The organism is Micromonospora sp. WMMD956 (genome assembly GCF_029626125.1).
Taxonomy (GTDB): domain Bacteria; phylum Actinomycetota; class Actinomycetes; order Mycobacteriales; family Micromonosporaceae; genus Micromonospora; species Micromonospora carbonacea.
In genome coordinates this window covers 593,733-650,152 of the sequence record NZ_JARUBI010000005.1, presented here as the reverse complement: position 1 = coordinate 650,152, position 56,420 = coordinate 593,733, and the positions used below count along the sequence as shown (strand labels likewise).

Sequence of the window (56,420 nt, the reverse complement as noted above, 5' to 3'; positions counted from 1 at the left end):
GGGGGAGCGGCGCCGCGAACGCCGCTGCAAGGGCGAGGGGGTTGGGCCGATGTTCCTCGGCACCCACACCCCGCGCCTGGACGACAAGGGCCGGTTGATCCTTCCGGCAAAGTTCCGGGATGAGCTGGCGGGGGGTGTCGTGATCACCAAAGGGCAGGATCGCTGTCTCTACGTCTTCCCGATGCCCGAGTTTCAGCGCATCGCCGACCAGTTGCGCGCGCAACCCATGACGAACAAGGCGGCCCGCGCCTACAGCCGGGTCTTCTTCGCCAGCGCGCACGACGAGGTCCCGGACAAGCAGGGCCGGGTCACCGTCCCGGCACACCTGCGGGCCTACGCCGGTCTCGACCGCGACCTCGTGGTCATCGGCGCGAGCACACGGGTGGAGGTCTGGGACAAGGCGGCCTGGGAGGCCTACCTCGCCGACAGCGAAGACGACTTCGCCGACATCGAGGAGGGGGTGTTGCCCGGCGGTCTGTAGGGCGTGACGACGCCCGACGTACTGCGAGATCTCCAGCCGCTTTCGAGTTCCTGGCACCCCTTCCCCGGTGCCAGGCGCACGATCTCCCGGAGGGCCGCGGCCTCCGGTGGGCGGGAGCGGATGGGGATCTGGCGGTACGACGGAGGCGTCGTCCGACGACAGGCGCGGAGAGAAACGGACGGTCCAACCGGTGGGGGTCGACATGGGGGAGCTTCGCGGCACGCACGTGCCCGTGCTGCTCGAGCGGTGTCTCGAGTTGTTGGCCCCCGCGCTGGACAGGGGCGACCGCACGATCCACGTCGACGCCACGCTGGGCCTGGCCGGTCACGCCGAGGCGGTGCTGCAACGGCATCCGCGCACGGTGCTGATCGGGCTGGACCGGGACACCGAGGCCCTCGCCCACGCGCGGGTCCGGCTGGCCCGGTTCGCCGACCGGGTCCACCTCGAACACGCCGTCTACGACGAGCTGCCCGAGGTGCTGGCGCGGCTGGGTTATCCGGCGATCGACGGCGTCCTGTTCGACCTGGGCGTCTCCTCGCTCCAGTTGGACGCGCCCGACCGCGGGTTCGCCTACGCGCAGGACGCGCCGCTGGACATGCGGATGGACCAGACCCGGGGGGTGACCGCCGAAGAGGTGGTCAACACCTACTCCCACCCGGACCTGGCCCGGGTGCTGCGGGTCTACGGGGAGGAGAAGTTCGCCCCGAGGATCGCCTCGGCGATCCTGCGGGAGCGGGAACGGGCCCGGATCACCTCGTCGGCGCGGCTGGCGGAACTGGTCAGGGAGAGCATTCCCGCACCAGCCCGACGAACCGGTGGACACCCGGCCAAGAGAACGTTTCAGGCTTTACGGATCGAGGTAAACAGGGAGCTGGCGGCGCTGGAGACGGCGCTGCCGGCCGCTCTCGACAAGCTCACCGTGGGCGGCCGCATGGTGGTCCTGTCCTACCACTCGCTGGAGGACAGGCTCACCAAGGCGGCCCTCACCGACCGGGTCCGCAGCAAGGGCCCGGTCGACCTCCCGGTCGAACTGCCCGGGTCGGGTCCGACGTTCCGGCTGCTCAGCCGGGGCGCGGAGCTGCCCGGGGAGGCGGAGGTCGCCGCGAACCCGCGTGCCGCGTCGGTGCGGCTGCGGGCCGCGGAACGGATCGACCCGGATGCGGAGCGACAGGGGCGGGCCGACCGCGAACGGCCCCGCCGGCGGGTCAGGGCGATGCACCAACCGGGAACCGGATCGGCGGATCCGGGGCCGACGGGCGCAGGGACGGACGAAGAGGGGGAGGGAAGAAGAAGATGAACGCTGACAAGCGCGACGGCCGGGACACCGGCGTCGGGCAGCGTGCACCGCGGTCGGGGGGCCGGATCGCGGCGCAGCGGACCACGCGGGCCGGGATGCCGGCTCCGGGGGCCGGCCGGCTCGACCGGCAGGGGGAGACTCGCGCCCGGGGGGCGCGCGAGTTCCCGACCAACGGCAGCGCCGCGCTGCGCCCGACGGAGCGGGTCAGCCCGACCGAGCGGGCCGGTGCGGCGGCGACCCCGTCGCCGCGGCTGCGGGTCGCCCCGCCGCCGCCGGTGTCGGTGCCGCGGGCGCCGTTCGTGGCGCTGATCCTGGTGCTGGTCGTCGGTGGGGTGCTCGGCATCCTGCTGGTCAACACCAAGATCAACGAAAACTCGTTCCGGCTGGAGCGGCTCCAGCAGCAGCAGGCCAAGCTCGACGTGGACCAGCAGCAGCTGGAGAAGGAGATCGCCGACGCCAAGGCGCCCGGCAACCTCACCGCCACGGCCCGCCGGCTCGGCATGGTCGAGGCGGAGGAGCCGGCGTACATCCGGCTGCCGGACGGCCGGGTGATCGGGGTGCCGCAGCCGGCCAACGGCCAGCCGTCGGTCACCAGCCAGCAGGGTGCGGGGGGCTGACCGAGGTGCCGCCGAGAGCTGAGGAACCGCGCCGGGACCCTTCGGGCTCCCGGCGCGGTTCGTCGCGGGCCACCGGCGGGCGGGGCGAGCCGCGCACCGGCGAGCCCGGCGTGCAGGGCATCTCCGACGCGCGGGCGTACACCCCCCGGGGGCGCACCGTCCGCGAGGAGCGCCAGGCGGCGGGCCGGCCGACCGCCGGGGGCGCCGAGCAGCGGCGTACCCCGCGTGGGGCCCGGGCCGGCGGCGACCCGTTCCGGCCGGCGTTGCAGGTGCTCGACGGCGGCCGCGCCGGCGCAGGCCGCGCCGCCCGCCGGGAGCCCGTCCCGGCCGCGCGGGCCGCGGTGGTCCGGACGGTGCCCACCCGGGCGCGGCCCGACGACGACGATGACGCGCCGCGCCCGCCGCGCCGCCGACCCCCCGGGCGCGGCCCGCGCCGTCCCACCCGGCCCGCCGCCGGGCGGTCGCCGCGCAAGCCGCGCAAGCCGCCCCGGCTGGCCGACCCGCGCCGCCGGCTGCGCCTGGGCACCCTGCTCGTCCTCGTGCTGTTCGCCGCCATCGGCATCCGGCTGGTCTTCCTCCAGGCCGTCGACACCCCGGCGTACGCCGGCGGCGGGCTGGCCAACCGGCTGACCCGGGTGGACCTGCCCGCCCCCCGGGGGGCGATCTACGACCGCACCGGCGCCCCGCTGGCCAACAGCGTCGAGGCCCGGTACGTCTTCGCCGACCCGACCCAGGTCAAGGACCGCACGGAGACCGCGCGGGCGCTGTCGCCCCTGCTCGGCCTGCCGGCCTCCGAGCTGGCCGAGCGGATGAAGCCGCGCACCCTGGAGAACGGGAAGTCCTCCCAGTTCGAATACCTGGCCCGGGGCGTCGACATCCCGACCGCCAAGAAGATCGTGGCGCTCGACCTGTACGGCATCGGCGTGCACCGCGACGAGCGGCGCGAGGTGCCCGGCGGCGACCTGGCCGCCAACCTGATCGGCTTCACCAGTCAGGACATGGTCGGCCTGGAGGGCCTGGAGGCCCGCTACGACGACCTGCTGCGCGGCGAGAACGGCCGCCGGGTCTACGAGGCCGGCCAGGGCAAGCTCGACGCGCCGATCCCCGGCGGCTACAGCAGCACCACCCCCGCCAAGCCGGGCAGCTCCCTGCAACTGACCATCGAACGGGACCTCCAGTTCAAGGCGCAGCAGGTGCTCAAGACCCAGGTGGCCAAGGCGCAGGGCAGCGTCGGCGTCGCCATCGTCCTCGGCGTGCCCACCGGCGAGGTGCTGGCCCAGGCCAGCCACCCCACCTACAACGCGGCGAAGCCGCAGGAGAGCGAGCCGACCGACCGGGAGGACGCCGCCACCAGCTTCGTGGTCGACCCCGGCTCCATCCACAAGGCGATCACGTTCGGCGCGGCGCTCCAGGAGGGTGTCGTCACCCCCGACACGGCGCTGCCGATCCCCGACACCATCGTCAAGGGCGACACCACGTTCCGCGACACCCACCCGGCGAACGGGCAGCGGATGAGCCTGCCGGGGATGCTCGCGTACTCGTCGAACGTCGGCACCATCGAGATCGCCGACAAGCTCGGCCCGGACCGGCTGATCGACTACCAGAAGCGCTTCGGGCTCGGCCAGCCCACCGGCGAGGGCATCCCGGGGGAGGCCAGCGGCCGGCTGCTGCCCGTCCAGTCGTGGAGCGGGTCGTCGTACGGGTCGGTGCCGATCGGGCACAGCGTCGACGCCACCCCGTTGCAGATGGCCGCCGCGTACGCCGCGATCGCCAACAACGGCACGTACGTCCAGCCGCACCTGATCAAGGAGGTGATCAGCGGCAGGGACGGCAGCCGGACGCCGGGCAAGGCGCCGGTCACCCGCTCGGTGCTCAGCCCGGCCAACGCGGCGGCGCTGCGCACCATGCTGGAGGCGGTCACCACCGTCGACGGGGCCACCGGCCTCGCCGCGGCGGTCCCCGGCTACCGGGTCGCCGGCAAGACCGGCACCGGCATCCGCTACGTCGACGGCAAGCAGCAGCCCGGCGAGGTCGGCTCGTTCATCGGGATGGCCCCGGCGGACAATCCGCGCTTCGTGGTGGCGGTCTTCGTGTGGAGCCCCGGTGGCGGGGGCGGGGCGGTCGCCGCGCCGGCGTTCCGCGACATCATGGGCTTCACGCTCAGCCGCAACCGCGTCCCCCCGTCCGGCGCGCCGGCGCCCAAGTTCGAGGTCTTTCCGCGCTGACCAGGCACGGCGGGACATCATCGGTTGGTGGGGACGAACCACCGGGGCGGCTGTACGGTCGGAACCGGACGACCGGGTAGGGTCTGACGCCGTGCCCGGCAATCCACGCCCACGTACCGTGACCGGAATCCGGCTCGGCGAACTCGCCGACCGGCTCGCCGTCGAGGCCCCCGAGGGGGCCGCCGACCAGGCCGTCACCGGGGTGACCCACGCCAGCCAGGAGGTCCGCCCCGGCGACCTGTACGCGGCGCTGCCCGGCGCCCGCCGCCACGGCGCGGAGTTCGCCGCCGGCGCGGCCGCCGCCGGCGCGGTGGCCGCCCTCACCGACCCGGCCGGCGCGCCGGCCGTGGCCGCGGCGGGCCTGCCGGCGCTGGTGGTGCCCGACCCCCGCGCGGTGCTCGGCGCGCTCGCCTCCGCCGTCTACGGCGACCCCACCGCCGGCCTGACCGTCATCGGGATCACCGGCACCGCCGGCAAGACCTCCACGGCCTACCTGGTGGAGTCGGGGCTGCGCGCCGCCGGCCACGTCACGGGCCTGATCGGCACCGTGGAGACCCGGCTGGGCGACCTGGTCGTCGACAGCGTGCGCACCACCCCGGAGGCCACCGACCTGCACGCCATGCTCGCCGCCGCCCGGGAGCGCGGGGTCACGGCGCTGGTCATGGAGGTCTCCAGTCACGCCCTGGCCATGGGGCGGGTCGGCGGGGTGCGGTTCACCGTCGGCGGCTACACCAACTTCGGCTCCGACCACCTGGACTTCCACGCCGACTCGGCGGACTACTTCGCGGCGAAGGCGCAGCTGTTCGACGGGCGCTGCGCCGTCGAGGTGCTCAACCATGACGAGCCGGCGCTGCGTCCGCTGTTCACCCCTGCCACGGTCAGCTACTCGGCCGCCGGCGACCCCACCGCCACCTGGTACGCCACCGACGTCGACGGCGAGGGCTACGCGCAGCGGTTCACCGCGCACGGCCCCGGCGGGGTGACCGTGCCGGCCGGGGTGGCGCTGCCCGGGCGGCACAACGTCGCCAACGCCCTGCTGGCCATCGCCGCGCTGGTCGGCGCGGGGGTGGACGCGGCGACCGCCGCCGCCGGGGTGGCCGCCTGCGGCGGGGTGCCCGGCCGGCTGGAGCTGGTCTCGGCGGCCGGGCCGGTGCGCGGGGTGGTCGACTACGCGCACAAGACCGACGCGATCGTGGCGGCCCTGGCCGCGCTGCGCGAGCTGAGCGCCGGGCGGCTGATCTGCGTCCTCGGCGCCGGCGGCGACCGCGACCGCGGCAAGCGGCCGGAGATGGGCGCGGCCGCCGCCCGGGGCGCCGACGTGGTGCTGGTGACCGACGACAACCCGCGCACCGAGGAGCCGGCCGGGATCCGGGCGGAGGTGCTGGCCGGGGCGTACGCCGCCGCCACGCCGGCCCGGATCGTCGAGGTGGCCGGCCGGCGTGCGGCGATCGACGAGGCGGTCCGGCTGGCCGCCCCGGGTGACGTGGTCGCCGTGCTCGGCAAGGGGCACGAGCGTGGGCAGGAGGTGGGCGGCGAGGTGCTGCCGTTCGACGACCGCACGGAGCTGGCCGACGCGCTGCGCGCCCGCTTCGGGGACCTGGCGGGCCGGCGATGATCCCGCTGACGCTGGCCGAGGTGGCCGAGGCGGTCGGCGGCCGGCTGGTCGCCGCCGACCCCGCCGCGCGGGTGACGGGCCCGGTGGAGTTCGACTCGCGCAGGGCCGGGCCGGGCGCGCTGTTCGTCGCGTTCCCCGGCGAGAAGGTGGACGGCCACGACTACGCCGCCGGTGCCGTGGCCGCCGGCGCGGTGGCGGTGCTCGGCACCCGGGAGGTGCCCGGCGTGCCGATGGTGCTCGTCGGCGACGCCCTCGACGCGATGGGCCGGCTGGCCCGCGCGGTCGTGGACCGGCTGCCCGCGCTGACCGTGATCGGGCTGACCGGCTCGTCGGGCAAGACCACCACCAAGGACCTGATCGCCCAGCTCACCGCGCGGCTCGGCCCCACGGTGGCCCCGCCGGGGTCGTTCAACAACGAGCTGGGACACCCGTGGACGGCGTTGCAGGCCGACGCGGACACCCGCTTCCTCGTGCTGGAGAAGGGCGCCCGGGGGGTGGGGCACGTGCGCTACCTGTGCGAGGTGGTGCCGCCGCGCATCTCGGTGGTGCTCAACGTCGGCGTGGCGCACCTCGGCGAGTTCGGCTCGGTGGAGAACATCGCGCTGGCCAAGGGGGAACTGGTCGAGTCGCTGCCCGCCGACGGGCTGGCGGTGCTCAACGCGGACGACCCCCTCGTCGACGCGATGGCCGCCCGCACCGCCGCCCGCGTGGTGCGCTACGGCGAGGCCGCGCACGCCGACGTGCGGGCCGTGGACGTGACGCTGGACGGGCGGGGCCGCGCCGCGTACACCCTGGTGACGCCGGAGGGGAACGCGGCCGTGCGGCTCGGGCTCACCGGCCGGCACCAGGTGTCGAACTCGTTGGCCGCCGCCGCGGTGGCCCGGGAGTTGGGCATGCCGCTGGGCGAGCTGGCCGCCGCGCTGGGCGAGCTGGGCCTGGTCTCCACCCGCCGGATGGACGTCTTCGAGCGCCCCGACGGCGTGACGGTGATCGACGACTCGTACAACGCGAACCCGGCGTCCACGGCGGTGGCGCTGCGCGCGCTCGCCGGGATGCGCGGCGCGGGGCGGGCGGTCGCGGTGCTGGGCTACATGGCCGAGCTGGGGGAGTACGAACGACAGGGGCACCTGGAGGTCGGCCGGCTCGCGGCCGAGCTGGGTGTGGACCGGCTGCTCGTGGTGGGCGAGCCGGCGGCGCCGATCCACGAGGGCGCGACAGCGGTAGAGGACTGGGGAGGAAAATCGGTGCTGCTCACCGATCAGGCGGCGGCCGTCGAGGTGCTGCGGAGTGAACTACGGGCGGGCGACGTCGTCCTGGTGAAGGGCTCCCGGTACCGCACCTGGGAGGTGGCCGACGCGCTGCGCGCCGACGCCACGGACGGGGGTGCCGCCGCATGAGGGCGGTGATCGTCGCCATCGGGGTGGCCTTCCTCGTCTCGCTCTTCTGCACCCCGATCGCGATCAAGGTGTTCGCCCGGCTGAAGGCCGGCCAGCCGATCCGATCGAACCTCGGGCTCGCCAGCAACGAGGGCAAGAAGGGCACGCCGACGATGGGCGGCGTGGTCTTCATCCTGGCCACCGTCATCGCGTACGTCGCCGGGCACCTCGCCCTGACCACCCTGCCGGACGCGCAGATCGCCCAGGTCGAGCCGACGATCACCGCGCTGGTCCTGCTGGGGCTGATGGTGTTCTCCGGCGCGGTCGGCTTCATCGACGACTTCCTCAAGGTCCGCAAGCGGAACAGCGGCGGCCTCAACAAGCGGGGCAAGCTGGCCGGGCAGATCCTGGTCGGCGCGGCCTTCGGCGTCGTCGCGCTCTACTTCCCCAGCAGCATGACCGACGCCAGCGGGGCGGCCACCAACACCGAGACCGTGGGCGCGACCACGCTGAGCTTCATCCGGGACATCCCCGCGCTGGACGTCACCAAGATCGGCGCGGTGGTCATCTTCATCTTCGTGGTGATGGCGGCGACCAACGGCGTGAACCTCACCGACGGCCTGGACGGCCTGGCCACCGGCGCGTCGGTGATGGTCCTCGCCGCGTACGCGCTGATCGCGTTCTGGCAGTACCGGCACTGGTGCGCCGACCCGTCGTACACGGCGAACCCCGACAACTACTGCTACACCGTGCGGGACCCGCTGGAGATCGCGCTGATCGCCGGGGCGGCGGCCGGGGCCTGTGTGGGCTTCCTGTGGTGGAACACCTCGCCGGCCCGGATCTTCATGGGCGACACCGGCGCGCTCGGCCTGGGCGGCCTGATCGCCGGCATGGCGATGTCCACCCGCACCATCCTGCTGCTGCCGATCATCGGCGGGCTCTTCGTGATCATCACGATGTCGGTGGTCATCCAGATCATCTCGTTCCGCACCACCGGCAAGCGGGTGTTCCGCATGTCGCCGTTGCAGCACCACTTCGAGCTCGCGGGGTGGAGCGAGGTCAACATCGTGGTCCGGTTCTGGATCATCGCGGGGATCGGCGTGGCCATCGCGCTCGGCCTGTTCTACAGCGACTTCCTCGCCGCGATGGGCTGAGCCGCCCGCCGTCCGCCCGGTGCCGCCGGCCCGCCCGGCGCGGCCCGGCACCGCTCGCGCGGCGCGCCAGGCGTTAAGAAGGGGCCCCTGCTATGCAGAATGCGTTAACAGGGGGCCCCTCCTTTCGCCCGGCGACACGCCGACCACGGCGTTCGGCCGGAACGGGCCGTCCGCATTGGCGATGATGGGCGGGTGGGGGAGGACCGAGGCACCAGCGCGACAACGACCGACACGTCCGGCCGACGCGGCCCGGGGGGCGGCCGGGGGGTCGACCCGCCGGCCGCCGCGCCCGGGTTCGGCCTGGACGCCGCCGGCGGGCTGGCCGCGCTGCGGGGCCTGCTGGCCCGCCCGCTGGCCTCCTACTATCTGCTGATCTCCAGCGCCGGCCTGCTGCTGGTCATCGGCCTGACCATGGTCTTCTCGGCCACCAGCGTGAAGAACTACGCCGAAGAGGGCAACGCGTTCGCCGACGCCACCCAGCAGGCGATCTTCGCGGTGATCGGGGTGGTGGCGTTCTGGGTGTGCCAGCGGCTGCCGGCGAGCACCTACCGGTCGGTGGCCGGCACGGCGCTCGGCATCGCCGTGGTGCTGCTGCTGGTGCTCAACCTGCTGCTCGCGCTCGACTCGTTCTTCGGGGTGAAGCGGGTGGGGCCGCTGGAGGCCAACCTGCTGTGGCTGTTCGTCGGCGGCGTCCAGCTCCAGCCCTCCGAGCTGGCGAAGTTCGCGCTGGTGCTGTGGGGCGCCGACGTGCTGGCCCGCAAGGGCGCCCGGCTCGGCTGGTGGAAGGAGCTGGCCACCCCGCTGTTCCCCGTGGTCGCGCTGCTGTTCGTGCTGGTCGGCTACAACGACGTCGGCACGATGCTCTGCCTGCTGGCCCTCGTCGTCGGCCTGCTCTGGGCGGCCGGGGTGCGCGCCAAGGTCTTCGCCGTGCTGTCGGTGATCGGGCTGGTCGGCATCGGGCTGCTCGTCGCCGCCGCCTCGCTCGGCGCGGGCTCGGGGGCGAAGGGCGAGGAGAACTACCGGCTGGCCCGGCTCACCATCTTCTTCAACCCGCCCGAGCCCAAGGACTGCTTCGAGACGTGGTGCTACCAGCTCGTCCAGGGCCGCAACGCCATCGAGCACGGCGGCTGGTTCGGCGTCGGGCTGGGCAAGAGCAGCTTCAAGTTCGGCTGGCTGCCGGAGGCGCACAACGACTTCATCTTCGCCGTCCTCGCCGAGGAGCTGGGCGTGGTCGGCTGCGTGGTGCTGATCACCCTGTTCGCGGTGCTCGGCTACACCGGGCTGCGCATCGCCCGGCGGGTCGAGGACCCGTTCCGCCGGCTCGCCGCCGCCGGGGCGACCACCTGGCTGGTCGGGCAGGCGATCATCAACATCGGCGGGGTCATCGGCCTGATGCCGATGACCGGCGTGCCGCTGCCGTTCATCTCCGACGGCGGAAGCGCCCTGGTGGTGACCATGGCGGCGGTGGGGATGCTCGCCTCGTTCGCCCGCTGCGAACCCGACGCGGCCCGAGCCCTGCATGCCCGTCCGCCCGCCCGATGGGTCCGACTACTCTGGGCCCCGTTGCCGCCGCTTCCCGGCCGGCGCCGTCGCCCGGCGCCGCCACCGGCGGACCGTGGGTCCGTGCCCCGGTCGCGGGCGCGGCGCGAGGACGACCAGGCCGCATCCCGTGGCGCCCGGCCGGACCGGGCCAGGGGCGGGACGGCGAGCGAGAGGAGACGCTGATGGGTCCGCTGCGTTCGGTGGTGCTCTGCGGAGGGGGCACGGGTGGCCACATCTACCCGCTGCTCGCCTTCGCCGACTGCCTGCGCCGACACGACCCGGGCGTCCGGATCACCTGCCTCGGCACACCGAAGGGCCTGGAGAACGAGCTGATTCCGCCGGCCGGCTACGACCTGCGGCAGATCCCGGCCTACCAGCTGCCCCGGTCGGTGAACATGAGCCTGGTCCGCACCCCCGACCGGATGTGGAAGGCGGCCCGCGCGGCGGGCAAGGTGATCGACGAGGTCGCCGCCGACGTGGTCGTCGGCTTCGGCGGGTACGTCTCGGTGCCCGGCTACCTGGCCGCCTGGCGGCGCGAGCTGCCGATCGTCATCCACGAGGTGAACGTGCCGCCGGGGGTGGCCAACCGGCTCGGCATGAAGTTCACGAGCAACGTCGCGGTGGGCTTCCCGCACCAGCCGGCGCAGGCCGAGGCGCTGCGCGACGCCCGGGTGGTCGGGGTGCCGCTGCGCCGGGGCATCGCCGGGCTGGACCGGGCCGCCAACGCCGCCGCCGCCCGCGCCCACTTCGGACTCCGGCCGGACCTGCCGGTCCTCTTCGTCGCCGGCGGCTCGCAGGGCGCCCGGTCGATCAACCTCGCCGTCGCGGGCGCGGCCAAGGAGCTGGCCCGGCACGGCGTGCAGGTGCTGCACGTGATGGGCGCCCGCAACGAGCCGGTGCCGGTCCCCAGCGACCTGCCGGTGCCGTACGTGACGCTGCCCTACCTGTCCCAGATGGAGATCGGCTACGCCGCCGCCGACCTGATGCTCGGCCGGGGCGGGGCGATGACCTGTGCGGAGGTCGCCGCGATCGGGCTGCCCACCGTCTACGTGCCGTACCCGCACAGCAACCAGGAGCAGAAGCGCAACGCGCTGCCCGTGGTGGAGGCCGGCGGCGGGCTGCTCGTGGACGACGCCGAGCTGACCCCGGACTGGGTGGAGCGCACCATCATCCCGCTGATCCGCGACCCGCACCGGCTCGCCGCGATGGGCGCCGCCGCGGCGGCGTACGGGCGGCGCGACGGCGACGAGGCGCTGCTGAACTTCGTCTACGAGGCGGTGGCCCGATGACGGGCGCGGCCGTCGCGACCGGAAGGTGCCCGTCATGAACACCGCGCAGTTCACCCCGGCCGGCACGCTGACCGCCGAGGACCTGGGCCGGATCCACCTGATCGGGGTCGGCGGCGTCGGCATGAGCGGGCTGGCCCGGCTCTTCCTCACCAGGGGCCTGCCGGTCTCCGGCAGCGAGCTGCGCGAGTGGCCGTCGCTGGCCGGGATGCGGGCGCTGGGCGGGACCGTCCACATGACCCACGAGCCGTCCAACCTCGACGGCGTCGACACGGTCGTCTACTCCTCGGCGATCCCGCAGGACCACGTGGAGATGGTGGAGGCGCGGCGGCGCGGGCTGCGGGTGCTGCACCGCTCCGAGGCCCTCGCGGCGGCGATGACGGGCCGCCGCACGGTGGCGATCGCCGGCACCCACGGCAAGACCACCACCACCTCGATGGTGACGATGGTGCTCCAGCAGGCCGGCGCCGATCCGTCCTTCGTGATCGGTGGGGAGATCTCCGAGGTCGGCTCCGGGGCGCACCACGGCACCGGCGAGCACTTCGTGGTCGAGGCGGACGAGAGCGACCGCTCGTTCCTCATCTACCGCCCGTACGTCTCGGTGATCACCAACATCGAGGCCGACCACCTCAACACGTACGGGGACCTGGCCACGTTGGAGGCGGCGTTCGCCGAGTTCGCCCGGCTCACCGACCCCGACGGGTTCATCGTCACCTGCGCCGACGACCCGGGCGGGCGGCGGCTGGCGCAGACGCTGCGGGCCGAGGGCCGTCGGGTGCACACGTACGGCGAGGCGGCCGACGCCGACCTGCGGCTGAGCGACGTCGTCTCCTCCGCGCAGGGGGTGCGCTACCTCGCCGAGATCGACGGGCGGTCGCTGGGCGAGTTCCGGCTGCCGGTGCCGGGTCGGCACATGGGGCTCAACAGCGCGTCGGCGGTGCTCACCGCGTACCTGCTGGGGTTGCCCGTCGAGGCGGCGGAGGCCGCGCTCGCGGCGTTTCCCGGGGTGCGGCGGCGCTTCGAGCGCAAGGGCGTCGCCGACGGCGTGCTGGTCTACGACGAGTACGCCTACCATCCGACCTCGATGACGCTGGCCATGCGGACGCTGCGCGAGGTGGCCGGCGAGGGGCGGCTGCTCGTGGTGTTCCAGCCCTACCGGCTCTACCGCACCCGCGACCTCCAGGCGGAGATCGCCGCCGCCCTCGGCCTCGCCGACGAGCTGGTGCTGCTGGAGGTCTTCGGCCCCGGCGAGCTGCGCCAGCCGGGGGAGGGCTCGGCGGCGCTGGTGGAGGCGGTGCCCCTGCCGGCCGACCGGAAGGTCTTCGTCGGCTCCTGGGAGGACGCGCCGGTCGAGGTTGCCCGCCGGGCCCGCCCGGGCGACGTGGTGGTGACGATGGGCGCCCCGCCGATCTCGCTGATGGGCGACGAGCTGCTGGCGGCCCTGTCGGCCCGCGCAGGTGACGCGGGCGGCTCGGCGGCCACCGCCGGATGAGCCCCGGTCCGGCGCGGGGCCGCACGGCCGGCGCGGACCCGGGCGGGGGCCGGCGGGGGCCGGTGCGGCGCTGGCAGCTGGTGCGGGCCGGCTCGGACGCGGTGCCGCCCTCGACCCGGCGGTTCATGGCCCGGGCCCGGCAGCGCCGGATGCGCGCGGCGCTGCCCTGGGCGGTGGCCGCGGGGGTGCTGGCCCTGGCCGCGCTGGTGGCCTGGACGGTGTTCGGCACCGGGCTGTTCGGCGTGCGCGAGGTGCGGGTGGAGGGCGCCGAGCTGGTCACCGCCGTGGAGGTCCGCGAGGCCGCCGCCGTGCCGGACGACCAGCCGCTGGCGCGGGTCGACCTGGCCGCCGTCGCCCGGCGGATCGGCGCGCTCGCCCCGGTGGAGCGGGCGACGGTCACCCGGGACTGGCCGGGGGCGCTGGTGGTGCGGGTGGTGGAGCGCACGCCGGTGGCGGCGGTGCCGCAGGGCGAGCGGTTCGCCGTGGTCGACGGGTCCGGGGTGGTCTTCCGGTCGCTGCCCCGGCAGCCGGAGGGCCTGCCGGTGGTGCGGGTCGGCCAGCCGGGGCCGGCGGATCCGGGCACCCTGGCCGGGCTGGAGGTGCTGGGCGCGCTGACCCCGGAGCTGCGCGGGCAGCTCGTGGAGGTCGGCGTCGAGGGGCTGGCCCGGATCAGCCTGCGGCTGCGCGGCGACCGGACCGTCGTCTGGGGCGACGCCACCCGGGGGGCGGACAAGGCCCGGGTCGCCACGGCCCTGCTCGGTCGGAAGGCCGACACGATCGACGTGAGCGCGCCGGACGTGGTCACCTTCCGGTGACCGGCCGGTCAGCGACCCAGCCGGGGCGGGCCGCCCCGGGGCAAGGGCCGGCCGGCGGCGCGGGCCGGAAGGTGAGGCGTGGCCCTCTCCGGCGGCGACACGCCGGGCGGGTCCTTGGCTCCGGGCGTGGGGCCGCTTACGTTGCCCCGAAGAGGATCAGTAGTTGACATAACAGTAAGCCTCTAGTAGAGGGTGAGGGTTCACCTCTCGGCCTCGTTGGGGCCCGGCCGTGTCGGCGCTGGTCTGGCCAAGCCGTGTGGGGTCGGCCCATGCCAATCTCGAAGGGAAAGGACCGGAGATGACACCTCCGCACAACTACCTGGCGGTCATCAAGGTCGTCGGCATCGGGGGCGGCGGCGTCAACGCCGTCAACCGGATGATCGAGGTTGGGCTCAAGGGCGTCGAGTTCATCGCGATCAACACCGACGCGCAGGCGCTGCTGATGAGCGACGCCGACGTCAAGCTGGACGTGGGGCGCGAGCTGACCCGGGGGCTCGGCGCGGGCGCCAACCCCGACGTCGGCAAGAACGCCGCCGAGGACCACCGCGACGAGATCGAGGAGGTGCTCAAGGGCGCCGACATGGTCTTCGTGACCTGCGGCGAGGGCGGCGGCACCGGCACCGGCGGCGCGCCGGTGGTGGCGAACATCGCCCGCAAGCTCGGCGCGCTGACCATCGGCGTGGTCACCCGGCCGTTCTCCTTCGAGGGCAAGCGCCGCCAGGTGCAGGCCGAGGCGGGGATAGACGAGCTGCGCAACCAGTGCGACACGCTGATCGTCATCCCCAACGACCGGTTGCTCGCGCTCGGCGACCGCAACATCAGCATGATGGACGCCTTCCGCACCGCCGACCAGGTGCTGCTCTCCGGCGTCCAGGGCATCACCGACCTGATCACCACCCCGGGTCTGATCAACCTGGACTTCGCCGACGTCAAGAGCGTGATGAGCGGCGCGGGCAGCGCCCTCATGGGCATCGGCAGCGCCCGGGGCGAGAACCGCGCGGTCGAGGCGGCGGAGGCGGCCATCTCCAGCCCGCTGCTGGAGCAGAGCATGGACGGCGCGCGCGGCGTGCTGCTCTCCATCGCCGGCGGCTCCGACCTCGGCCTGTTCGAGATCAACGACGCGGCGCAGCTCGTCACCGACGCGGCCCACCCGGACGCCAACATCATCTTCGGCGCGGTCATCGACGACGCCCTCGGCGACGAGGTGCGGGTCACGGTGATCGCCGCCGGGTTCGACGGCGGGACGCCGGCGTACAAGCCCGAGCCGAGCCGCAAGAGCAACCAGAACCAGCCCGCCCAGCCGGCCACGCCGTCGCCGCCCCCCGCCACGATGCCGGCGCCGTCCCAGTCGCCGCGGCGGGTGCTCTTCGACGACGTGGACGTGCCGGACTTCCTCAAGAACGGATCCTGACCGCCCGAGATGACCGACGTGAACCCGACGGTGCGCCCGGGGCCGGGGCGCGCCGACCGCCTGGCCGAGCTGGCGGCCGGGCTGGCCCGGGTCCGGTCCCGCATCGCCGCCGCCTGCGCGGCGGCGGGGCGGGCCGACTCCGAGGTCACCATGGTCGCGGTGACCAAGACCTATCCGGCCTCCGACGTGCTGGCCCTGGCCGGGCTGGGCGTGGTCGACATGGGGGAGAACCGGGACCAGGAGGCCGCCGGCAAGGCCGCCGAGGTGGCCGCCGCGGGGGCGACGCCCCGCTGGCACTTCATCGGGCAGTTGCAGCGCAACAAGTGCCGGTCGGTGGTCCGCTACGCCGACGTCGTCCAGTCGGTCGACAGCGTCCGGCTGACCCGGGCGCTCGACGTCGCGGCCCTGGCGGGCCGGGACCGCCCCGTCGACGTGTTGGTGCAGGTCAGCATCGACGCCGACCCGTCCCGGGGCGGGGCGTTGCCGGGCTCGGCCGACCCGGACGCCGGGCTCGGCCCGGTGGCCGACGCGGTGGCCGGCGCGGCGGGGCTGCGGCTGGCGGGGCTGATGGCGGTGGCGCCGCTGGGCTGGGAGCCGCAGCGGGCGTTCGCCCGGCTCGCGGAGGTGGCGGAGGCGTTCCGCGCGGCCCATCCGGAGGCGGTCGCGCTCTCCGCCGGGATGAGCGGGGACCTGGAGGCGGCTATCCGACACGGCGCGACACATGTCCGCGTCGGCAGCGCGTTGCTCGGAATGCGTTCCACGCTGCGGTAGCCTGACCCGCGAGAGAAGCAAATTACATCAGTGTTGTTTCAGGAGCGGCGTCCCGTCGTCAGGGGGCGCGGTCCACGACCGCGAATCGTGGGCCGGGGATTGCTGTTCCGGTCCGGTGGGCAGGTTGTCCACTCGCGAGAAGCGACACGGCACGGGGGCGCGTGCCGCACGGCGGACGGAAGGGCGCGGGATGGGTGCACTGCGCAAGGCGGGGGTCTGGCTCGGTCTGGTCGAGGAGGACGACGAGCGGGCGTACGACGACGGTGGCTACGACAAGGGTGGCTACCGCGAGTCGTCGCGCTACCGGCAGGGCCGGTACGCCGAGGAGTTCGCCGACGACGACGATGACGACGAGCCACCGGCGCCGCGGCCCCGGGCCGGTGAGCGGGGCCGGCTGACCGAGCGTTCCGCGACCCGTCCCCTGGACTCCGACCGGGACCGGGACCGGGCCGACGCCGACCGGCCGGAGCGCGCCGAGCGGGTCGAGCGCCCCGAGCGGTCCAGCGTCCGGTCGATCACCCGCAGCTCCGGCGGGGAAGGCTCCGGCGCGCTGACCTACCACACCCGGGACAACCTCGCCCTGGCCCCGCAGACCCAGCCGAGGGAGCGGGTGGCCCCGGTGGAGGAGGAGCAGCGTTACCAGATCACCACGCTGCACCCCACCACCTACCGCGAGGCCCGCACGATCGGGGAGCACTTCCGCGACGGCGTCCCGGTGATCATCAATCTCACCGAGATGGACGAGGCCGATGCCCGCCGACTGGTCGACTTCGCCGCCGGGTTGGCGTTCGGGCTGCGCGGTACGATCGAGCGCGTGACCAACCGGGTGTTCCTGCTCTCACCGGCTAACGTCCAGGTCACCGCGGAGGACAAGGCCAAGATCGCTGAGGGTGGGTTCTTCAGCCTGAGTTAGCCCCGCCCGACCGAGGGACGTCGCCTGCTGTGTTGTCGATCCTGCTGCAAGTGCTGTACCTGATTCTGTATGTCTTCCTGATCATTCTTCTGGCCCGGTTTGTCCTCAGCGCGGTCCTCGCCTACGGGCGTCGCTGGCAGCCGGGCCGGGGGGCGACGGTCGGACTGGAATCCGTGTGGAGCGTCACTGATCCGCCTCTCAAGGCGTTGAGGCGTGTGATCCCTCCGCTGCGAATTGGTACCGTGAGCATCGACCTGGCCTCCCTTGTGCTCCTGGTTATCCTGTTCGTGCTGATGGAGTTCGTGTTGAAGCGGCTGATCCTCGGGTGATGAAGACCCGCAGGTCCAGCCCGCTACGCGGCCGCAACTGACCCGAGGAGTTTCGATGCCGCTGACCCCGGCCGACGTTCACAACGTCGCCTTCAAAAAGCCGCCGATCGGCAAGCGGGGGTACGACGAGGAGGAGGTCGACGCCTTCCTGGACGAGGTCGAGCGCGAGCTCGCCCGTCTGATCGAGGAGAACAACGAGCTGCGCGCCCAGGTGGAGCGCGGCGGTCGCGGCGGTGCCCCCGCCGGTCCGGGCGGCGACGCCCGGCTCGCCGCGGAGCTCAACGACGTCAAGGCCCAGCTCGACCGGGTGCAGCGCGACAAGGTGGCCGCCGAGCAGGCCGCCCGGGCGATGCAGGCCGAGCTGGAGCAGGTCCGCGCCCAGGGCGGCCCGGCCGTGGCCGGCGACGGCGAGCAGCAGGCGCTGCGGGTGCTGATGATGGCCCAGCGCACCGCCGACGACCACGTCTCCGACGCCCGTCGCGAGGCCGACCAGCTGCTCTCCGAGGCCCGGTCCAAGGCCGAGGAGGTCACCCGCGAGGCGCGCGCCAAGGCCGACGCCCTGGAGCGCGACGCCCGCCAGCGGCACCAGGAGGCCATGGGCGGCCTCGACGCCAAGCGCACCGCGTTGCAGAAGCACATCGAGGAGCTCAAGCAGTTCGAGCGGGAGTACCGCACCCGGCTCAAGGCCTACCTGGAGAGCCAGCTGCGCGACCTCGACGGCCGTGGTCAGGGCCTGGAGGCCGAGATGACCCGGGCCGAGGGCGGCCGGGCCGTCGGCGGCAGCAACGGCCTCGCGGCCGCCGGCCTCGCCGGCTCGTACGGCGGCGGGCGCTCCGGCGCGCTGGAGTCCGGCCGCTGATCTTCGGGGTGGCGGCCGTCGTGGGGACGGCCGCCGACCGTGCCACCTGAATCCGACGCGGCGGGGGTGAGCCGTGCTAGTCGCAAGCCTGTTGCTCATCCTCGTCGCGGTCGTGCTCCTGGTGGTCGGCCTCACCGGTGGCTCCAGCGTGCTGCTGGCCGCGTCCATCGCGGCCAGCCTGCTGGCCGCCGTCGCGTTGGTGGTGGGCGCCCGCCAGGCGGCCGCCGCCCGGGCGGCAGCCGCGCGGGTCGACCCCGGCCCGTCCGACCAGGGCCGGCCCCCCGCCGGCCGGGCCCCCTGGGACGCGGCCGGACCCCCGGCCGGGCCGGACGTTCCGGTCCAGCGTGTCCCGTCCACGATCGGTGCCGACGACCCCGGGTGGCGGCAACCGCCCGGGTCGCCGGCCGTCGGGGCGGACCCGTCCGCCGACGGGGCGGGCGAGGCCGCCACGCCCCTCGACGAGCCGCCGCCGCTGCCGGTGTCCCCGGCCGACGCGGCGCTGGTCGCCGAGCTCGACGCGGAGGTCCAGGTCGTGGACGGCCGGCCGCGCTACCACCTGTCCGACTGCCCCCACCTCTACGGCCGCGGGGCCGAGCCGCTGCCGGTGGCCGAGGCGGTGCGGCTGGGGTTCACCCCGTGTTCGCGCTGCGCGCCGGACGACGCCCTGCTCGCCGACGCCCGGCTGCTCTGACGGCCGATGGACGACACGCTCACCGTCGCCGTACGGGTCAAGCCGGGTGCCTCCCGCGCCCGCGTCGGCGGCCGGCACGACGGCCCGCACGGGCCGGCGCTGGTGATCGCCGTGAACGCCCCGCCGGTCGACGGCCGGGCCACCGAGGCGGCCCGCCGGGCCCTCGCCGACGCGCTCGGCGTCCGGCCGGCGGCCGTCGCGCTGCGGGCCGGCGCGGCGAGCCGGGACAAGCTCTTCGCGGTCGAGCGCCCGACGCCGGAGCTCACGCAGACGCTGCGCCGGCTGCGCGACGGGGCCGGCCGGTGACGGCTGGCCGCACCGGGCCGGCATGACCCCCGGGTTCGATCTCGCACTGCTGCTCGGCGCCGGGGTGTTGCTGGTGGCGGTCGGCGCGGTCCGCTTCTCGACCCGCCTCGGCGTGCCCAGCCTCCTGGTCTACCTGGCTCTCGGGGTGGCCATCGGCGAGTCCGGGCTGGGCATCCGCTTCGACGACGTCGACCTGACCCGCACCCTCGGCTTCTGCGCCCTGATCGTGATCATCGCCGAGGGCGGGCTGACCGCCCGGTGGAGCACCCTGCGCCCGGTGCTCGGCCTGGCCTCGGCGCTGTCCACCGTCGGCGTGGTGGTGAGCATCCTGGTGGTCGGCCTGGCGGTGCACCTGCTGCTCGGGCTGGACTGGCGGCTGGCGATGCTCTACGGCGCGGTGCTCTCGTCCACCGACGCCGCCGCCGTCTTCGCCACGCTGCGCCGGCTGCGCCTGCCGCCCCGGCTGGTCGCCACCCTGGAGGCCGAGTCGGGCATGAACGACGCCCCGGTGGTGCTGCTGGTGGTGCTGCTGTCCCGCTCGGCCACCGAGGCCGGCCACCCCTGGTGGTACGAGGTGCTGCTGCTCGGCTACGAGCTAAGCGTGGGCGCGGCCGTCGGGGTGGGCGCGGGGCTGGCCGGCCGGGCGGCGCTGCGCCGGGCGGCGCTGCCGTCGGCGGGGCTGTACCCGATCGCGGTGGTCGGCTTCACCGTGCTCGCGTACGCCGCCGGCGCGGTGCTGCACGCCTCGGGCTTCCTCGCCGTCTACGTGGCGGGGGTGCTGCTGGGCAACGCCCGGCTGCCGCACCGGCAGGCGATCCTCGGCTTCGCCGACGGGCTGGCCTGGTTGGCCCAGATCGGCCTGTTCGTGCTGCTCGGGCTGCTGGTCTCGCCGGGCCGGCTGGAGGCGGCGGTGCTGCCGGCGGTGGTCGCCGGGCTGGCGCTGCTGCTGCTGGCCCGGCCGCTGTCGGTGGCGGTGTCGGCCACCCCGTTCCGGGTCGGCCCGCGCGAGCAGGCGTTCCTGTCCTGGGCGGGGTTGCGCGGGGCGGTGCCGATCGTGCTGGCGACCATCCCGCTGTCGCAGCGGGTCCCGGGGGCGGAGCAGCTCTTCGACGCGGTCTTCGTGCTGGTGGTGATCTTCACGGTGCTCCAGGCGGGCACCCTCGCCCCGGCCGCGCGCCGGCTGCGGGTCACCGCGCCCGCCGAGCCGGCGGAGATCCGGGTCGAGACCGCGCCGCTGGAGCGGATGCGGGCCGACCTGCTCCAGTTGGAGGTGCCGCCGGGCTCGCGGCTGGGCGGGGTGCACGTGGACGAGCTGCGGCTGCCGGTGGGCGCGTCGGTGACGCTGGTGCTGCGCGACGGGGTGGGCTTCGTGCCCGGCCCGGGCACCCGGCTGAAGGCGGGCGACAGCCTGTTGATCGTGGCCACCGCCGGGGTGCGGGACGCCGCCGAGCGGCGGCTGCGTGCGGTCAGCCGCCGGGGCCGTCTGGCGCGGTGGTTTGGCGAGTACGGCGACGACCGCGACGACTGATCTGCTAGCGTTCGTTTTGCCCATTTGAGGGCTTTTCGAGGCGGATTAGCGGTGCGGCGGTGCGGCACGTTGTCGGACGCCTGTACGTTCCGTATTCTTGCCAACCTCCGGAGTGCGCGGCGGTCCTCGCCGCGCGCCCGTTTTGTTACCTGGGGGCGCCAGGCCGGTGCCCCCTGTCCAGAGGCCGTGGCATGCCGCGGTCCCGTGGCGCGAGGGAGTGACGATGGTGAAGCCAGCCGACACCAGGACCGCCGGGCGCAAGCCGGTGGCCAGGACCACCCGCAGCGCGGCGGAGACCGAGAAGATCCGGGCGGCGCTGGCGGCCCGCCGCGACGAGCTGAGCGCCGAGTACGATCAGACGCTGAGCGAGATCACCGAGCTGCAGCGCGACCGGCTGACCGACTCGGCCGGGGACGACCAGGCCGACACCGGCACCAAGACGTTCGAGCGGGAGCAGGAGATCTCACTCGCCAACAGCATCCGGGAACGGATCACGCAGGTCGAGCGGGCCCTGGAGCGGCTCGACGAGGGTGGCTACGGCTGGTGCGAGAAGTGCGGCGACCCGATCCCGGTGGAGCGGCTCGCGGCCTTCCCGTCGGCGACCCTCTGCGTGAAGTGCAAGCAGCTGGAGGAGCGGCGCTGACCCCGCTCCCCGGCCGGTCAGGGCGGTGAGCGATCACCGCCGGGAGCGTCGATGGGGAGCAGATGACGGCTACACCGCCCGCCGGAACCGAGACCGGCACCGCCGAGCCGGGCGGGGGCAGGGCCCGACGCCGGGCGATCGTGCTCCTCGCCGGCGTCGGCCTGTTCGCCTTCCTCGCCGACCTGCTCACCAAGCATCTCGCGTTGCAGGCGCTCAGCGACCGGGAGCCGGTGAAGCTGCTCGGCGGCGCGGTCTACCTCAGCCTCACCCGCAACAGCGGGGCGGCGTGGAGCATCGGCAGCGACCACACCTGGGTGTTCCCGCTGATCACCATCGCGGTGATCGGCTGGATCGGCTGGATGGCGCTGCGGCTGCGTTCGGTGCCGTGGGCGGTCTCGCTCGGCCTGGTGCTGGGCGGGGCGCTGGGCAACCTGGCCGACCGGATCTTCCGCGCCCCCGGCCACTTCGTCGGGCACGTGGTCGACATGATCAGCCTGTTCGACCCGTACGGGCAGGTCTGGCCGGTGTTCAACCTGGCCGACAGCGCGCTGGTCTGCGGCGTGGTGCTCGCCGTGTTCCTGGAGCTGACCGGCCGCCAGCGCGACGGTTCCCGGCTCGGCCGGGACAAGCCCGCCGTCGACGCCCCCGTCGAGCAGCGGGAGCGGGCGTGACGGCCGCGTTCGCCGCCGGCGGCGACCACCGTTCCCTGCCCGTCCCCGACGGCCTGGACGGGATGCGGCTCGACCAGGCCGTGGCCCGGCTGTTCGGGCTCTCCCGCACCGCCGCCGCGAACCTCGTCGACGGCGGGGACGCGCTGGTCGACGGCGTGGTCCGGCCGAACTCGCACAAGGTCAAGGCCGGCTCCTGGCTGGAGGTGACGCTGCCCGCCCCGGTCGCCCCGCCGACCGTGGTGCCGCAGGCGGTGCCCGGCCTGCGGGTCGTCTACGCCGACGACGACATCGTGGTGGTGGACAAGCCGGTCGGCGTCGCCGCCCACCCCAGCCCCGGCTGGACCGGGCCGACCGTGATCGGCGGGCTGGCCGGGATCGGGCACCGCATCTCCACCAGCGGCGCGGCCGAGCGGCAGGGCGTGGTGCACCGGCTCGACGTGGGCACCACCGGGATCATGGTGGTGGCCAAGAGCGAGCAGGCGTACACGGCGCTGAAGCGGGCCTTCAAGTACCGCGAGGTGGAGAAGCGTTACCACGCCGTGGTGCAGGGGCATCCGGACCCGTCGCGCGGCACCATCGACGCCCCGATCGACCGGCACCCGCACCACGACTACCGGTGGGCGGTGGTCTCCGGCGGCAAGCCGAGCATCACCCACTACGACACGCTGGAGGCGTTCCCGGCGGCGAGCCTGCTCGACGTGCGGCTGGAGACGGGGCGCACCCACCAGATCCGGGTGCACTTCTCCTCGCTGCGCCACCCCTGCGTGGGCGACGTCACCTACGGCGCGGACCCGACCCTGTCGGCCCGGCTCGGGCTGGCCCGGCAGTGGCTGCACGCCCGGTCGCTGAGCTTCCTGCACCCCCGCACGGGCGACGAGGTGACCTTCGTGAGCGACTATCCCGACGACCTGGACCGGGCGCTGCGGGTCCTCCGCGACTGACCCGGTGACCAGCGCAGACGCCGGGCGGCCGGACAGCCGCGCGCCGGGCCCGCGCCGGCCCCGCGCGCTCGCCGTCGCCGCGCTGCTGTCGGTGGCGGCGGTGCTGGCGGCGGCCGGCTGGGTCGGCCGCCACGACCGGCCGGCCGGCGACCGCACGGTGGGCGAGGTGACCCGGGTCGGCGTGCCGGCCGGCACGTCGATCCCGGCGTACCTGCGCGCCGCCGCCGCCGAGCTCGCGGCCCTGCCGGCGGGCGGGTCGCCGGCCGGCACGTACGCGCTGGTGTCGTTCGGGGACTACCTCGCGCCGGACCGGCTGGCCGACGTCCTCGCCGGGGCGGAGGTCGTCGAGGTGGTGGCGCGGGCGCCGCTGCCCGGCCGGCAGACCGAGATCGTCCGGCTGCGGGCCCAGCGGCTCCCGCAGGACGTGCTGGCGGGGATGGCCGGCGTGGCGGGCCGCAAGGACCGCGAGGCCGCCGACCAGCGGGCCCGGGCCGCCGCCGCCGACGACGCCGGGCTGCGCCGGGCGTACGAGACCGGCGCGCTGGTCGCGGCGGGCGAGGCGGCGGCGTACCGGGCGGGGTGCGGGTGCGCCTACGCCGCCGTCGTGCGGGCCGCGCCCGACGCGCTGCGCGCCCTGGCCGCCCGGCCCGGGGTCCGCGCCGTCGACCCCGCCCCGGAGCTGAGCCGGCTGGACCGGACGGTGGTGACCCCGCCGCTGCCCGAGCAGCGCGACGTGGCCCGCCCGCCGGCCGACGCCGGCCCGACGCCGCTGGTGGGCGAAACGTCGGAAGCGGCACCGACGGCGACGGGTTCCTCACCGAACGTCGATCGGGGTCGACCCGCCGTGGCCCCGTCCGGCGTCCCGAGCTCCCCGGACGTGCCTGCGGGCAGCCGAACGGCGCCGGAGAAGTGACAAAGCCGAATCAGGATGTGCGCGGACCGGTGTGGTCCGAATAGGGTTTCGTTCGTAGCCTGTCAGGCGGAGATCGATGGCGCTGGGAGGGCGAGCCTTGGACGGCACGGAGACCAGCTGGGGTCGGCCGGCCGAACCAGCACCGCGGTGGCGGGCGCTGCTCGACCGGGCCCGGCTCGGTGGTCGCACCGCGGAGCAGGCCGAGGCAGACCGCCACGCCGAGGAGGCGGCCCGCGCGGCGCCGGAGCCGCTGCCCCGGCGCGGGTCCGGCAACGGCTACGCCGGGCGGGCGGCGATCGGCCCGCCGGGGGAGCAGCCGTACGCCGCGGAGCCCGGCTATCCGGCCGAGCCGGCGCGTGGCGGCTACCGGGCCGGGGCGAGCTACCGGGTGGACCCGGCCTACCGGATCGACCCGTCCTACCAGCCGGAGCAGGCGGGCTACCAGCCGGAGGCCCCGTCCTACCAGCCGGAGCAGGCGGGCTACCCGGCCGATCCGCTGGGCTACCAGCCCGAGCCCCCCGGCTACCAGCCCGAGCCGACCTATCCGGCCGAGCCGTCGTGGCGGTCCGGCCCCGGGCGAACCGACCCGGAGCCGCCGCGCCGCGCCGACCCGCCGCCGCCCGCCCAGTCGCGCTACTCGCTGCTCGACGGCGGCGGCTACCGCCCCGAGCCCGCGCCGGTCGAGTCGCGCTACTCGCTGCTCGACAGCGGCGGCTACCGCCCCGAGCCCGCCTACCCGCCGCCCCTGACCGAGCCGGTCTACCAGCCGCCCGTGGTGGAGCCCGCCTACCCGCCGCCCCCGGCCGAGCCGGTCTACCATCCGCCGCCGGCCGAGCCGGTCTACCGGGCCGAGGCCGCCTACCAGCCCGTCGCCGAGCCGGTCTACCAGCCGCCGCCCGGGCCGCCCGCCGTGGTCGAGCGGGGCTACCCGGCCCGCATCGAGTGGCGGGCGCAGAGCGCCGAGAGCGAGCTGGAACGCGCCGCCGGGGTGCTCCGCCGCGACCTGGGCACGCCCCGGGTGCTCGCCTTCGCCAACCCCAAGGGCGGGGTGCACAAGACCACCGCCACGGTGCTGGCCGCCGCCACCGTCGGCAGCGTACGCGGCCGGGGCGTGCTCGCCTGGGACGACAACGAGCTGCGCGGCACCCTCGGGCTGCGGGCCGGCAGCGCCCGGCACGCGCGGACGATCCGGCACCTGATCCACGACCTCGCCCAGATCGAGATCCTGGAGGGCTCCACCCTGCTGGGCAGCCTCGACGACTACCTGCGGCACGCCGCCGACGGCTCGTACGACGTGCTGGCCGGGGAGGAGAGCCCCCGGTTCGCCCAGCGGCTCGACCAGTTCACCGTCAAGCGGGTGCTGGAGCTGCTGCGGCGCACGCACGACGTGGTCTGCGTGGACACCGGCAACAACGTGGAGAGCCCCAACTGGCGCACGGTGATGCAGGCCGCCGACCAGCTCGTGGTGACCACCGTGCCCCGGGAGGACGCCGCGTTCAGCGCCGACTGGATGCTCGACCTGCTGCACGAGGTCGGCATGGGCGAGCTGGCCGACAACGCCGTCACCCTGATCTCCTGCCCGACGCCGGGCCGCTCGCCGTTGCAGACCGACCTGGAGCGGCACTTCGCCACCCGCACCCGGGCGGTGGCCGTGGTGCCGTACGACCCGGCGCTGGAGACCGGCTCGTCGATCGAATACCACCAGCTCCAGCCGGAGACCCGGCAGGCGTGGCTGCGCGCGGCGTCGGTCATGCTGGAGCCCTTCGCCCGCTGAGCCCTTCGCCCGCCGCGCCCGCCGGGCCCCCGCGCCTGCTGCGGCGGCACCGACGCCCCGGGGACGCCGCCGGTCTGTAAGGATCATCGGGTGAGCCCGGACACCTCCGACGCCGACCGTCCCGCGCCCCGTCCCGACCCGACCGCCGGGCCGGTCCCCGACCCGCCGGCCGCCCCGCCCCTCGACCCGTTCGCCGGGCCCCCGGCCGCCCCGGCCAACCAACCGCCGGCCGCCCCGGTCTCCGACCCGCTCCACGGGCCCCCGGCCCACCAGCCGCCTCCCGGCCCGTTCGCGGGGCCGCCCCCGCACCCGTTCGGCGCGCCGCCGGCCGGTCCGGTCCCCGCCGACCCGGCCCCGCCCGAGCGCCGGCCGGGCCGGGCGGCCGGGGTGGCGCTGGGCGCGGCGGCCGTCCTCACCGCGCTGGGCGTCCCGCTGGGGCTGCTCTGGGCGGCCGTCGCCCCCGACACCCCGGTGGTCAAGACCGCCGAGGGGGCCGTCTACGCCCAGCCACAGCCGGAGCAGCCGATCGCCGCCGACGGCTGGTTCAGCCTGCTCGGGCTCGGCTTCGGCGTGCTCGCCGCGCTGGCCCTGTGGGTGCTGCTGCGGCGGCGGCGCGGCCCCGTCGGGCTGCTCGCCGGGGCGGCCGGTGGCCTCGGCGCGGCCCTGGTGGCCTGGCAGGTCGGCCGGCGGGTGGGCCTGTCGGCGTACGAGCGGCTGCTGGCGACCGCGCCGGACGGGCAGGCGTTCACCAAGCCCGCCGACCTGCGCGCCGGTGGCCTGCACCGGCTGTTCGACCTGCTGCCCCTGCCGTACGGCAACCTGCTGCTGCCGGCGTTCGGCGCGGCCGTGACGTACACCCTGCTGGCCGGCTGGTCGCGCTGGCCGTCGCTGCGCCCGGAGCCCGAGCCCGACCTGTCCTGGGCCTACGCCGTGCCGGCCGGCGTCGGGCCGCAGGTCAGTTCGGGGCCGGCGGACTCGCCAGCTCCGACAGCGGCACCGGAACCGCCCGCACCTGGCGCAGCAGGGTCGCCTCGCGGTTGAGCAGCCGCAGCTCGGCGCGGAGCCGGGCGGCGGTGTCGTCGACCGCGAGCAGCCGCTGCCGGTCGTCGACGGTCAGCATGGCGGTCGCGGCGACCAGGTGGGACAGCACCGTCGGGTCCTCCGGAAGCTGCTCGGAGATGTCCTCCGGGTCGGGACGGATCAGCCCGAGATATTGCCGGAAGACCGCGATCACCCGGGCCGCGAGCAGGTCGGCCGCCTCGTCGGGGCCGCCCGGCTCGGGCAGCCACTCGACCTCGGCCGTCAGGTAGGGCTCGGTGGTCTCGTCGAGCCGCACGACGCGGAACCGCCGCCGCCCCACGGTGACGATGTCGAAGCCGCCGTCGGCCAGCTCGGTCACCTGCCGCAGCTCGGCGGTGCAGCCGACCTCGTGCAGCGTGACCCCGCCGACCCCGGGCACGGGCCGCCCCGGCGTGCCGGGGGCGACCTCCCAGCCGGCCCGGATGGCCACCACGCCGAACTCCCGGGGCGCGCCCTCGGGCAGGCCCGTGAGGTGGCGCACGAGGGCCCGGTAGCGCTCCTCGAAGATGTGCAGCGGCAGCACCAGGCCGGGGAAGAGCACCGTCCCGAGGGGGAAGATCGGCAACCGCGCAGTCACGGGATCGAGCCTAGCCCGCCCGCGCCGTCCCGGCGGGGCCCGTCCCGCCCCGGAGGACCCGCCCGCCCCCGACGGGGCCGCCCCCGGGCCCGTCGCGGCCCGCCTGGCGGCCGGCGTGGCTCGGCTCACCGTCCCGGCGTGCGGGCGGCGCGGGCCGCCGCCGGCCCGGCCGCCTAGACTCGCAGGCGTGTTGAATCGGATCGACCTGCGCGGCGGCGTCCGTGACCCCCGCCGCCTGCTGCCCCGTGCCCAGCTCGACGTCTCCGTGGCGGTCGAGCGGATCCGCCCCCTCGTGGAGGCGGTCCGCGAGCATGGGTACCCGGCGATCCGCGAGGCCAGCGCGCGCTTCGACGGGGTCTCGCCGGAGCGGCTGCGGGTGCCGGCCGAGGCGATCGCCGAGGCCGAGGGGACGCTCGACCCGCAGGTCCGCGCCGCCCTGCTGGAGTCGATCAGCCGGGCCCGCAGGGTGCACGCCGACCAGCGCCGCGTCGACCACACCACCCAGGTGGTGCCCGGCGGCACCGTCACCGAGCGCTGGGTCCCCGTCGACCGGGTCGGCCTCTACGTCCCCGGCGGCCTGGCGATGTACCCGTCGACCGTGGTGATGAACGTGGTCCCCGCCCAGGCGGCCGGCGTCCGGTCGCTGGTCGTGGCCAGCCCGCCGCAGCAGGAGAACGGCGGCCTGCCCGACGCCCGGGTCCTCGCGGCCTGCGCGCTGCTCGGCGTCGACGAGGTCTACGCCGTCGGCGGCGCCCAGGCGGTGGCGATGCTGGCCTACGGCGCGACGGTCGACCCCGACGGCGCGCAGCGCTGCGACCCCGTCGACATGATCACCGGGCCGGGCAACATCTGGGTCACCGCCGCGAAGCGGCTGCTGCGCGGCGTGGTCGGCATCGACGCCGAGGCCGGCCCCACCGAGATCGCGATCCTCGCCGACGACACCGCCGACCCGGCGCACGTCGCCGCCGACCTGATCAGCCAGGCCGAGCACGACCCCCTCGCGGCCAGCGTGCTGGTCACCTGCTCGGTCGCGCTGGCCGACGCCGTCGAGGGCGAGCTGGCCCGGCAGGTGCCGGCGACGAAGCACGCCGACCGGGTCACCACGGCGCTGACCGGCGAGCAGAGCGGCGTGGTGCTGGTCGACGACCTGGCGGACGGCCTGCGGGTGGTCGACGCGTACGCCGCCGAGCACCTGGAGATCCAGACCGAGAACGCCCGCGAGTGGGCGCTGCGGGTCCGCAACGCGGGGGCGATCTTCGTCGGCGCGTGGTCGCCGGTGTCGCTCGGCGACTACTGCGCCGGCTCCAACCACGTGCTGCCCACCGGCGGCTGTGCCCGGCACTCCTCCGGCCTGTCCGTGCAGTCCTTCCTGCGCGGCATCCACCTGGTGGAATACACCCACGACGCGCTGCGCGAGGTGGCCCCGCACGTCGTGACCCTGGCCGGCGTCGAGGACCTGCCGGCCCACGGCCAGGCGGTCGCCGTCCGCTTCCCGGGGGAGGGCCGGTGACGACCCTCGACGAGCTGCCGATCCGCGACGACCTGCGGGGCCTGACGCCCTACGGCGCCCCGCAGCTCGACGTGCCGGTGCGGCTGAACACCAACGAAAATTCCTACCCGGTGCCCGAGGCGGTGGTCGACGCGATCGGCAAGGCCCTCACCGCCGAGCTGCGCGACCTCAACCGCTACCCCGACCGCGACGCCGTGGCGCTGCGCGCCGACCTGGCGGCCTACCTCGGGCACGGGCTCACCGCCGGGCAGGTCTGGGCGGCCAACGGCTCCAACGAGATCCAGCAGCAGCTCCTCCAGGCGTTCGGCGGGCCGGGGCGCACGGCGCTCGGCTTCACGCCGGCGTACTCGATGCACCCGCTGCTGGCGCTCGGCACCGGCACCCGGTGGGTGCCGGCGGAGCGCGGGGTCGACTTCGGGCTGACCGCCGACGAGGCGGTCGCCCAGGTCCGCGCGCACCGCCCCGACGTGGTGTTCCTCTGCTCGCCGAACAACCCGACGGGCACGGCGCTGGACCCGGCGGTGGTCGCCGCCGTCCTCGACGCCGCGCCCGGCATGGTGGTGGTCGACGAGGCGTACGCCGAGTTCGCCCGCCCCGGCACGGTCAGCGCCCTCGCGGTGCTGCCCGGCCACCCGAGGCTGGTGGTGACCCGCACGATGAGCAAGGCGTTCGGCTTCGCCGGCGGCCGGCTGGGCTATCTCGCGGCCGACCCGGCGGTGGTGGCGGCGGTGCAGCTCGTGCGGCTGCCCTACCACCTGTCGGCGCTCACCCAGGCCGCCGCCCGCGCGGCCCTGGCGCACCGCGACGCCCTGCTGGCCACGGTCGAGGCGATCATGGGGCAGCGGGACCGGATCGTCGCCGGGCTGCGCGCCCGCGGCCTGCGGGTCGCCGACAGCGACGCCAACTTCGTCCTGTTCCGGGTCGGCGGCGACCAGGCGGTGGCCTGGCGCGCGCTGCTGGAGCAGGGGGTGCTCGTGCGCGACGTCGGGCTGCCCGGCTGGCTGCGGGTCACCGCCGGCACCCCCGCCGAGACCGACGCCTTCCTCACCGCGATGGAGAGTTTGTGATGAGCCGCACCGCCCGGGTCGAGCGGATCACCAAGGAGACCAAGGTGCTCGTCGAGATCGACCTCGACGGCGCCGGCCGGGCCGAGATCGGCACCGGCGTCGGCTTCTACGACCACATGCTGCACCAGATCGCCCGGCACGGCGGCTTCGACCTGACCGTGCGCACCGTCGGCGACCTGGAGATCGACGCCCACCACACGATGGAGGACACCGCGCTCGCCCTGGGCGCCGCGTTCGACCAGGCGCTGGGCGACAAGGCCGGCATCCGGCGGTACGGCTCGGCGACCGTCCCGATGGACGAGGTCCTCGTCCGGGCCGCCGTCGACCTGTCGGGCCGCCCGTACGTGGTGCACGACGAGCCGGCGCTGGCCCCGTACATCGGGCCGGTCTACCCGACCAGCATGACCCGGCACATCTGGGAGTCCTTCGGCCAGGCGGCCCGGATCACCCTGCACGTGGACGTGCTGCGCGCGGCCCGCCCCGGCGGCCACCCCGACGCCCACCACGTCGTGGAGGCCCAGTTCAAGGCGGTCTCCCGCGCCCTGCGGGAGGCCACGGCGCTCGACCCCCGGTCGGCCGGCGCGATCCCCAGCACGAAGGGCGCGCTGTAGCCGTGGGCGGGGTGCTGCCGACCCTGCTGCTGATCCTCGCCGGGGTGCTGGTCGGCGGGGCGGTCTCGCTGCACCGCCAGGGCGCGACGCGCGGCGCGGTGGTGGTCACCGCGGTGCTGGCGGTGCTGGCCACGGCCGGCGGGGTGCTCTGGCTGCTGCCCGGGGAGGGCTGATGGGCGATCTGGTCAAGCGGGTCGTGGTGCTCGACTACGGCTCGGGCAACCTGCGTTCGGCCGAGCGGGCCCTGGCGCGGGCCGGCGCCGACGTCACCGTCACCGCCGACCTGGCCGCCGCCGCGGCTGCCGACGGCCTGGTGGTGCCGGGCGTGGGCGCGTACGCCGCCTGCATGGCCGGCATCGAGGCGCTCGGCGCGGGCCCGGTCATCGCCGAGCGGGTCGCCGCCGGCCGGCCGGTGCTGGGCATCTGCGTGGGCATGCAGGTGCTCTTCGAGCACGGCGACGAGCACGGCGTGGTCACCAAGGGGCTCGGGCTGCTGCCGGGCGGGGTGACCCGGCTGCCTGCCGCCCGGCTGCCGCACATGGGCTGGAACACGGTGCGGCCCCCGGCGTCGTCGGTGCTCTTCGCGGGCCTGCCCGCCGACAGCCGCTTCTACTTCGTCCACTCCTACGGCGTGGTCGACGCGAGCGCGCTGGCGGCGTCGGGCGCGGCGGTGACCACCGCCCACCACGAGGCGGACTTCGTGGCGGCGGTGGAGCGGGGCGCGCTCTCGGCCGCCCAGTTCCACCCGGAGAAGTCGGCCGACACCGGCGCGGCGCTGCTGCGCAACTGGCTCGGCACCGTGCCCGCCGGTGGCTGAGCGGGGCCCGCGCGGCCGGGGCACCGGGCCGGGGGGAGCGGCGTGAGCAAGGAGCGGGCCCGCCGCCGGGAGGCCCGCGAGGCCCAGTTGGAGCGGGAGCGGGCGGTGCGCCGCCGCCGGGTGGCGCGCCGGGAGCGCCGCCGCGCGGTGGTACGCCGGCTGACGCCCCGCTGGCCGCGCCGCCGCAGCGGCCGGCTGGCCCGGCACTCCCGGGGCGAGCGGGCGGCGATCGTCGGCCTGACCGGCGTGGCGCTGGTCGCCATCTGGAGTTTCGTCGACGACCTGGCGCTGCGGGTGGTGCTTGTCGTGTTGTTGCTGCTGGTGCTGCCGGCGGCCGTGGTGATCGCACTGGGCCGCCGGTCCTGACGCGCACGTTATCGATTTCGAGGAGAAGAGCGTTGAGCCTCACCCTGTTGCCCGCCGTGGACGTCGCCGACGGCCAGGCCGTCCGGCTCGTGCAGGGCGCCGCCGGCAGCGAGACCGCCTACGGCGACCCACTGGAGGCGGCGCTGGCCTGGCAGCGCGACGGCGCTGAGTGGATCCACCTGGTCGACCTGGACGCCGCGTTCGGCCGGGGCTCCAACGCCGCGCTGCTGGCCGACGTGGTGGGCCGGCTGGACGTGCAGGTGGAGCTGTCCGGCGGGATCCGCGACGACGCGTCGCTGCGGGCCGCCCTGGGCACCGGCGCGGCGCGCGTCAACATCGGCACCGCCGCGCTGGAGGACCCGCAGTGGTGCGACCGGATCTGCGGCGAGTACGGCGACCGCGTCGCCATCGGCCTGGACGTGCGCGGCCGTACCCTGGCGGCGCGGGGCTGGACCCGCGACGGCGGCGACCTCTACGAGGTGCTGGAGCGGCTCGACAAGGCGGGGGCCTCCCGCTACGTGGTGACCGACATCACCAAGGACGGCACGATGCGCGGGCCGAACCTGGACCTGCTGCGCGAGGTCTGCTCCCGCACCGACGCCCCGGTGATCGCCTCGGGCGGCGTCTCGACGCTGGACGACCTGCGCGCCCTGGCCACTCTGGAGCCGGTCGGCGTGGAGGGCGTGATCGCCGGCAAGGCGCTGTACGCGGGCGCGTTCACCGTGCGGGAGGCCCTCGACGTGCTCGCCGCCGCGTGACGGTCACCCGGCTGGGCTCGGGCGGCCCCTGGGAGGCGCTCTACGGCTACTCCCGGGTCGTCCGGGCCGGCGACCGGGCCGTCACGGCCGGCTGCACGGCGACCGTCGACGGCCGGGTGGTGCACGTGGGGGACGCCGCCGCGCAGACCGCGCAGGCGCTGCGGATCGGCCTGGCGGCCCTCGCCGAGGTCGGCGCGGGGCCCGGCGACGTGGTGCGCACCCGGATGTACGTGACGGACCGCGCGCACGCCGACGAGGTGGGCCGGGCCCACAACGCGGTGTTCGGGGCGGTCCGGCCGGCGGCGACCCTGGTCGTGGTGGCCGCCCTGCTCGACCCGGAGCACCTGGTCGAGGTGGAGCTGGAGGCGTACCTCGGCGACCGCTGACCCGGCCCGCCCCGCCCGCCGGGGCGCCGGGCCGGCGGTGGTGCGTGGGGCGGTGGCGGTGAGCCGGGGCACAGTGCGGGCCATTAGGTTGTGCACAACTCAATTGCGCACTATGTTTTCCCCGTGACCGACGATCTGGTGCTGGGACGGCAGGTGTGCTTCGCGCTCTACGCCGCGTCGCGCGCCCTCACCGACGTCTACCGGCCGATCCTCGACGAGTTCGGGCTCACCTACCCGCAGTACCTTGTGCTGCTGGTGCTCTGGGAGCGCGGCGACGACGCGCCCACCGTCTCCGAGCTGGGCGCCGCCCTGCGGCTGGACTCCGGCACGCTCTCCCCGCTGCTCAAGCGGCTGGAGGCCGCCGGGGTGCTGGTCCGGTCGCGGTCCGCGGCCGACGAACGGCGGGTGGAGGTGCGCCTCACCGACGCGGGCCGCGCGCTGCGCGAGCGGATGTGCGGCGTGCCGCTGCGGGTGGCGCTGGCCACCGGGCTCACCGAGGCCGAGCTGATCGGGCTGCGCGACACCCTCAACCGGGTCACCGAGACGATCCACCGACAGAAGGAGAAGTGATCGCCATGCAGGTCCTCTACACCGCCAACGCCCGCGCCACCGGCGACGGCCGCGACGGCCACGTCCGCACCTCCGAGGGCACCTTCGACCTCGACCTCGCGGTCCCGAAGGAGATGGGCGGCGCGGGCGGCGCGGCGAACCCGGAGCAGCTCTTCGCCGCCGGCTACGCCGCCTGCTTCCACTCCGCGCTGCGCCTGGTGGCGCGGCGGGCCAAGGCCGACGTCACCGGCTCCGTCGTCGACGCCGAGGTGGGCATCGGCGCCAACGGCAGCGGCGGCTTCGGCCTGGCCGTCACGCTCGTGGTGGACCTGCCGGCCGTCCCCCGGCCCGCCGCCGAGCAGCTCGTCGAGCAGGCCCACCAGGTCTGCCCCTACTCGAACGCGACCCGGGGCAACGTCGAGGTCGCCCTCACCGTCCGCGAGGCCCTCGCCGCCTGAGCCGTGGCGCGCGGCGTCGGCGCACCCGTCTGCCGCCGCGCGCCGCGCCCCGCCTGACACAGCCCCGACCAGCGACCGAGAGGACGACCGACACCGTGACCGTCAACCGTGAGATCCACCTCGCCTCCCGCCCCGAGGGGTGGCCGACCGCCGACAACTTCCGGCTCGTCGAGACCGAGGTGCCCACCCCGGGTCCCGGGCAGCTCGTGGTCCGCAACCAGTTCATGTCCGTCGACCCGTACATGCGGGGCCGGATGAACGACGTCAAGTCGTACGTGCCGCCGTTCGCCCTCGACGCCCCGCTCGACGGCGGCGCGGTCGGCGAGGTGGTGGCCGGCGAGGGCAACGGGATCGGCCCCGGCGACACCGTCCTGCACGGCCTCGGCTGGCGGGAGTACGCCCTGGTCGACGCCAGGGGAGCCCGCAGGGTCGACCCGACGATCGCCCCGGTGAGCGCCTACCTGGGCGTGCTCGGCATGACCGGGCTGACCGCGTACGCCGGCCTGCTCGACGTGGCCGCCATGCAGCCCGGGGAGAGCGTCTTCGTCTCCGGCGCGGCCGGGGCGGTGGGCAGCATGGTCGGCCAGATCGCCAAGCTGAAGGGCGCCGCCCTGGTGGTCGGCAGCGCCGGCTCGCCGGCCAAGGTCGAGCGGCTGCGGGCGCTCGGCTTCGACGCCGCGTTCGACTACCACGACGGCCCCGTCGCCGACCAGCTCAGGGCCGCCGCCCCGAAGGGGATCGACGTGTACTTCGACAACGTCGGCGGCGAGCACCTGGAGGCCGCGATCGGCGCGCTGCGCCTGCACGGGCGGGCCGCGATCTGCGGCATGATCGCCCAGTACAACGCCACCGAGCCGCCGGCCGCCCCGCGCAACCTGGCGCAGCTCATCGGCAAGCGGCTCACCCTGCGCGGCTTCCTCGTCGGCGACCACGGCCACCTGCGCGACCAGTTCGTCCAGGAGGTCGCCGGCTGGCTGCGCGAGGGCAGGCTCTCGTACGACGAGACGGTCGTCGACGGCATCGCCGCCGCCCCGGACGCCTTCCTCGGCCTGCTGCGCGGCGACAACCTCGGCAAGATGCTGGTGCGCCTGTAAGGAAGGGCCCCTTGTTAACGCTTCCGGTAGAGAAGGGTCCCCTTCTCACCCCGCCCCGGAGCGCGCCGCGGCGCGGAGCCGGAGCCGCCCGCGGAGCCGCGGCGCGGAGTCGGGGCGCGGAGCCGGGCCTGCCCGTCGCCGGTGGTCGGCCTCACGTCGGCGGCCGCCGGGGCGGGCGGGGCGATAGGCTTCCCGGCATGACGGTGGCGGTGCGGGTGATCCCGTGTCTCGACGTGGACGCCGGGCGGGTGGTCAAGGGGGTCAACTTCCTCGACCTGCGCGACGCCGGCGACCCGGTGGAGCTGGCGGCGGCGTACGACCGGGCGGGCGCGGACGAGTTGACCTTCCTGGACGTGACCGCCTCCTCCAGCGACCGGGGCACCATGCTCGACGTGGTGCGGCGCACCGCCGAGTCGGTCTTCATCCCGCTCACCGTGGGCGGCGGCGTGCGGCAGGTCGCCGACGTCGACACGCTGCTGCGGGCCGGGGCCGACAAGGTCGGGGTGAACACCGCGGCCATCGCCCGGCCCGAGCTGATCGCCGAGATCGCCGACCGGTTCGGCCGGCAGGTGCTGGTGCTCTCCCTCGACGTGCGCCGCGCCCCGGCCGGCACCACCGCGAGCGGCTTCGAGGTCACCACCCACGGCGGCCGCCGGGGCACCGGGCTCGACGCCGTCGAGTGGGCGCGGCGCGGCGCCGAGCTGGGCGCGGGGGAGATCCTGCTCAACTCGATGGACGCCGACGGCACGAAGGCCGGCTTCGACCTGGAGCTGATCGGCGCGGTCCGCGCCGTCGTCGACGTGCCGGTGGTGGCCAGCGGCGGGGCGGGCGAGGTGGCCCACTTCCCGCCGGCCATCGCCGCCGGGGCCGACGCGGTGCTCGCCGCCAGCGTCTTCCACTTCGGCGAGCTCACCGTCGCCGAGGTCAAGGACGCCCTGCGCGGCTCGGGCCACCCCGTGCGCTGACTGCGAGGCTGGCCCAGTCGGTCCGTTGGTGATGGGCTGATGTCGGCAGCAGCGGACGTGACTCTTGCGCTGACCCGCCCCGACGGCGCCGGGCGATCCGGTCCCGCCCGTCGTGCGGTGCCGGGCCGACGTGGTGGCGCGGCCCCGTGGCGGCCGCCGGGTCGGTCGACGCCCGGCGGCGCGCCCTCGCCCGTCAGGGCCGCCCGGAGTGGCCCTCCGGCGAGCGGCGCGGGGCCGGGATCGAGCGGACGGCGTATTCCTGCACGGCGGCGGCGTGCTCGTCCTCGGGGAGGGTCCACTCGGCGCTGCCCGGGGCGTGCCGGCGGCTCAGCACGCCCTGCACGGTGTCGACGGCGGTGGCCAGGCCGGCGCTCGGCCGGGAGCGCCAGAGCCGCTCGCCGTCGGGGGTGAGCCGGAACCAGCCGTCGGTCACGCTCACCAGGCCGGCCCCGACGAGCCGGCGGACCGCGGTCTCCACCTCGTGCCGCTCGGGGATGGCGTGGTTGAGGTGGTCGGCTGTGGAGAGCACGTCAGCGAGCCGGACGCCCTCGGGGCGTCGGGTGGATGCCGACCTGCGGTGCCGGCCGGCACCGTTGGCGATCACCAGCGAAACGAAGATCCAGGCGTCGGTCCAGCGCCATCCGCTCTCCCCCATGCAGGAATGATGCCGTGCGTCGCCCCCGGAGGAAACACCTACTTTTCCGGTACGGGCGTCGCCGCAGCTCAGCGCGGTGACGCGGTCACGGTCCGGCGGGGCGTGGCCCGGCGGCCCCCACCTCGACCGGTCCCGCCCCCGCCGGTTGCGCGTCGACGGTGAACGGGGGCAGGAACAGTTGGGTCAGCGGCCCGATGGCGAGGGCGTACGCGACGGTGCCGACGCCGACGGTGCCGCCGAGCAGCCAGCCGAGGGCCAGCACGGTGACCTCGATGACGGTGCGGACCAGCCGGACCGACCGGCCGGGGCGGCGCGCCACGTAGCCGGTCATCAGGCCGTCGCGGGGGCCGGGGCCGAGCCGCGCGCCCAGGTAGAGGGCGGTGGCGGCGCCGTTGGCGACGATCCCGACGACCAGCAGCGTCGCCCGTGCCGCCAGCGGGGCGTCGCCGGGCAGCAGGGCCAGGGTGGCGTCGACCACGAGCCCGATGACCAGCACGTTGCTGACCGTGCCGAGGCCCGGTCGTTGCCGCAGCGGGATCCACAGCAGCAGCACGAGCGCGCCGACGGCGATGGTGACGGTGCCGAACGACAGCCCGGTCCGCCGGGCGACGCCCTGGTGGAAGACGTCCCACGGGTCGAGGCCGAGGCCGGAGCGGATCATCAGCGCCATGCTGACGCCGTAGAGGGTCAGCCCCGCGTAGAGCTGGACCAGCCGCCGGGCGGGCCGGTGCCGCAGATTGCCAATTGCCACCATGCATGCCACCCTAGGTGCCAATCCGGCGGTGGGGAGAGCCAATATCGGGAGGGTGGCCATGACGAGCCAGGTGCGTGGGACCCAATTGGCTCGGCTCCTCGGGCAGTGGCACGCGTTGCCCGGCCGCCGCCGCAGCCCGGACTACGCCGCGCTCGCCGGCGCCGTCCGGGGGCTGCTCGCCGACGGCCGGCTGCCCCTGGGGGTGCGCCTGCCGGCCGAGCGGGAGCTGGCCGAGGCGCTGCGGATCAGCCGGACCACGGTGACCGCCGCGTACCGGCAGTTGCGGGAGAGCGGCCACCTGGCCAGCCGCCGGGGGGCGGGCAGCTGGACGATGCTCCCGGGCACGCACCGGGTGGCCAGCACCGGCCTGTGGACCCCGCTGGACGACCGCGACATGATCGACCTCGGGGTGGCCGCGCTGGCCGCCCCGCCCGAGCTGCTGCCCGCCGCCCGGGCCGCCGCCGAGGACCTGCCCCGCTACCTGGGCGGGGCCGGCTACCACCCGACCGGCGTCATCGAGCTGCGCGAGGCGGTCGCCGCCGGCTACACGGCGCGGGGCCTGCCCACCTCGCCCGACCAGATCATGGTCACCAGCGGCACCCAGCACGCGCTGGACCTGGTGCTGCGGCTGGCCCTGGCGCCCGGGGGCAACGTGCTGGTCGAGTCGCCGACGTACCCGAACGCCCTCGCCGCCCTCGCCGCCCGCCGGGCCCGGATCACCACGCACGGCCTGGCCACCGACGCCGCCGGCTGGGACGCCGACCTGCTGCTGGGCAGCCTGCGCCAGGGGCGGCCGAAGCTGGCCTACCTGATCCCCGACTTCCAGAACCCGACCGGGCACCTGATGCCGGCCGAGCTGCGCGAGCGGGTGGTCGCCGCGGCCCACGCCGCCGGCACCGACCTGGTGATCGACGAGTCGTTCGTGGACCTGCCCCTGGACGGCACCGAGCTGCCCCCGCCCGTCGCCACGTTCGACAGGCACTCCCGGGTGATCTCCATCGGCGGGATGAGCAAGCCCTACTGGGGCGGCCTGCGCATCGGCTGGGTCCGCGCGTCCGCCCCGCAGGTGCAGCGGCTCGCCGCAGCCCGGGTCGGGGTGGACATGGCCAGCCCGGTGCTCGACCAGCTCGTCGCGGTCCACCTGCTCGCCGACGCGCCGGCCATCGTGGCCGCCCGCCGCACCCAGCTCGCCGCCCAGCGCGACGCCCTGACCGACGCGCTCGCGCGCCGCCTGCCCGACTGGCGGGTCACCGCGCCGCGCGGCGGGGTGACGCTCTGGGTGGAGCTGGACGGGCCGATCTCCAGCGCGCTGGCCCGCGCCGCCGAGGAGGTCGGCGTACGGCTGGCCCCCGGCCCCCGGTTCGGCCTGGACGGCACCCTCGAACGCTTCCTGCGGCTGCCGTTCACGCTGCCCGCCGCGGACCTCGCGGAGGCCGTCGGGCGGCTCGCGGCGGTCCGCTACGACCTGGACCGCGCCGGCCGCCCGCGCTGGCAGGAGCCGGCCGTCATCGCCTGACCGCCCGCGCGGTCCACCGATCCGGCCGAACCCGGCCGCCCGGGCCCCGGGATTGGGAGACTGCGGGGGTGCGCAGCGGGGGATGGTCGCTCGGGGTGCGACCCGGCGCGCCCGGCTCGCGTACCACCCGGCTGGAGCTCTTCTACGACCTGGTCTTCGTGTACGCGTTCCTCAACGTCACCACGCTGACCGTGGACGATCCGAGCCCCGTCAGCCCATGCCGTTGCCTGCTCGTGCTGGGGCTGCTCTGGTGGTGCTGGACGGGCTTCGCCGGGCTCGGCAACGCCGTCCGCGCCGACCAGGGGGTCCTGCCGCTGGTCGGCTTCGTGACGGTCGCGGCGACCTTCCTGCTGGCCCTGAGCATGCCGGGCGCGTTCACGGACCGGCCCGGCGGGCTGAACGGCCCGCTGGTCTTCGCGGGCTGCTACTTCCTGGTCCGCGCCTCGCAGCTCGCGGTCCTCGGCTGGGTGGCCCGGGGCGACCCGGTCCGGCTGCGTCGCTGGGCGTGGCTCGCCGGGCTGCCGCTGGTCGCGGCGGCCCTGCTCGTCGCGGCCGCGCTGGTGCCGCTGCGGATCGCCCACGACGGCACGGCGACGGCCCTGCAACTGGCCTTCTGGGCCGCCGCGCTGACCCTGGAGTACGGGGCCGGGACGATCATCGGCGGCCCGTACTGGGCGGTGGTGTCGGCCGGGCACTGGGCCGAGCGGCACGCCCTGATGGTGCTGATCGCGCTCGGCGAGTCGATCATCGCGTTGGGGCTGGGCTCGAAGTTCGTCACCGGCCTGCCGCTGACCTGGCCGGTGGTGGTCGCCGCGGTGACCGGCATCGCGATCGCGGCGACGCTGTGGTGGGCGTACTTCGACGTCCTGGCGCTCGCCGTCGAGCAGGCGCTGCACCGGGCCCGCGGCCCGGTGAGGCGGGCCCGGCTGGCCCGCGACGTGTACACGTACCTGCACCTGCCGATCATCGCCGGGGTGATCTTCTTCGCCGTCGGGATCAAGGACCTGCTCGTCGAGGCGGCGGACCCGACCAAGCCGGCCTGGGGCGAGCCGCTGGGGGCGTTGTGGATCCTCGTCCTCTACGGCGGGGTCGGCCTCTACCTGCTCAGCCTCGTCGCCTGCGGGGTGCGGGCGCTGCGGGTGCTGCGCTGGCCGCCGGTGGTCGCGGTGGCGGTGCTGGCCGTGCTGTCGCCGCTGGCCGCCCGGATCGGGGCCCTGCACGCGCTGCTGCTGCTCGGGGCGGTCTGCGTGGTGCTGACGGTGGTGGAGACCCGGGGGGAGGGACGTCGCCGGCACCGGGTCCGCCAGTTGGCGCTGGCGGAGCAGACCGAGGCCGAGGCCGAGGCGAGCCGGTGGCGCGCCGAGCACCTGTGAGCCGGGCCGCTGCCGTCGCGTGCCGACCGGGCGGCCGGGCGACGGATCGACGGGGCGACGGAGTGACCGGCGGCCGTGCCCCGGGACGGTGGGGCACGGCCGCCGGTGGGTCGGTGCCGCCGTGTGCTGGGCCCGCCGGCGGGTCGCCGGCTCAGATCTCGGCGAGGCTGCCCTCGTACATCCGGTCGATCTCGGCCGCGAAGTTGCTCTCCACGCCCCGGCGCTTGATCTTGAGGGACGGGGTCATCTCGCCGTCCTCGATGGTCAGGTCGCGGGGCAGGACGGTCACCTTCTTGATCGTCTCCCAGCGGTTGAGCTTGGCGTTGAGCTGGGCGACGTACCCCTCGACCATGGCCCGGGCCTCGGCGGAGGCGGCGATCTCGGCGTAGCTGCGCCCCTCCAGCGGGCCGCCGGCCGCCCAGCCCAGGATCGCGTCCGGGTCGAGGCTGACCAGCATCGTGCAGTAGTTGCGGGCCTGGCCGATGACGACCGCCTGCGACGTGTACGGGCACAGCGCCTTGAACATGCCCTCGATGTGCGAGGGGGCGACGTACTTGCCGCCGGAGGTCTTGACCAGGTCCTTTTTCCGGTCGGTGATGCGCAGGTAGCCGTCGTCGTCGAGGCTGCCGATGTCGCCGGTGCGGAAGAAGCCGTCCTCGGTGAACGCCGCGGCCGTGTCCTCGGGGAGGTGGTGGTAGCCCCGCATGACCGGCCGGCCCCGGACCAGGATCTCCCCGTCGGTGTCGATCCGGCACTCCAGGTCGCCCATCGCCCGGCCGACGGTGCCGATGCGCAGGCCGCCGGGCGGGTTGACGAAGTTGCCGGCGCTGCTCTCGGTGAGGCCGTACCCCTCGGAGATCGGCAGGTTGGCGGCGGCGAAGAAGGTGGCGATCTCCTTGCTCAGCGGCGCGGAGCCGGAGACCAGCACCCGGATCCGGCCGCCGAGGCGGGCCTGGAGCTTGCTGAACACCAGCTTCTCGGCCAGCGCGTAGCGCAGCCTCAGCCCGGCGGGGACGGGCCGCCCGGCCTGCTCCAGTCCGACCTTCTCCTTGCCGACCCGCACCCCCCAGGCGAAGATCTTCGCCTTCGCGCCGCCGGCGCCCTGCGCGGTGGTGACCGCCTTGTTGTAGACCTTCTCGAAGACCCGGGGCGCCCCGCACATCAGCGTCGGCCGCACGACGGCCAGCAGCTCGACCAGCTTCTCGACCCGGCCGTCGACGTAGGTCGGCAGGCCGACGTGGGTCGCGCCGCAGAGCAGGGTCTTGCCGAACGAGTGGGCCAGCGGCAGCCACAGGTACTGCAGGTCGTCGGTGCGCAGCAGCCCCACCTCGGCCTGCGCGACGCCCTCCCAGCACCACCCGCCGTGCAGCAGCTCGACGCCCTTGGGTCGGCCCGTGGTGCCGGAGGTGTAGATGAGGGTGGCCAGGTGGTCGGGCCCGAGGTCGGCGGTCAGGCGCTCGATCAGCTCCGGGTCGTCGGCCAGGGCCCGGCCGCCGCGCTCCTCCAGCTCGGCGAGGGTCAGCTGCGGCACGGCCGCCGCCGGGTCGGGCGTGCCGTCGAAGAGCACCACGTGGGTCAGGGCCGGCAGCGTCGCGCCGGCGATCTTGGCGGCCTGGGCCGGGTTCTCCGCGAACAGCACCCGTGAGCCGGAGTCGGCGACGATGTACGTGGTGTCCTCGGGCTCGGTGGTCGGGTAGACGGTGGTGGTGGCGCCACCCGCGCACATGATGCCGAAGTCGGCGAGCACCCAGTCGAGCCTGGTGCTCGACAGGATCGCCACCGGGTCCTCGCGGCCGACACCGAGCCCGTGCAGCCCCGCCGCGATCGCCCGGGCCCGCTGCCCCACCTGGGCCCAGGTCAGCCAGACCGGCCCGGAGTCGTCGGGGGCGGGGTGGGCGAACGCGGGGCGGTCGGGGGTGGCCGCGACGCGCTTGAGGAACATGTCGGGGATGGAACGGTACGGTACATCGAGAGACATCGCTGTAGCCGCCTTCGGGGGGTGGAGGCGTGACGGGGGTCACGTCGTTTGCGGTTACCGAAGGGTATTGCCTGCACCGCGCATCGGCTAGTCCTCGCGCCGGCCCACCGACGCGGCGTAGGTCAGATGCCGAGCTGGGCGGCCCGGAGCCGGTCCACCACCGCCGCCGGCCCCTCCACCTGCACCCGCGAGACCCGCTGCCGGCCGGTGAGGAAGAGCGTCAGCTCGCCCGGCGCGCCGACCACCCGCACCCGTGGCCCGCCCCGCCCCGCCGACAGCGCGCCGTGCCCGGGCGCCTGCACCAGCAGGTCGGCCGGGAAGCGGCGCAGCGCCAGCCGGCCGAGCACCGAGGCCCGCCGCCACAGCACCGCGTCCAGCCCGGCCGGCAGGTCGCGCGGGCCCCACCCCGCCCGGGCCCGCCGGACGTCCTCGTGGTGGATGTAGAACTCCATGGCGTTGACCAGCTCGTCGGTGAGGGGATTGCTCAGCGGGCTCCACAGCGGCGGCCGGCGCACCTGCGCCACCAGCTCGTCGAAAGGCCGCGCCGCGACCCGCAGGCGCACCCGTTCGGCGTACCCGCGCAGCGGTGGCAGCGCGATCCCCCCGGCGGCGTCCGGCCGCCGCTCCCGCACGACGAGGTGGGCGGCGAGGTCCCGGACCGACCAGCCCTCGTTGACGGTCGGCGCATCAGGGCCCAGGGTCTGCATGAGGTCGGCGAGCGCCTCGCGCTCCGACCGGGCGTACCGCGGCATGGCCCGATCGTAGGCCGGCGCGCCGCCGTCGGCCCGTCGTGGCGGGGACGGCCCCCGACGTGACCGCCGACATACCCGTTCCGGGACAGCGTGGCTGGACCCGTCCGGTAAGGATGAGGGGGATAATGTGCAACTTACGGCGGGGGAGAGCGTGACCAGCAGGACAAGTCGGGACGTGCTCCGCAGGGGGCTGTCCGTGCTCGGCCGGGCGATCCGGGAGCAGCCCCGGATCTTCGCGGTGGCGGTCAGCGGCAGCGTGCTGTTCGGCGGGCTGGTGATCGCCAGCGCGTACGTCGTCGGCGCGGTGGTCGGCGACGTCGTGGTGCCGGCGATCGCGCGCGGGTCGGTGGGCGTCGCCGCCCTCGCCCTCGCCGCCGGGGCGCTGTTCGGCATCAGCGTGCTGCGGGTGGTCGGCATCTTCGGCCGCCGGCTCGGCGCGGGCTACATGCAGTTCCGGCTCCAGGCCGCCTACCGCCGGCAGGTCACCCGCCGCTACCTGGACCTGCCGCTGTCCTGGCACCAGCGCAACGCCACCGGCACCCTGCTGTCCAACGCCAACTCCGACGTCGAGGCGGCCTGGTACCCGATCGCCCCGCTGCCCTTCGCCGTCGGCACCGTGGTCATGCTGGTCGGCGCGATCGCCTCCCTGTTCGTCACCGACTGGGCGCTGGCCCTCGTCGGCCTCGCGGTCTTCCCCGCCCTGTTCGCCCTCAACGTGGTCTACTCCCGCCGGATGGCCCCGCGCCAGGCCCGTGCCCAGCGGCTGCGCGCCGAGGTCAGCGGCATCGCCCACGAGAGCTTCGACGGCGCCCTGGTGGTCAAGACCATGGGCCGCGAGGCGCAGGAGACCGCCCGGTTCGCCGCCCGCGCCGGCGAGCTGCGCGACGCGCTGATCTCCGTCGGCCGGCTGCGCGGCGTCTTCGACCCGCTGCTGGAGACCCTGCCCAGCCTCGGCACCCTCGCCGTGCTGGTGGTCGGCGCGTTCCGTCTCCGGCAGGGCGCCATCTCCGTCACCGACCTGGTCAGCGTGGCCTTCCTGTTCACCGTGCTCGCCTTCCCCGTGCGGGCCATCGGCTGGGTGCTGGCCGAGCTGCCGCGCAGCGTCGCCGGCTGGGACCGGGTGCGCCGGGTGCTCGACGCCACCGGCGAGATGCCGTACGGCGACGTCGCCCTCGACCCGGCCGACCCGACGCCGGCCACGCTCGCCTTCGCCGACGTCGGCTTCGCCTACGAGCCCGCCGAGGCGCACCTGCCCGGCGCCGAGGTGCTCGGCGAGGTCACCTTCACCGTGCCCGCCGGGAAGACCGTGGCCCTGGTCGGGCCCACCGGCTCGGGCAAGTCCACCATCGCCGCGCTGGCCGTGCGGCTGGTCGACCCGCACACCGGCACGGTCAGCCTCGACGGCGTCGACGTCCGCCGGCTCACCGCCGCCTCGCTGGCCGGCACCGCCGCCCTGGTCGCCCAGGTGCCGTTCGTCTTCGACGACACCGTGCGGGCGAACATCGCGCTGGACCGGCCCGGCGTCACCGACGACGACGTCTGGGCCGCGCTGCGGCTCGCCGAGGCCGACGGCTTCGTGGCCGCGCTCCCCGAGGGGCTCGACACGATGGTCGGCGAGCGGGGCACCTCGCTCTCCGGTGGGCAGCGGCAGCGGCTCACCCTGGCCCGGGCGCTGGCCGGGCGGCCCCGGCTGCTGGTCCTCGACGACGCCACCAGCGCGGTCGACCCGAGGGTGGAGGCGGCCATCCTCGCCGGGCTGCGCGCCCCGGCCGCCGGCGGCCCCGCCGCCTCGATCCTCGTGGTGGCCTACCGGCGGGCCACCATCGCCCTCGCCGACGAGGTGATCTACCTGGAACAGGGCCGGGTGATCGCCCGGGGCACCCACGCCGAGCTGCTCGCCACCGTCCCCGGCTACGCCGACCTGGTCACCGCCTACGAGCAGGCCGAGGCCGAGAGCGAGCAGCAGCCCCGCCCGTACGAGGAGGTCACCCCGCTGACCTCCGGCCTGGAAGTCGAGGTGGACCGGTGAGCGTGGTGGAGGCCGAGCAACCGGCGGAGAACACCTGGCGCACGCTGCGGCGGGGCCTGGCCCTCTCGCCCGAGCTGCGCACCGGCCTGGCCGGCACCCTCGCGTTGGCGCTGGTCTACATGGTGGGCCGGGTCGCCGTCCCGGTCGCCGTGCAGCAGGGCATCGACGAGGGCATCGTCGGCGGTCTCGACCTGGGCGTGGTGTGGACCGTCGTCGCGGCGACCGCCGCCGTGCTGGTGGTGACCACCACCTGCGGCTACCTGATGATGCGCCGGCTGTTCACGGTCAGCGAGACGGCCCTGGCCAACGTGCGCACCCGGGCGTTCCGGCACGTGCACGACCTGTCGATGCTGCACCAGCAGTCCGAGCGGCGCGGCTCGCTGGTCTCCCGCGTCACCAGCGACGTCGACCAGATCACCCAGTTCCTCCAGTGGGGCGGGGTGATCCTCATCGTCAACCTCGGCCAGCTCGCGGTGACGACGGCCGTCATGCTCGCGTACTCCTGGCAGTTGACCCTCGTGGTGCTCGCCGCGTTCGCGCCGGCGGTGCTGGTGATCCGGCAGCTCCAGCGCCGCCTCGCCGGGGCCTACGGGGTGGTCCGGCAGCGGATGGGCACCCTGCTCGGCACGATCGGCGAGAGCGTGGTCGGGGCGCCGGTGATCCGGGCGTACGGGATTGCCGGGCGGACCGCCCGGCGGCTCGACGTGGCGATCGAGGGGCAGCAGCGGGCCCAGCAGCGGGCCATCCGGATCAGCATCATGGGCAGCTCGGTGGGGGAGCTGGCCGCCGGGCTGGCGCTGGCCGGCGTCGTGGTGCTCGGGGTGCTGCTCGGCGCGGACGGCACCCTGTCGATCGGGCAGCTCACCGCGTTCCTGTTCCTGGTGACCCTGTTCATCCAGCCGGTGCAGATCGCCACCGAGGTGCTCAACGAGGCGCAGAACGCGATCGCCGGCTGGCGGCGGGTGCTCGACGTGCTCGACGTCGCCCCGGACGTGGCCGACCCCGGCGAGCAGGGGCGGGACCTGCCGTCGGGGCCCCTGGACATCCGCTTCGCCGGGGTCGGCTTCGCCTACCCGGGCGGGCCGCCGGTGCTGCACGACGTGACCCTGGACATCGCGGCGAAGAGCCGGGTCGCCGTGGTGGGCGAGACCGGCAGCGGCAAGACCACGTTCGCGAAGCTGCTCACCCGCCTGATGGACCCGACCGACGGGGCGGTGCTGCTCTCCGGCGTGCCGCTGACCGAGGTCCGGTTCGCCTCGCTGCGTTCCCGGGTGGTGATGGTGCCGCAGGACGGCTTCCTGTTCGACGCCACCGTCGGGCAGAATGTCCGCTTCGCCCGGCCGGAGCTGACCGACGCGGAGCTGACGGCCGCGTTCACCGAGCTGGGGCTGGCCGACTGGCTGGCCGGGCTGCCGGCCGGGCTGGACACCCCGGTCGGCGAGCGGGGCGAGGCGCTGAGCGTGGGGGAGCGGCAGCTCGTGGCGCTGGCGCGGGCGTACGTGGCGGACCCCGACCTGCTGGTGCTCGACGAGGCGACCAGCGCGGTGGACCCGGCGACCGAGGTGCGCCTCCAGCGCACCCTGGACGCGGTGACCCGGGGCCGGACCACCCTCGCGATCGCCCACCGGCTCTCCACCGCCGAGGCCGCCGACGAGGTGATCGTGGTGGACCGGGGCCGGATCGTGCAGCGCGGGCCGCACGAGGAGCTGATCCGCGACCCCGACTCGGTCTACGGCCTGCTGCACGCCTCCTGGCTGGAGCAGACCCGCTGACGGTCCGGGCGGGCGAACCGGCGGTGCGGTGGACGCGGGGAAGCGCATGGTCTACGGTGCTGATTAGGTAAGCCTAACCTTCGGAGGTGGGTCATGCGCCCCAGTCCCGCCCTGCGCCCCACGCCCGCCGAGACCGTCCGGACGCTGGTCGCCGGCCGGCTCCCGGCCCTGGTGCACCTGGCCCAGCGGCCCGGCCCGTTCCACGTCCGGCACGCCACCGACGTCGACGGGCGGGTGCTGCTGCTCGTCGGCGTGCACAGCGACCTGGCGGCGGCGCTGCCCCGGGGGGAGGGCTCCGACGTCGCCGTGGCGCTGGACGTGCTCGACCTGCCGCCGGCCGCCGGCGCCCCGTCGCTCGGCCGCGCCTGGGTCTCCGGGTGGGCCGCCCCGCTGCACGGCGACGCGGCCCGCCAGGCCACGCTGGATTTCGCCGAGGTGGACCCGACCGGCGACCTGCTCGACGTGGGCACCCGCTTCCGGCTCTACCGCTTCGAGGTGGCCGAGGCCCGGCTGGAGCGCCCCGACGGGCTGCTGCGGATCGACCCCGTGGCGTACGCCGAGGCGGAGCCGGACCCGCTGCACCCGGTGGAGCCGGAGCTGCTGACCGAGCTGGCCGTGCACCACGGCCGGGAGATGGCCGCGTATGTCCGGCGGCAGCTCGGCCTGGTCGAGTCCGGCCCCGACAGCCCGCCTCGCGTGGTCCGCGTCGACCGGTACGGGCTGCTGGTCTCCCTCGGCCGGCCCGGGGCCCGGCGGCGGGCCCGGCTGGCCTTCCCGCGCCCGGTGGCCGACCACCGGGAGCTCGCCCGGCTGCTGCACCCGATGCTCTGCCAGCACCCGCACTCCGCCGCGCCCCGCGGCTGAGCGCCCCGCCCCCGGCGGCTGGGGCCCGCCGCACCCCGCTGCTGAGCGCCCCGCCGCCCGCTGGGCGCGGGCTGTGCCGGTGCGCGGGCCGCGCCCGGGAGGTGAGCGGGGTACCCCGCTCTACCGAATGCGTTAACAAGGGGCCCTTCCTTACCCCAGCCCCCCGCGTAGGTAGCGCTGGACGGTGGGGCCCACCGCCGCGACCAGGGTCTCCGCCGGGGCGGAGGCGACCGGCTCCAGCCGCACCACGTGCCGCATGAGGGCCAGCCCGACCAGCTGGCTGGCCACCAGCGACCCGCGCAGCGGCAGCTCGGCCGGGTCGACGTCGAGGTGCTGGAGGATCCGGCGCAGCACCTGGGTGACCAGGAACTCCCGCAGCAGCCGGGCCGTCCACTCGTTGCTCACGGCCGAGCGCAGCAAGGCCACCGCGGCGACGCCGGCCGGGGAGTCCCAGACGCCGAGGAAGGTGCGCACCAGCCGCTCGCCGACGCCGTCGGGGTCGCCGGCCAGCACCCGGGGCAGCAGCTCGCCCGGGTCGAGCGGGGCGCCCATCGCGGCCAGGAAGAGCTGGTCCTTGCCGCCGAAGTAGTGGTGCACCAGCGCCGGGTCGACCCCGGCCGCGGCGGCGATCGACCGGATCGAGGACGCGTCGAAGCCCCGCTCGGCGAACGCGGCGCGCGCCGCGTCGAGGATCGCCCCGCGGGTGCCCGGGTTGCCGGGCCGCCGGCCGGTGCGTCGCGGCGTCGCCATCGTCCCCACCCCGCCCGCGCGTCAGCCGCTTCGGCGGCGCAGGGTGGCCGCGGCCAGCGCCAGCGCCAGCACCGCCGCCCCGGCCACCACCCCGAGGTCGCGCCACATGGTGGCCGTCGGCTCGGCGTGCGCGCCGACCTCCTGCAACGCCTCGACGGCGTACGACAGGGGGAGCGCGTCGCTGACCGCCTGCAACCAGCCGGCCATCTCGTCGCGGGCGACGAACAGCCCGCACAGCAGCAGCTGGGGGATCACCACGACGGGCATGAACTGCACGGCCTGGAACTCGGTGCGCGCGAAGGCGCTGCAGAGCAGGCCGAGGGCGACGCCGAGCACCGCGTCGACCACGGCGATCGCGATCACCAGGGCGCTGCTGCCGGCGGTGGTCAGCCCGAACACCCGGTAGGCCACCCCGGCGGCGATCGCGGCCTGGCCGGCGGCGGCGAGGCCGAACGCGATGCCGTAGCCGAAGAGCAGGTCGAGCCGGCCCAGCGGGGTGGTGAGCAGCCGCTCCAGGGTGCCGGAGGTGCGCTCGCGCAGCATCGCGATGCTGGTCACCAGGAACATGATCACGAAGGGGAAGACGCCGAGCATCACCAGGGCCACCCGGTCGAACATGCTCGGCTGGCCGGGCGGGGTGGGCTGGTCGGCGTACATGTAGTAGACGAGGGTGAGCAGCAGGGCCGGCACCAGCACGAGCAGGGCGACGGTGCGCCGGTCGTGCCGCAGCTGGCGCAGGACGCGGCCGGTGGTGGCGGCCAGGATGCGCGCGTTCACGCCGCCGCCCCCTCGCCGGCCGCCCGCCCGGTGCCGCCGGCGGGTGTGCCGCCGGCCGGTGTGCCGCCGGCCGGTCCGGCGGCCGCCTCGCTGGCCCGGATCAGGCGCAGGAACGCCTCGTCGAGGTCGTCGACCCCGGCGGCGGCGCGGACGGCGTCGGGGGTGTCGTCGGCGACGAGCCGGCCCTCGCGGATCAGCAGCAGCCGGTCGCAGCGGGCCGCCTCGTCCATCACGTGACTGGACACCAGCAGGGTCGTCCCGGCGGCGGCGAGGGCGTGGAACCGGGCCCACAGGTCGGCCCGCAGCACCGGGTCCTGCCCGACCGTCGGCTCGTCGAGCACGACCAGTTCCGGCTCGCCGACGAGGGCGCAGGCCAGCGACGCCCGGCTGCGCTGCCCGCCGGAGAGGGCGCCGACGAGCTGGCCGGCGGCCCCGGCCAGCCCGACGTCGGCCACGGCCCGGTCCGCCTCGGCCCGGCCCCGGCCGTGCAGGGCGGCGAAGTAGCGGGCGTTCTCGGCGACGGTGAGGTCGGCGTAGACGCTGGGCGCCTGGGTCAGGTAGCCGACCCGGCTGCGCAGCGCGGGGGAACCCGCCGGCCGGCCGAGGACGGTCACCGAGCCCGAGCGGACCGTCTGCACGCCGACCACGGCCCGCATGAGGGTGGTCTTGCCGCTGCCGCTGGGCCCGAGCAGGCCGGTGACGGCCCCGCGCGGCACCGCGCAGGTCACGCCGTGCAGCACCCGGCGTCGGCCCCGGTCCACGACCAGGTCGCGGACCGCGATCGCATGGTCCATCGCCACTCCCTGAGACGGAATTCATCACCCGATGAACTCCACGGTAGGCGAGGGAGGGCGCCGTCCGCAACGGGCCGCCGCCGGAGCGTCCGCGACGGCGGCGGCGAAAGGTACCCCGGGGCAGGAAAGAGAACCCTCGGGCACTAGCCTTCGGACCGGGCGTCAGCCTTCTGACCGGACAGCCCGTCCGGCATCGGGCATTGCGCCCCGATCGGGCGTACGGCACGATGGCGCGGTGGGTCACGCTGCGTCACCGGAAAGTGGATTCTTCGACGACTGGGCCGCCCGGTTGCGGCAGGCGGCCGAGCGCCCCGTCGTCGGCATCCTGCTGCGGGGCAGCCACGCCCGCCGGGCCGCCACGGCGCACAGCGACGTCGACCTCGACGTGCTGGTCACCGACGCGCCGCCGCCCCGCCCGGCCGGGCCGCCGATCAACGCCCCGTACGCCGCCCGCCGCGCCTACCTGGCCGAGAACGGCGGCCGGCTCACCCACGTCTCGGTGGCGGTCCGCGACGTCCGCTCCTGGCTGGAGCGGCTCGCCCAGCCGGCCGAGTGGGCGTTCGGGCTGCCGGTCACCGCGCCGATCCGGCTGCTCTGGGCCGACGAGCGGTGGCGGGCCCGCATCGACCTGCCGGTGCTCTGCCAGCCCGCCGACGAGCCGCGGCTGGAGGAGCTGATCGCCACGCTCGGTAAGGTCGCCGGGGCCCGGGCCCGGGGCGACCACCTCGGCGTCCGGCTGGCCGCCGCCGACCTGGCCCGGCTCTGCCCGTCCGTGCTGCGGCTGGCCAACCCGTCGGTGCGGGTGGTGTCCCGCCGGGCGGCGTTCGCCGCCGCCCTCGACCTGCCGGTCGCCCCGCCCGGATACCGCGACGACATGCTGCTCTGCCTCGGCGTGCGCCCCGGCTCCGTCGGCCAGCTCTGGGCCGCCGCCGGGCGGCTGGTCACCGGCACCGTCCCGCTGGTCCGCCCGTACGCCGAGGAGATCGCCGCCGGTGCCGGCGCGGACCTCGCCGAGGCGCTGTCCGACGGGCGGCTGGACCGCTACCTCGCGCAGCTCACGGGCGGGCCCGGGCCGGCGCGGGCCTGTGCGCCGGGCCCGACCCCCCTCGCCCGGCGGGAGCCGTCGCCGGTGCCCGCGCCGCGTGCGGGAGAATGGGTGACTGTGCCCGTACCTGACGCGCCGGTGACCGGCGCCAACGCCCGCAAGACCCCGGCGGCGACGCCCGGCCCGGCCCGTCCGTCCCGGCTCGACCCGGCCGTCGCCGCGCGGCTGCGCCGCACCCCCGACGGCCTGGTGGCCGCCGTGGTGCGCCAGCACGACACGGGCGAGGTGCTGATGGTCGCCTGGATGGACGACGAGGCGCTGCACCGCACCCTCACCTCCGGGCTGGCGACCTACTGGTCGCGCAGCCGGCAGGAATACTGGGTCAAGGGGGCCACCTCCGGCCACCTCCAGCACGTCCGCTCGGTCGCGCTGGACTGCGACGGCGACGCGCTACTGGTCAGCGTCGACCAGGTCGGCGCGGCCTGCCACACCGGCGAGCGCACCTGCTTCTTCACCGAGCTGCCGGTCACCACCAGCGGGGGGCCCGCATGACCGACGGCGTCGTGAGCCCCGACCAGGCCACCTTCGCCGACCTGGCGGCCCGCTGGCGGGTCGTCCCGGTCACCCGGCGGCTGCTCGCCGACGCGGAGACCCCGGTGGGCGTCTACCGCAAGCTGGCCGGCGGCCCGGGCACGTTCCTGCTGGAGTCCGCCGAGCAGGGGGCCGGCTCGGCGGGGATGGCCTGGTCGCGGTACTCGTTCATCGGGGTGCGCAGCAGCGCCACGCTCACCGAGCGCGACGGCACGGCCTGCTGGACCGGCCAGCCGCCGGCCGGGCTGCCCGCCGGCGGCGACCCGGTGCGGGTGCTGCGCGAGACCGTCGAGGCGCTCGCCGGCCCGGCCTGGGACCCGGCCAGCGGGATGCCGCCGCTGACCGGCGGCATGGTCGGCTACCTGGGATACGACCTGGTCCGCCGCTTCGAGCGGCTGCCGGAGCTGACCGAGGACGACCTCGGCCTGCCCGAGCTGGGCATGATGCTCGCCACCGACCTGGTGGTCCTCGACCACTACGACGGCTCGGCGATCCTGATCGCCAACGCGGTGCTGCCCCCGGCCGACGAGCCGGGCCGGGACGCCCTGGTCGCCGCGGCCTACCACCACGCGGTGGGGCGGCTGGACGCGATGACCACGGCACTGTCCCGGCCCATCCCGCCGATGATCTCCACGGTCGACCGGCCGGCCGTCGGCGACGTGGTCAGCCGCACCGACCCGGGCGGCTACCCGAAGGCCGTCGAGGCGGCCAAGGAGGCGATCCGGGCCGGGGAGTGCTTCCAGATCGTGCTGGCCCAGCGCTTCGAGCGGCCCACCGACGCCGACCCGCTGGACGTCTACCGGGTGCTGCGCACCACCAACCCGAGCCCGTACATGTACCTGCTGCGCTTCGACGGCTTCGACGTCGTCGGCTCGTCGCCGGAGGCGCACCTGAAGGTCAACGCCGGCCCCGACGGTCGACGCCGCGCGCTGCTGCACCCGATCGCCGGCACCCGCCCGCGCGGCGGCACGCCGGACGCCGACGCCCGGCTCGCCGCCGAGCTGCTCGCCGACCCGAAGGAGCGCTCCGAGCACGTCATGCTCGTCGACCTGGGCCGCAACGACCTGGGCCGGGTCTGCCGCCCGGGCACGGTGGAGGTGCCGGAGTTCGCCACCATCGAGCGCTACAGCCACGTCATGCACATCGTCTCGACCGTGGTCGGCGAGCTGCGCCCGGAGCAGACGGCGTTCGACGCGCTGGCCGCGACCTTCCCCGCCGGGACCCTGTCCGGCGCGCCGAAGGTCCGGGCCATGGAGATCATCGAGGAGCTGGAGCCGGTCCGGCGCGGCCTCTACGGCGGCACGGTCGGCTACTTCGGCTTCGGCGGTGACCTGGACATGGCGATCGCCATCCGCACCGCGCTGATCCGCGACGGCCGCGCGTACGTGCAGGCCGGCGCGGGGGTGGTGGCCGACTCCGACCCGGCCGCCGAGGACCGGGAGACCCGCGACAAGGCCGCCGCCGTGCTCGCCGCCATCGCCGCCGCCGAGACGCTGCGGCCCGCCCGGTGAGCGTGGCGGGGCGGCTCGTCGCGGCACCGGGCGGCGGGTGGCCGCGGTGACCGGGCCGGCGACCGGCGGGGAGACCTCCGGGGCCGGCGCGCCGGCCGCGCGGGCGCGCCGCGAGCTGACGTACGCCGTGCTGCTCTGCCTGGCCGGCGCGGGCCTGGCGCTGTGGGCCTCGACCCGGACCTGGGCGGTGGAGCTGGCCGCCCGGCCGGCGCCGCTGCCCCCGGTGCGCGCGGCGCGCACCGGGGCGGGCCTGCTGCCCTGGCTGCCCGCGCTCGCGGTGGTCGGGCTGGCCGGGGGCGGGGCGGTGCTGGCCACCCGGGGGGTGCCGCGCCGGCTGGTCGGCGTCCTGCTGCTGGCGCTCGGCGTGGCCGTGGCTGCCGGCGGCGGCTACGGCCTGGTGGCCGCGTTCGACGGCACGGTGAGCCGGCAGTGGCCGGCGTTCTGCCTGGTCGGTGGCCTGCTCGCCGCCTTCGGCGGCGGCGGTGTCGCGCTGCGCGGCGGGGGCTGGCCGGCGATGGGGGCGCGCTACGAGCGCCGGGCCCGGCCCGGCGTCGGCTCCGCCCCGGGGGAGGCCGCCGCGGCGGGCCCGGTGGCCGGGCGGCGGACCACCGAGGCGTGGGACGCGCTGGACCGGGGCGAGGACCCGACCGCCGACTGACCGGCGCACCGTTCGCCCGGCGAATGGACCGCCCGGCGAATGGACTGACCGGCGAGCCGGCAAACCGGCCGCCCGGCGAACGGACTGACCCGCGAACCGGCCGACCGGCGACCTCGGGGCCTGGTCCGGCCGGTGGAGCCGGCGGCCGGGGTCAGCCGACCGGCTGGCGGTCCGGCGTCGCGGCGCGGGCGGCGGCCAGCTCGGCCACCAGCCGGTTCAGCTCGGCGCGCTGGTCGGCGCGGGCCCGGTCGGCGCAGACGGCCTCCCAGGCGTTGCCGCGCGCGGTGCGCACCCGGGCGTCGCCCACGACGGCCCGCTCCAGGGTGTGCACCACCCCGACGGCGAGGGACGCCACGGTGCGGGAGATGGTGGTCAGTCCGATGGTCGGGTTGGGCCCGGCAGTGCTCATCTGGTCACCCCACACGAGATCGTTCCGACGGCGCGGGCGGCGGCTCGCCGCGACCGCCCGATGGGCCGTGGGCAGGCCCCTCGTCGAGTCTGCCCGAGTCCCACGGTGCCCGGCTCACGTTTCGCCGTGGTCACCGCCACGTCAACTGTCCGCCGGGTCCGGCCACCTGGGCAGGGCCGTTCAGCCTTGAGCTTCGTCACAACATCGACCGGCGTGCGCGCGGTCGCGCCGCCGGTGGGCGCGCGGGCCGCCGGCCGGTCGCGCCGGTGTCGACGGGCGACGTGCGCCCGGCGCGCCGCCGACGGACAATGATCCGATGAAGATGGGCGATCATCGATGGAGTGGCGGGCGGTGCGTCACCGCGATCGATGTGTCAGATCGCGCTCGGTGATCCACCGTTCACCGGAAGTCGGCCATTATGCCGCAGCCCATCTCGTGAGGCGCGCCATACCCCCGGCACGTGCTGCCAGGTGGCGCCCCCTAGCATCGGCCCATGACACCCGGAGAGGGGAGTCCGTTGGTGACTGCTGAGCATGCGCACGCGGAGGGGGACGGGGCCGGTCCGGCGGCGTCCGGAAGCGTCCTCGACGAGATCCTGGCCGGCGTCCGCGAGGACGTCGCCCGACGGCAGGAACAGGTTCCGCTGGAGCGGATCCGTGAGCTCGCCGCCGCCGCGCCGCCACCGCTGGACGCGTACGCGGCCCTGCGCCGCCCCGGCGTGGCGGTGATCGCCGAGGTGAAGCGCTCGTCGCCGTCCAAGGGCCAGATCGCCGAGATCGCCGACCCGGCCGTTCTCGCCGCCGACTACGCCGCCGGGGGCGCGCGGGCCATCAGCGTGCTCACCGAGGGGCGCTGGTTCGGCGGCTCGCTGGACGACCTGGCCGCCGTCCGGGCCGCGGTCAAGGTGCCCGTGCTGCGCAAGGACTTCGTCGTCTCCAGCTACCAGGTGCACGAGGCCCGCGCGCACGGCGCGGACCTGGTCCTGCTGATCGTGGCCGCGCTGGAGCAGAACGCGCTGGTCGGGCTGCTGGAGCGGATCGAGTCCCTCGGCATGTGCGCGCTGGTCGAGGTGCACACCGAGGAGGAGGCCGACCGGGCCATGGAGGCCGGCGCGCAGGTGATCGGGGTCAACGCCCGCGACCTGCGTACCCTGGAGGTCGACCGGTCGGTGTTCGAGCGGATCGCCCCCGGCCTGCCCAGCAACGTCGTCAAGATCGCCGAGTCCGGCGTGCGCGGCCCGCACGACCTGATCCGGTACGCCTCGGCCGGCGCCGACGCCGTGCTGGTCGGCGAGGGCCTGGTCACCCAGTCCAGCCCCCGCGAGGCGGTGGCCGCCCTGGTCAACGCCGGCAACCACCCGGCGACGCCCCGCCCGGCGCGCTGAGCCGCGCCGGGCTCCCGCCCGGCGCGCCGAGCAACCCGGGGCGAGAAGTCAGCAGCGAGAGGACACCGCCATGAGCGCCACCGAACCGGCCCCGGCCGGTCAGCTCCCCGATGCCGCCGGTCACTTCGGCCGGTTCGGCGGCCGGTTCGTCCCGGAGGCGCTCGTCGCGGCGCTCGACGAGCTCGACGCCGCCTACCGCAAGGCGATGTCCGACGAGTCGTTCCGCGCCGAGTTCGACGCGCTGCTGCGCGACTACGCGGGCACCCCCTCGCTGCTCTACCCGGCGCACCGGTTCTCCGCCCAGATCGGCGCGCGGGTGCTGCTCAAGCGCGAGGACCTCAACCACACCGGCGCCCATAAGGTGCGCAACGTGCTCGGCCAGGCGCTGCTGACCAAGCGGATGGGCAAGCGGCGGGTGATCGCCGAGACCGGCGCCGGCCAGCACGGCGTGGCCACCGCGACGGCCGCCGCCCTGTTCGACCTCGAATGCGTGGTCTACATGGGCGAGGTCGACACCGAGCGGCAGGCGCTCAACGTGGCCCGGATGCGGATGCTCGGCGCCACCGTCGTCCCGGTCACCACCGGCTCGCGTACCCTCAAGGACGCGATGAACGAGGCGATGCGGGACTGGGTCGCCAACGTCGACGAGACGCACTACCTCATCGGCACGGCCGCCGGGCCGCACCCGTTCCCCGAGCTGGTCCGGGACTTCGTCCGGGGCATCGGCGTCGAGGCCCGCGCGCAGTGCCTGGAGTCGACCGGCGCGCTGCCCGACGCCGTCGCGGCCTGCGTCGGCGGCGGCTCCAACGCGCTGGGCATCTTCCACGCCTTCGTGCCCGACGAGGGCGTGCGACTCTACGGCTTCGAGGCCGGCGGGGAGGGCGTGGACACCGACCGGCACGCGGCCAGCATCACCGGCG

General features: G+C 75.6%; 56 protein-coding genes and 1 pseudogene (1 of these 57 only partly in view). 48 read left to right on the top strand and 9 right to left on the bottom strand.

Annotation, left to right across the window (positions count from 1 at the left end; genetic code table 11):
* Positions 1–49 precede the first annotated feature (49 nt).
* From mraZ to O7628_RS02935, 25 genes are all read left to right on the top strand, one after another.
* The gene (mraZ, locus tag O7628_RS03055) at positions 50–481 is read left to right on the top strand and encodes a division/cell wall cluster transcriptional repressor MraZ (protein ID WP_043967289.1); all 432 of its coding nucleotides are present in this window, start codon (positions 50–52) and stop codon (positions 479–481) included.
* A 202-nt stretch (positions 482–683) separates the two neighbouring features.
* Positions 684–1,778 (top strand): 16S rRNA (cytosine(1402)-N(4))-methyltransferase RsmH, encoded by a 1,095-nt coding sequence (gene rsmH / locus O7628_RS03050; RefSeq protein WP_074474538.1) that lies wholly within the window; start codon positions 684–686, stop codon positions 1,776–1,778.
* Entirely contained in the window at positions 1,775–2,395 is a 621-nt protein-coding gene (locus O7628_RS03045; RefSeq protein ID WP_278128180.1) for a hypothetical protein, read from the top strand. Before rsmH ends, O7628_RS03045 begins: the two co-directional genes overlap by 4 nt.
* A gap of 5 nt (positions 2,396–2,400) precedes the next feature.
* Positions 2,401–4,620, top strand: a complete 2,220-nt coding sequence (locus O7628_RS03040; protein ID WP_278128179.1) for a penicillin-binding protein 2 — start codon at positions 2,401–2,403, stop codon at positions 4,618–4,620.
* 91 nt (positions 4,621–4,711) lie between these two features.
* Complete coding sequence (locus O7628_RS03035) at positions 4,712–6,235, top strand: UDP-N-acetylmuramoyl-L-alanyl-D-glutamate--2,6-diaminopimelate ligase (protein WP_278128177.1); 1,524 nt, start codon at positions 4,712–4,714, stop codon at positions 6,233–6,235.
* The gene (murF, locus tag O7628_RS03030; protein WP_278128176.1) at positions 6,232–7,632 is read left to right on the top strand and encodes a UDP-N-acetylmuramoyl-tripeptide--D-alanyl-D-alanine ligase; all 1,401 of its coding nucleotides are present in this window, start codon (positions 6,232–6,234) and stop codon (positions 7,630–7,632) included. Before O7628_RS03035 ends, murF begins: the two co-directional genes overlap by 4 nt.
* Positions 7,629–8,765: a phospho-N-acetylmuramoyl-pentapeptide-transferase gene (gene mraY, locus O7628_RS03025; protein ID WP_043967300.1), complete on the top strand. Its 1,137-nt coding sequence runs from the start codon at positions 7,629–7,631 to the stop codon at positions 8,763–8,765. The genes murF and mraY overlap by 4 nt, the downstream gene beginning before the upstream one ends.
* 318 nt (positions 8,766–9,083) lie before the next feature.
* Positions 9,084–10,490 (top strand): putative peptidoglycan glycosyltransferase FtsW, encoded by a 1,407-nt coding sequence (locus O7628_RS03020; RefSeq protein ID WP_278136189.1) that lies wholly within the window; start codon positions 9,084–9,086, stop codon positions 10,488–10,490.
* Entirely contained in the window at positions 10,490–11,596 is a 1,107-nt protein-coding gene (gene murG, locus O7628_RS03015; protein WP_278128173.1) for an undecaprenyldiphospho-muramoylpentapeptide beta-N-acetylglucosaminyltransferase, read from the top strand. The genes O7628_RS03020 and murG overlap by 1 nt, the downstream gene beginning before the upstream one ends.
* Before the next feature lie 34 nt (positions 11,597–11,630).
* Positions 11,631–13,085: a UDP-N-acetylmuramate--L-alanine ligase gene (murC, locus tag O7628_RS03010; protein WP_278128172.1), complete on the top strand. Its 1,455-nt coding sequence runs from the start codon at positions 11,631–11,633 to the stop codon at positions 13,083–13,085.
* The gene (locus O7628_RS03005; protein ID WP_278128170.1) at positions 13,082–13,900 is read left to right on the top strand and encodes an FtsQ-type POTRA domain-containing protein; all 819 of its coding nucleotides are present in this window, start codon (positions 13,082–13,084) and stop codon (positions 13,898–13,900) included. Before murC ends, O7628_RS03005 begins: the two co-directional genes overlap by 4 nt.
* A 298-nt stretch (positions 13,901–14,198) precedes the next feature.
* Positions 14,199–15,311, top strand: coding sequence for a cell division protein FtsZ (ftsZ, locus tag O7628_RS03000; protein WP_278128168.1), 1,113 nt, complete (start codon positions 14,199–14,201; stop codon positions 15,309–15,311).
* Between the two features lie 9 nt (positions 15,312–15,320).
* Positions 15,321–16,082 (top strand): YggS family pyridoxal phosphate-dependent enzyme, encoded by a 762-nt coding sequence (locus O7628_RS02995; RefSeq protein ID WP_278128166.1) that lies wholly within the window; start codon positions 15,321–15,323, stop codon positions 16,080–16,082.
* Positions 16,083–16,272: 190 nt separating this feature from the next.
* Positions 16,273–16,995, top strand: a complete 723-nt coding sequence (gene sepF, locus O7628_RS02990) for a cell division protein SepF (protein ID WP_278128164.1) — start codon at positions 16,273–16,275, stop codon at positions 16,993–16,995.
* A 29-nt stretch (positions 16,996–17,024) separates the two neighbouring features.
* On the top strand, positions 17,025–17,324 hold the full coding sequence (locus tag O7628_RS02985; protein WP_043967312.1) for a YggT family protein: 300 nt from the start codon (positions 17,025–17,027) through the stop codon (positions 17,322–17,324).
* Between the two features lie 55 nt (positions 17,325–17,379).
* Positions 17,380–18,183, top strand: a complete 804-nt coding sequence (locus O7628_RS02980) for a DivIVA domain-containing protein (RefSeq protein WP_043967314.1) — start codon at positions 17,380–17,382, stop codon at positions 18,181–18,183.
* A gap of 73 nt (positions 18,184–18,256) precedes the next feature.
* Positions 18,257–18,874, top strand: a complete 618-nt coding sequence (locus O7628_RS02975) for a hypothetical protein (RefSeq protein WP_278128160.1) — start codon at positions 18,257–18,259, stop codon at positions 18,872–18,874.
* Between the two features lie 6 nt (positions 18,875–18,880).
* The gene (locus O7628_RS02970) at positions 18,881–19,180 is read left to right on the top strand and encodes a DUF167 domain-containing protein (protein ID WP_074474448.1); all 300 of its coding nucleotides are present in this window, start codon (positions 18,881–18,883) and stop codon (positions 19,178–19,180) included.
* Positions 19,181–19,202: 22 nt separating this feature from the next.
* On the top strand, positions 19,203–20,708 hold the full coding sequence (locus O7628_RS02965; RefSeq protein ID WP_278128159.1) for a potassium/proton antiporter: 1,506 nt from the start codon (positions 19,203–19,205) through the stop codon (positions 20,706–20,708).
* Positions 20,709–20,931: 223 nt separating this feature from the next.
* Complete coding sequence (locus O7628_RS02960) at positions 20,932–21,351, top strand: TraR/DksA family transcriptional regulator (RefSeq protein WP_043969309.1); 420 nt, start codon at positions 20,932–20,934, stop codon at positions 21,349–21,351.
* Between the two features lie 62 nt (positions 21,352–21,413).
* On the top strand, positions 21,414–22,022 hold the full coding sequence (gene lspA, locus O7628_RS02955; RefSeq protein WP_278128155.1) for a signal peptidase II: 609 nt from the start codon (positions 21,414–21,416) through the stop codon (positions 22,020–22,022).
* On the top strand, positions 22,019–22,963 hold the full coding sequence (locus O7628_RS02950) for an RluA family pseudouridine synthase (protein WP_074474445.1): 945 nt from the start codon (positions 22,019–22,021) through the stop codon (positions 22,961–22,963). Before lspA ends, O7628_RS02950 begins: the two co-directional genes overlap by 4 nt.
* 4 nt (positions 22,964–22,967) lie before the next feature.
* Positions 22,968–23,876: a hypothetical protein gene (locus tag O7628_RS02945; protein ID WP_278128154.1), complete on the top strand. Its 909-nt coding sequence runs from the start codon at positions 22,968–22,970 to the stop codon at positions 23,874–23,876.
* A gap of 76 nt (positions 23,877–23,952) precedes the next feature.
* Positions 23,953–25,650 (top strand): AAA family ATPase, encoded by a 1,698-nt coding sequence (locus O7628_RS02940; protein WP_278128153.1) that lies wholly within the window; start codon positions 23,953–23,955, stop codon positions 25,648–25,650.
* A 90-nt stretch (positions 25,651–25,740) separates the two neighbouring features.
* Positions 25,741–26,691, top strand: coding sequence for a DUF2567 domain-containing protein (locus O7628_RS02935; protein WP_347405141.1), 951 nt, complete (start codon positions 25,741–25,743; stop codon positions 26,689–26,691).
* Here O7628_RS02935 and O7628_RS02930 read toward each other — a convergent pair.
* Positions 26,606–27,307: an LON peptidase substrate-binding domain-containing protein gene (locus O7628_RS02930; protein WP_074474443.1), complete on the bottom strand. Its 702-nt coding sequence runs from the start codon at positions 27,305–27,307 to the stop codon at positions 26,606–26,608. The two genes, O7628_RS02935 and O7628_RS02930, sit on opposite strands and share 86 nt — an antisense overlap.
* Positions 27,308–27,494: 187 nt before the next feature.
* Between O7628_RS02930 and hisD the strand changes: the two genes are divergently transcribed.
* The 12 genes from hisD to hisF all read left to right on the top strand — a co-directional run bounded on the left by hisD (position 27,495) and on the right by hisF (position 35,888).
* Complete coding sequence (hisD, locus tag O7628_RS02925; protein WP_278128151.1) at positions 27,495–28,817, top strand: histidinol dehydrogenase; 1,323 nt, start codon at positions 27,495–27,497, stop codon at positions 28,815–28,817.
* Complete coding sequence (locus O7628_RS02920) at positions 28,814–29,884, top strand: histidinol-phosphate transaminase (RefSeq protein ID WP_178065840.1); 1,071 nt, start codon at positions 28,814–28,816, stop codon at positions 29,882–29,884. The genes hisD and O7628_RS02920 overlap by 4 nt, the downstream gene beginning before the upstream one ends.
* Complete coding sequence (hisB, locus tag O7628_RS02915) at positions 29,884–30,495, top strand: imidazoleglycerol-phosphate dehydratase HisB (protein ID WP_074474440.1); 612 nt, start codon at positions 29,884–29,886, stop codon at positions 30,493–30,495. The genes O7628_RS02920 and hisB overlap by 1 nt, the downstream gene beginning before the upstream one ends.
* 2 nt (positions 30,496–30,497) lie before the next feature.
* On the top strand, positions 30,498–30,668 hold the full coding sequence (locus tag O7628_RS02910; RefSeq protein WP_176734836.1) for a hypothetical protein: 171 nt from the start codon (positions 30,498–30,500) through the stop codon (positions 30,666–30,668).
* Complete coding sequence (gene hisH / locus O7628_RS02905; RefSeq protein WP_278128146.1) at positions 30,668–31,312, top strand: imidazole glycerol phosphate synthase subunit HisH; 645 nt, start codon at positions 30,668–30,670, stop codon at positions 31,310–31,312. The genes O7628_RS02910 and hisH overlap by 1 nt, the downstream gene beginning before the upstream one ends.
* Before the next feature lie 42 nt (positions 31,313–31,354).
* A complete protein-coding gene (locus O7628_RS02900; protein ID WP_074474438.1) occupies positions 31,355–31,678 on the top strand; it encodes a hypothetical protein in 324 nt (107 codons plus the stop codon).
* A 32-nt stretch (positions 31,679–31,710) separates the two neighbouring features.
* Positions 31,711–32,436: a bifunctional 1-(5-phosphoribosyl)-5-((5-phosphoribosylamino)methylideneamino)imidazole-4-carboxamide isomerase/phosphoribosylanthranilate isomerase PriA gene (priA, locus tag O7628_RS02895; RefSeq protein ID WP_074474437.1), complete on the top strand. Its 726-nt coding sequence runs from the start codon at positions 31,711–31,713 to the stop codon at positions 32,434–32,436.
* Positions 32,433–32,822 (top strand): RidA family protein, encoded by a 390-nt coding sequence (locus tag O7628_RS02890; protein ID WP_074474436.1) that lies wholly within the window; start codon positions 32,433–32,435, stop codon positions 32,820–32,822. The genes priA and O7628_RS02890 overlap by 4 nt, the downstream gene beginning before the upstream one ends.
* A gap of 123 nt (positions 32,823–32,945) precedes the next feature.
* Positions 32,946–33,392 carry a MarR family transcriptional regulator gene (locus tag O7628_RS02885; protein ID WP_043967344.1) on the top strand — a complete coding sequence of 149 codons (447 nt, stop codon included), beginning with the start codon at positions 32,946–32,948 and terminating at the stop codon, positions 33,390–33,392.
* A 5-nt stretch (positions 33,393–33,397) separates the two neighbouring features.
* A complete protein-coding gene (locus O7628_RS02880) occupies positions 33,398–33,829 on the top strand; it encodes an organic hydroperoxide resistance protein (protein ID WP_278136188.1) in 432 nt (143 codons plus the stop codon).
* Between the two features lie 95 nt (positions 33,830–33,924).
* Complete coding sequence (locus O7628_RS02875) at positions 33,925–34,923, top strand: NADP-dependent oxidoreductase (RefSeq protein ID WP_074474435.1); 999 nt, start codon at positions 33,925–33,927, stop codon at positions 34,921–34,923.
* A 197-nt stretch (positions 34,924–35,120) separates the two neighbouring features.
* Positions 35,121–35,888, top strand: coding sequence for an imidazole glycerol phosphate synthase subunit HisF (gene hisF, locus O7628_RS02870; RefSeq protein WP_278128141.1), 768 nt, complete (start codon positions 35,121–35,123; stop codon positions 35,886–35,888).
* A 193-nt stretch (positions 35,889–36,081) separates the two neighbouring features.
* Here the strand turns inward: hisF and O7628_RS02865 are convergent, their stop codons facing one another.
* The gene (locus O7628_RS02865; RefSeq protein ID WP_278128139.1) at positions 36,082–36,543 is read right to left on the bottom strand and encodes a hypothetical protein; all 462 of its coding nucleotides are present in this window, start codon (positions 36,541–36,543) and stop codon (positions 36,082–36,084) included.
* 85 nt (positions 36,544–36,628) lie between these two features.
* Positions 36,629–37,297 (bottom strand): hypothetical protein, encoded by a 669-nt coding sequence (locus tag O7628_RS02860; RefSeq protein ID WP_278128137.1) that lies wholly within the window; start codon positions 37,295–37,297, stop codon positions 36,629–36,631.
* 58 nt (positions 37,298–37,355) lie between these two features.
* Between O7628_RS02860 and O7628_RS02855 the strand changes: the two genes are divergently transcribed.
* Together O7628_RS02855 and O7628_RS02850 are read left to right on the top strand one after the other, a co-directional pair.
* Positions 37,356–38,813 carry a PLP-dependent aminotransferase family protein gene (locus tag O7628_RS02855; protein ID WP_278128135.1) on the top strand — a complete coding sequence of 486 codons (1,458 nt, stop codon included), beginning with the start codon at positions 37,356–37,358 and terminating at the stop codon, positions 38,811–38,813.
* A 68-nt stretch (positions 38,814–38,881) separates the two neighbouring features.
* The gene (locus O7628_RS02850; protein ID WP_278128133.1) at positions 38,882–40,186 is read left to right on the top strand and encodes a low temperature requirement protein A; all 1,305 of its coding nucleotides are present in this window, start codon (positions 38,882–38,884) and stop codon (positions 40,184–40,186) included.
* A 151-nt stretch (positions 40,187–40,337) separates the two neighbouring features.
* On the opposite strand, the gene O7628_RS02845 is transcribed toward O7628_RS02850, so the two are convergent.
* Together O7628_RS02845 and O7628_RS02840 are read right to left on the bottom strand one after the other, a co-directional pair.
* Positions 40,338–42,164 carry a long-chain fatty acid--CoA ligase gene (locus tag O7628_RS02845; RefSeq protein ID WP_278128132.1) on the bottom strand — a complete coding sequence of 609 codons (1,827 nt, stop codon included), beginning with the start codon at positions 42,162–42,164 and terminating at the stop codon, positions 40,338–40,340.
* Between the two features lie 122 nt (positions 42,165–42,286).
* Positions 42,287–42,916 carry a TIGR03085 family metal-binding protein gene (locus O7628_RS02840; protein WP_178065830.1) on the bottom strand — a complete coding sequence of 210 codons (630 nt, stop codon included), beginning with the start codon at positions 42,914–42,916 and terminating at the stop codon, positions 42,287–42,289.
* A 151-nt stretch (positions 42,917–43,067) separates the two neighbouring features.
* Here O7628_RS02840 and O7628_RS02835 point away from each other — a divergent pair, with 151 nt between their 5' ends.
* The 3 genes from O7628_RS02835 (at position 43,068) to O7628_RS02825 (ending at position 47,581) form a co-directional block, all read left to right on the top strand.
* A complete protein-coding gene (locus O7628_RS02835; protein WP_278128129.1) occupies positions 43,068–44,945 on the top strand; it encodes an ABC transporter ATP-binding protein in 1,878 nt (625 codons plus the stop codon).
* Positions 44,942–46,717 carry an ABC transporter ATP-binding protein gene (locus O7628_RS02830; protein ID WP_278128128.1) on the top strand — a complete coding sequence of 592 codons (1,776 nt, stop codon included), beginning with the start codon at positions 44,942–44,944 and terminating at the stop codon, positions 46,715–46,717. Before O7628_RS02835 ends, O7628_RS02830 begins: the two co-directional genes overlap by 4 nt.
* A gap of 111 nt (positions 46,718–46,828) precedes the next feature.
* Complete coding sequence (locus O7628_RS02825) at positions 46,829–47,581, top strand: DUF2470 domain-containing protein (protein WP_278136187.1); 753 nt, start codon at positions 46,829–46,831, stop codon at positions 47,579–47,581.
* Positions 47,582–47,731: 150 nt separating this feature from the next.
* Here the strand turns inward: O7628_RS02825 and O7628_RS02820 are convergent, their stop codons facing one another.
* The 3 genes from O7628_RS02820 to O7628_RS02810 are packed head-to-tail and all read right to left on the bottom strand — an operon-like array spanning position 47,732 to position 49,902.
* Positions 47,732–48,331: a TetR family transcriptional regulator gene (locus tag O7628_RS02820; RefSeq protein WP_278128126.1), complete on the bottom strand. Its 600-nt coding sequence runs from the start codon at positions 48,329–48,331 to the stop codon at positions 47,732–47,734.
* A gap of 21 nt (positions 48,332–48,352) precedes the next feature.
* The gene (locus O7628_RS02815) at positions 48,353–49,108 is read right to left on the bottom strand and encodes an ABC transporter permease (RefSeq protein WP_278128125.1); all 756 of its coding nucleotides are present in this window, start codon (positions 49,106–49,108) and stop codon (positions 48,353–48,355) included.
* Positions 49,105–49,902 (bottom strand): ABC transporter ATP-binding protein, encoded by a 798-nt coding sequence (locus tag O7628_RS02810; protein ID WP_278128124.1) that lies wholly within the window; start codon positions 49,900–49,902, stop codon positions 49,105–49,107. The genes O7628_RS02815 and O7628_RS02810 overlap by 4 nt, the downstream gene beginning before the upstream one ends.
* A 31-nt stretch (positions 49,903–49,933) precedes the next feature.
* Here O7628_RS02810 and O7628_RS02805 point away from each other — a divergent pair.
* The 4 genes and pseudogenes from O7628_RS02805 to O7628_RS02790 all read left to right on the top strand — a co-directional run.
* Positions 49,934–50,860: pseudogene (locus tag O7628_RS02805) on the top strand (hypothetical protein); the annotation flags it as partial.
* Positions 50,861–51,064: 204 nt separating this feature from the next.
* Positions 51,065–51,499, top strand: a complete 435-nt coding sequence (gene hisI, locus O7628_RS02800; RefSeq protein ID WP_074474532.1) for a phosphoribosyl-AMP cyclohydrolase — start codon at positions 51,065–51,067, stop codon at positions 51,497–51,499.
* Complete coding sequence (locus O7628_RS02795) at positions 51,496–53,049, top strand: anthranilate synthase component I (RefSeq protein ID WP_278128123.1); 1,554 nt, start codon at positions 51,496–51,498, stop codon at positions 53,047–53,049. Before hisI ends, O7628_RS02795 begins: the two co-directional genes overlap by 4 nt.
* Positions 53,050–53,095: 46 nt before the next feature.
* The gene (locus O7628_RS02790) at positions 53,096–53,707 is read left to right on the top strand and encodes a Trp biosynthesis-associated membrane protein (protein ID WP_278128122.1); all 612 of its coding nucleotides are present in this window, start codon (positions 53,096–53,098) and stop codon (positions 53,705–53,707) included.
* Positions 53,708–53,858: 151 nt separating this feature from the next.
* Here O7628_RS02790 and O7628_RS02785 read toward each other — a convergent pair whose 3' ends face one another.
* Positions 53,859–54,116, bottom strand: a complete 258-nt coding sequence (locus O7628_RS02785) for a hypothetical protein (RefSeq protein ID WP_178065821.1) — start codon at positions 54,114–54,116, stop codon at positions 53,859–53,861.
* 520 nt (positions 54,117–54,636) lie between these two features.
* On the opposite strand from O7628_RS02785, the gene trpC reads away from it, so the two are divergent.
* Together trpC and trpB are read left to right on the top strand one after the other, a co-directional pair.
* Positions 54,637–55,500, top strand: a complete 864-nt coding sequence (gene trpC, locus O7628_RS02780; RefSeq protein ID WP_278128121.1) for an indole-3-glycerol phosphate synthase TrpC — start codon at positions 54,637–54,639, stop codon at positions 55,498–55,500.
* A 70-nt stretch (positions 55,501–55,570) separates the two neighbouring features.
* Positions 55,571–56,420, top strand: the 5' portion of a protein-coding gene (trpB, locus tag O7628_RS02775; RefSeq protein WP_278128120.1) for a tryptophan synthase subunit beta. Its footprint extends 386 nt past the window's final position; 850 of the gene's 1,236 nt are visible here — the first part of the coding sequence; it begins with the start codon at positions 55,571–55,573; the stop codon falls past the right edge of the window.

Excerpts from the sequence above, each read along its gene's own strand:
- O7628_RS02795 (WP_278128123.1), top strand. The coding sequence starts at position 51,496 with ATGACCGACGGCGTCGTGAGCCCCGACCAGGCCACCTTCGCCGACCTG.
- O7628_RS02840 (WP_178065830.1), bottom strand. The coding sequence starts at position 42,916 with ATGCCGCGGTACGCCCGGTCGGAGCGCGAGGCGCTCGCCGACCTCATG.
- hisB (WP_074474440.1), top strand. The coding sequence starts at position 29,884 with ATGAGCCGCACCGCCCGGGTCGAGCGGATCACCAAGGAGACCAAGGTG.
- O7628_RS02855 (WP_278128135.1), top strand. The coding sequence starts at position 37,356 with ATGACGAGCCAGGTGCGTGGGACCCAATTGGCTCGGCTCCTCGGGCAG.
- O7628_RS02960 (WP_043969309.1), top strand. The coding sequence starts at position 20,932 with ATGGTGAAGCCAGCCGACACCAGGACCGCCGGGCGCAAGCCGGTGGCC.
- O7628_RS02865 (WP_278128139.1), bottom strand. The coding sequence starts at position 36,543 with ATGGGGGAGAGCGGATGGCGCTGGACCGACGCCTGGATCTTCGTTTCG.
- murC (WP_278128172.1), top strand. The coding sequence starts at position 11,631 with ATGAACACCGCGCAGTTCACCCCGGCCGGCACGCTGACCGCCGAGGAC.
- O7628_RS02940 (WP_278128153.1), top strand. The coding sequence starts at position 23,953 with ATGGCGCTGGGAGGGCGAGCCTTGGACGGCACGGAGACCAGCTGGGGT.
- ftsZ (WP_278128168.1), top strand. The coding sequence starts at position 14,199 with ATGACACCTCCGCACAACTACCTGGCGGTCATCAAGGTCGTCGGCATC.
- sepF (WP_278128164.1), top strand. The coding sequence starts at position 16,273 with ATGGGTGCACTGCGCAAGGCGGGGGTCTGGCTCGGTCTGGTCGAGGAG.
- mraY (WP_043967300.1), top strand. The coding sequence starts at position 7,629 with ATGAGGGCGGTGATCGTCGCCATCGGGGTGGCCTTCCTCGTCTCGCTC.
- rsmH (WP_074474538.1), top strand. The coding sequence starts at position 684 with ATGGGGGAGCTTCGCGGCACGCACGTGCCCGTGCTGCTCGAGCGGTGT.
- hisF (WP_278128141.1), top strand. The coding sequence starts at position 35,121 with ATGACGGTGGCGGTGCGGGTGATCCCGTGTCTCGACGTGGACGCCGGG.
- O7628_RS02785 (WP_178065821.1), bottom strand. The coding sequence starts at position 54,116 with ATGAGCACTGCCGGGCCCAACCCGACCATCGGACTGACCACCATCTCC.
- murG (WP_278128173.1), top strand. The coding sequence starts at position 10,490 with ATGGGTCCGCTGCGTTCGGTGGTGCTCTGCGGAGGGGGCACGGGTGGC.
- hisH (WP_278128146.1), top strand. The coding sequence starts at position 30,668 with ATGGGCGATCTGGTCAAGCGGGTCGTGGTGCTCGACTACGGCTCGGGC.
- mraZ (WP_043967289.1), top strand. The coding sequence starts at position 50 with ATGTTCCTCGGCACCCACACCCCGCGCCTGGACGACAAGGGCCGGTTG.
- O7628_RS02860 (WP_278128137.1), bottom strand. The coding sequence starts at position 37,297 with ATGGTGGCAATTGGCAATCTGCGGCACCGGCCCGCCCGGCGGCTGGTC.
- O7628_RS02965 (WP_278128159.1), top strand. The coding sequence starts at position 19,203 with ATGACCCCCGGGTTCGATCTCGCACTGCTGCTCGGCGCCGGGGTGTTG.
- O7628_RS03005 (WP_278128170.1), top strand. The coding sequence starts at position 13,082 with ATGAGCCCCGGTCCGGCGCGGGGCCGCACGGCCGGCGCGGACCCGGGC.
- O7628_RS02980 (WP_043967314.1), top strand. The coding sequence starts at position 17,380 with ATGCCGCTGACCCCGGCCGACGTTCACAACGTCGCCTTCAAAAAGCCG.
- O7628_RS02880 (WP_278136188.1), top strand. The coding sequence starts at position 33,398 with ATGCAGGTCCTCTACACCGCCAACGCCCGCGCCACCGGCGACGGCCGC.
- lspA (WP_278128155.1), top strand. The coding sequence starts at position 21,414 with ATGACGGCTACACCGCCCGCCGGAACCGAGACCGGCACCGCCGAGCCG.
- O7628_RS02845 (WP_278128132.1), bottom strand. The coding sequence starts at position 42,164 with ATGTCTCTCGATGTACCGTACCGTTCCATCCCCGACATGTTCCTCAAG.
- O7628_RS02820 (WP_278128126.1), bottom strand. The coding sequence starts at position 48,331 with ATGGCGACGCCGCGACGCACCGGCCGGCGGCCCGGCAACCCGGGCACC.
- O7628_RS02810 (WP_278128124.1), bottom strand. The coding sequence starts at position 49,902 with ATGGACCATGCGATCGCGGTCCGCGACCTGGTCGTGGACCGGGGCCGA.
- O7628_RS02970 (WP_074474448.1), top strand. The coding sequence starts at position 18,881 with ATGGACGACACGCTCACCGTCGCCGTACGGGTCAAGCCGGGTGCCTCC.
- O7628_RS03045 (WP_278128180.1), top strand. The coding sequence starts at position 1,775 with ATGAACGCTGACAAGCGCGACGGCCGGGACACCGGCGTCGGGCAGCGT.
- murF (WP_278128176.1), top strand. The coding sequence starts at position 6,232 with ATGATCCCGCTGACGCTGGCCGAGGTGGCCGAGGCGGTCGGCGGCCGG.
- O7628_RS02995 (WP_278128166.1), top strand. The coding sequence starts at position 15,321 with ATGACCGACGTGAACCCGACGGTGCGCCCGGGGCCGGGGCGCGCCGAC.